The sequence below is a fragment of the Catellicoccus marimammalium M35/04/3 genome, from assembly GCF_000313915.1.
GTDB classification, from domain to species: domain Bacteria; phylum Bacillota; class Bacilli; order Lactobacillales; family Catellicoccaceae; genus Catellicoccus; species Catellicoccus marimammalium.
In genome coordinates this window covers 1-57,671 of record NZ_AMYT01000002.1, presented here as the reverse complement: position 1 = coordinate 57,671, position 57,671 = coordinate 1, and the positions used below count along the sequence as shown (strand labels likewise).

The following is a 57,671-nucleotide window of genomic DNA, read 5'->3' as shown; positions in this document are numbered from 1 at the left end:
AAACGTTTGAATACTTCAGCAATGATGCTTCCAAGATTTTTCTTCTTGAATGGTTGTACTAATGGTTGTTTTTCGATGAAAGCTTTAATGTCTTCCCCTTTTTCTACGAAGTACTTATCTGGAGTTTTTTCTGTTAAGTTTTCTTCTGTAGGTTCATTTAAGTAAGGAAATTCTTCTGGCATAATGCTATTGAAAATGACTTTACCAACAGTAGTTACCATAATACGATCTCTTTGCCAATCAGTAAATGGTTTACCAGCTAAGGTTTCATCATTTGTTTTCAAACCGATACGTGTATGTAAATGTACGTATCCATTTTGCCATGCCATTACCGCTTCATCCATGTTACGGAAGACCATACCTTCCCCTTCACGGCCAGCTTCTTCCATTGTTAAGTAGTAGTTTCCTAATACCATATCCTGAGATGGAGTAACGACTGGTTTTCCATCTTTTGGATTCAAGATGTTTTGGGCCGCTAACATTAATAAGCGAGCTTCCGCTTGTGCTTCTTCACTTAATGGTACGTGTACCGCCATTTGGTCTCCATCGAAGTCGGCATTGAACGCTTCACAGGCTAATGGGTGCAAACGAATCGCACGACCTTCAACAATGATTGGTTCAAAGGCTTGGATTCCTAAACGGTGCAATGTAGGGGCGCGGTTTAATAGTACTGGGTGTTCACGAATCACATCTTCTAAAACATCCCATACACATTCATCCATGCGTTCTACTTTGCGTTTTGCATTTTTAATATTATTGGCTAATTCACGTTTTACTAATTCATGCATCACAAATGGTTTGAATAATTCTAATGCCATTTCTTTTGGCAAACCACATTGATACATTTTTAAGAATGGTCCGACACAGATTACAGAACGTCCTGAGTAGTCGACACGTTTACCAAGTAAGTTTTGACGGAAACGACCTTGTTTCCCTTTCAACATATGACTTAATGATTTCAATGGACGTGTTCCTGGTCCAGTTACTGGACGACCACGACGACCATTATCGATTAAAGCATCTACTGCTTCTTGTAACATACGTTTTTCATTTTGAACGATGATGTTTGGTGCACCAATTTCTAATAAACGTTTCAAACGGTTATTACGGTTGATAACACGACGGTATAAGTCATTTAAGTCACTTGTCGCAAAACGTCCACCTTCTAATTGAACCATTGGACGTAATTCTGGTGGAATTACTGGTAATACGTTCATTACCATCCAACTTGGTTTGTTACCAGAAGTACGGAAAGCTTCTAAAACATCTAAACGACGAATCGCTTTCGTACGCTTTTGACCTTGAGCAGATTTCAATTCTTGTTTTAATTCTTCTACTTCTGCATCTAAATCGACTTGATCTAGTAAGCGTTGAACTGCTTCTGCTCCCATCATAGCTTCAAATCCGTCACCAAACTCTTCACGTTTTGCACGGTATTCATTTTCTGTTAATAATTGTTTGTATTCTAATGTAGTTTCACCTGGATCAATAACTACATAAGATGCGAAATAAATAATTTCTTCTAAGGCACGTGGTGTCATATCTAACACTAATCCCATACGGCTTGGAATTCCTTTGAAGTACCAAATGTGTGAAACTGGAGCCGCTAATTCAATATGCCCCATACGTTCACGACGAACTTTAGAACGAGTGACTTCTACACCACAGCGATCACATACGATCCCTTTATAACGAATGCGTTTATATTTACCACAAGCACATTCCCAGTCCTTTGTAGGACCGAAAATGCGTTCGCAGAATAAACCATCACGTTCTGGTTTTAGGGTACGGTAGTTAATTGTTTCTGGTTTTTTAACTTCACCATAAGACCATTCACGAATCTTTTCTGGTGATGCTAACCCAATTTGCATGCTTTCAAATTTATTTACGTCGATCAAAAGCTTATCCCTCCCAGTAATGATTATTTTTCATTGTTTTCTTTTGCAGCTTCTTCTTTTGCTTTTTGGCGTGCATATTTTGCTAAAGCGTCTTCTGTGACCATTTCATCATCGTCATCCATTTCGCTTAAATCAATTTCTTGATCTTCAGCATCTAACACGCGCATATCTAATCCTAATGCTTGTAATTCTTTCACTAAAACGCGGAAGGATTCTGGTACACCAGGTTTTGGAATTTGTTCTCCTTTGACGATAGCTTCGTATGTATTTACACGACCTACTACATCGTCAGATTTATAAGTTAAGATTTCTTGTAATGTATAAGCAGCACCATAAGCTTCTAACGCCCAAACTTCCATTTCCCCGAAACGTTGTCCACCAAATTGAGCTTTACCACCCAATGGTTGTTGCGTTACTAATGAGTAAGGACCTGTTGAACGAGCGTGTAATTTATCGTCAACCATGTGTGCTAATTTAATCATATACATGACACCGACAGAAATACGGTTATCAAATGGTTCCCCTGTACGTCCATCGTATAAAACAGTTTTAGCATCGCGTGCCATACCTGCTTCTTTTACTGTTTCCCATACGTCTTCATCGGTTGCACCATCAAAGACTGGAGTTGCTACGTTAATACCAAGATTACGTGCAGCCATACCTAAGTGTAATTCTAATACTTGTCCGATGTTCATACGAGATGGTACCCCTAATGGGTTTAACATGATGTCTACTGGTGTTCCATCTGGTAAGAATGGCATATCTTCTTCTGGCATAATACGGGAAACAACCCCTTTATTACCGTGACGACCGGCCATTTTATCCCCTTCATGGATTTTACGTTTTTGAACGATATAAACACGAACCATCATGTTTACGCCTGGAGATAATTCATCTCCTGCTTCACGAGTGAAGATTTTAACGTCATGGACAATACCGCCACCACCATGTGGTACACGTAAAGAAGTATCACGAACTTCGCGTGCTTTTTCACCAAAGATAGCATGTAATAAACGTTCTTCTGCTGATAATTCAGTAACTCCTTTTGGTGTCACTTTACCAACTAATAAGTCTCCATCTTTAACTTCTGCCCCGATGCGGATGATGCCTCGTTCATCTAAGTTCTTCAATGCATCTTCCCCAACGTTTGGAATTTCGCGAGTAATTTCTTCTGGTCCTAATTTTGTATCACGAGCTTCTGATTCATATTCTTCAATATGGATAGAAGTATAAACATCATCTTTAACTAAGCGTTGGCTCATAATAACCGCATCTTCGTAGTTGTATCCTTCCCATGTCATGAAGGCAACTAATGGGTTTTGACCTAAAGCTAATTCTCCGTTTTCCATTGAAGGACCGTTCGCTAAAATATCGCCAACTTCTACTTTTTCACCAACTTTTACTAATGTACGTTGGTTGTAGCAAGTTCCTGCATTTGAACGACGGAATTTAGAAACATGATATTTATCTAATGTGCCATCTTCACGACGAACACGGATTTCTTCTGCATCGCTATATTCTACGACACCGGCATGTTTACATAATAGAGCAGCTCCTGAGTCATGAGCAGCTTTATATTCCATACCTGTTCCCACATATGGAGCATGTGGATCAATCAATGGTACTGCTTGACGTTGCATGTTTGATCCCATTAACGCACGGTTAGAGTCGTCGTTTTCTAAGAATGGAATACATGCTGTCGCTACGGCAACTACTTGTTTTGGAGATACGTCCATGTAGTCTACTTGGTTGATGTTCACTTCTAAGTTTTCACTTTGGTGACGAGCCATAACGATGTCTTCTTTGAAAGTACCATCTTCATTTAATGGTGAGTTCGCTTGCGCTACAATATATTGGTCTTCTTCGTCTGCTGTTAAGTAATCAATTTCATCTGTAACTTTATGAGTTACACGATCCACACGACGGTATGGAGTTTCGATGAAACCAAATTTATTAATTTTCGCATAAGTAGATAATCCGTTGATTAACCCGATGTTTGGTCCTTCAGGTGTTTCAATCGGACACATACGACCATAGTGAGAGTAGTGTACGTCACGAACTTCATATCCGGCACGGTCACGAGCCAAACCACCAGGTCCTAACGCAGATAAACGACGTTTGTGCGCTAATTCCCCTAATGGGTTTGTTTGGTCCATGAATTGTGATAATTGTGAAGAACCGAAGAATTCTTTCACTGCTGCTACCACAGGACGGATATTAATTAATTGTTGTGGTGTTAATGTTTCTGTGTCTTGGATAGACATTCTTTCACGAACCACACGTTCCATACGAGTTAATCCAATACGGAATTGGTTTTGTAATAATTCACCGACAGAACGGATACGACGGTTTCCTAAGTGGTCGATGTCATCTGTATGTCCAATTCCTTCCATCAAGTTAAAGAAGTAACTCATTGTCGCTAAGATATCTGCTGGTGTAATCGTGCGGATATCTTCTGCTGGCATACCATTTCCGATTACGTGAACTACTTTTTCTGGATCACGTGGAGAAATGACTTTAACCACTTGAACTTGAACTGGATCTGTTAATACTGCATCTTCACTTGGATAGTAAGTTACTGTATTTAATCCATTGTCTAAGTATCCTTCTAACATATTCATTACATCGCGTGTAATGACTGTGCCTTTTTCTGCTAAAATTTCGCCTGTTTCTTCATCTACTAAAGTTTCAGCTAATGTTAAATTCAATAAGCGAGATTTTAGATTTAATTTTTTATTTAATTTATAACGTCCAACAGGAGCTAAATCATAGCGTTTTGGATCGAAGAAACGAGAAATTAATAAGTTTCTTGAACTTTCCGCTGTTTTTGGTTCACCTGGACGTAAACGGTCATAAATATCTTTTAATCCTTCTTCTGTACGACTATCTGTCGCATTTTTGTGGATATCTTTTTCTAATGTTAAACGTAAGCTCTCATTTTCACCGAAAATATTTAAAATTTCACTGTCAGAACCGAATCCTAACGCACGTACCAAAACAGATAATGGTACTTTACGTGTACGGTCGATACGAACATAAGAAATATCTTTAGCATCTGTTTCTAATTCTAACCATGCACCACGGTTTGGAATTACAGTTGTACCAAAGCCTTCTTTTCCGTTTTTATTTGTTTTATCGTGATAATAAACACCTGGAGAACGTACTAATTGAGAAACAATTACACGTTCTGCTCCGTTGATAATGAAAGAGCCCATTTCTGTCATCAATGGGAAATCACCAAAGAATACTTCTTGTGATTTGATTTCTCCTGTTTCTTTGTTTGTTAAACGCAAAGTTACATGTAACGGTGCAGAGTAATTTGCATCATGAGTTCTTGCTTCCTCTACCGTATACTTTGGTTCTTTTAACTCATAACCAACAAACTCTAATGATAATTTGTTGTTATGGTCACTGATTGGTAATACATCTTCGAATACTTCACGTAATCCTTCATCTAAAAATCCTTGATAAGAATCCGTTTGTATTTCAATTAAATTCGGCAATTCTAGAACTTCACTGATTTTAGAAAAACTACGACGTTCTGCGTGCTTTCCATATTTCACTACGTGTCCAGCCAAACCATTCACCCCTTATTTATCGTTAATTTTAGACCATTGTAAAATATTACAATTACATTACAAATATTACTTTTTCTTTAAAAATGAAGAAAATCATAGTTTGAAAGCAAAAAAAAACCAAAAACAGACGAAAATTTTTCTTCTTCTCCTCTATTTTTGCCTCTTATCTTGCGACTTTTTGGACAATATTTCAAAAAGTCTCTCTGTAATTGCTATTTTCTCTATTATTCTACTTTATTTTCATGAAAATATCAATCCTTTTTCCAAAAAAAGAAGAGAAGGGATTTCCTTCTCTTTTCTAAGCAAACCAACTACGAACTTTACGGAAAAGTAAAGTGAAGAAATTGGCTTTTTCATCAGCTGTTTTCGTTACTGCCATTTGAATCGGTTGGTCTTTTTGTTGTAAATAGCCCCAACCTTTTTTCAACTGTACAGTGTACTGAACCGCATCGGCTCCTTTTTCAATTGGCGCAATTAATTCTAAGTTTTGATCTTTTTTTACTGTAATGGCCTCTTGACCTTTTGGTACTTCTAAAGTGACATCTTTTTTCGCCACTAAAGGAACGGTTGTTTCTTTTCCGTACTGAACTTCAGCATCATGAATTGTTGGTACAGCTTCTCCTTTTTTAATGACTGTTTTCTTTTCATAAGAAGAAAAGACAGAAGTCATCAAACGTTTGGTTTCTAAAAAGCGAGCCTGTTTGTTTTCAATTCCATTTTCGGTATTCATCACGACTGTAACAATCGATAAATCTTTTTGGGTCGCACTTCCTGCAAAACAAGCCCCAGCTTTTTCTGTAGTCCCTGTTTTTAATCCTGTCACTCCTTCTAAGTAGCAAGATTTTCCAGGTAACATCTCATTCCAGTTTTCCATCATTTGTGGATTCTCTGTATCCGCACCAAAGGTTAGACTTGGTTCTTTTGCGACATCCATATAATCTTTATATTCATTGACAATATGTTGCGCTACTACGGCCATATCACGAGCACTCATCGCGTTCTCATCATTTTCCTTTGTGCCTTTTAAACGAAAATCTTTCAAATATTTATTATTTAGTCCAGAAACTGTGACAATATTAGCATCTGTAATACCCCAGTCTTTTAACTTGCTTTTCATCAATTCAACAAATTTTTCTTGGCTTCCTGCCACACGATCCGCTAACGCCATAATCGCTGCATTAGCTGATTGCACAATGGTTGCACAAAATAGATCTGCTACGGTATAAGAAGCTCCAGCTTTTAAAGGTACATTTGATAAATCTGGTTCTGTACTTAATTTTGCTAATGGGGCAGAAATTTTCACTTTATCTTGCCAATCCAATTCTCCATTTTGAATCGCATCTAACACCACCGCACAACTAATCATTTTAGTCATTGAAGCAATTGGCAATACTTGATCAATATTTTGCGCATACAAAATTTGTCCTGTTTTGCTATCCGCCGCAATCGCTGCTTTGGCTTGAATTTTTAAATCTTGAATGGATTCTGCTGTTCCATCCTCTACTCCTGGAGTTGCTACTCCTGTGTTCGCGACTCCTGTATTGGTCACTTGTGTTGGCACAACTGGAGCGCCCATTCCTTCATCTACTGCCAAAGCAACGTTTGGTAATAAAAGAAAAAGACTACTCAGGCCAATGATTCCTTTTTTCTTCCATGAATTCATGCAGATTAAAATCCCCTCTCTGATGTTTCGTTTTGTTGTAAAGGTAGCGTGATAATAAAGCTCGTCCAATCATCATTAGAGGTTACTTCAATCTTTCCATGATGTAATTGAACAATACTTTCTACAATCGCTAATCCTAATCCTGTCCCTTTAATTTGGGAAGTGCGTGAACTATCTACTCGATAAAAGCGATCAAATAAACGACTCAATGCGTGTTTAGGAATTTTTCGCCCATTATTACGCACAACGATTCGTACTTGATCGTGTTCTTTTTGAGCCAACATTTCAATTTTAGTCGCTCCTTCACCATATTTAAAGGCATTACTCAATAAATTACTAAAAATACGCACAATTTTATCTGGATCTGCTTCGATACAAATATTTTCTGGTTCACTTATCGTTGTTAGTTGTAACGCATCATTTTCGGTTTGTAATTGAAAATCTACTGCAATTTGATTCATCAATTGACTCAAATCAAAAACGGTCAAATGAAGCTGTGAATTTGGATTTTGTTGCATCGTTGCATATTCAAACAAATCATCCACCATTACTTTCATTTGTTCTGCTTTAGAATATGCAATATGAACATATTTTTTCAATTCTTCTTCTGATAGATGATCTTGATTTTCAATCAGTTGTAAATAACCGATAATAGAAGTTAACGGTGTGCGGATATCATGACTAATATTGGTAATTAACTCTTCTTTTGAATCTTTCATCCGACGTTCTTCTTCAATTGCTTCTTTCGTACTACGCACCAATCCATTGATACTATCGACAATACTTCCTAAATCGCCATTCAATTCAAAATGCACTAAATGATCATAATGTCCATTGGCAATATAATGAAGCTCTGACAAAATATGTTGTAGTTGATATTGTTTGTAACGTCGTTTAATTCGCCAATAGGTAATTCCAATATCCACTAATAAGCACACAATGACAAAAATCGATTGCCAAGAGTAAACAGCTTGTTTTTGGAAGGTATCCCAAAAGACCACTTTAATTCCAAAAATCATATTTTCTAGTGCCGGTGAGCGTTGAATAATTTGCCCTAAAATAATGAGTACTGAACAGTTGATTAATAAAAGAAGTAACATCGTAAAGATGGCTTCAAAAATTAGTTCACTCTTCTCTTTACTCGTTAAAATAATTTTCGTTGGGTTGACTTCTTGTTCCTTTTTAAGCTTCAATCTTATATCCCACTCCCCAAACGGTCTTAATTACTTTTTCTCCATGAGTGGCTTTTTCTAATTTATCACGTAAATGGCTCACGTGAACCATCACCGTCTTCGCAGAAACAACATTTTCTTGTTGCCAAACTTTTTCAAAAATTTCTTCTGCACTAAATACTTGGTTTGGATGACTGGCTAATAAATATAAAATACCAAATTCAAGTGCGGTTAATTGTACTTTTTCCCCAGATTTTGTAATCACTTCATGTGACCCACGATTAATCGTTAAAGCGCCAGTTTCAATCAAAGCATCCTCAGATACTTCTTTTTCTGGTCCAGTAGGCATGTTAGAACGACGAAGTAGAGATTTTACTCGAGCCATGACTTCTAAAGGATTAAATGGTTTTGTGACATAGTCATCTGCCCCAGCAATTAATCCTTGAATCTTATTCATATCCGTTGTTTTCGCTGTCAACATAATAATCGGTAAGGTTGATTTTTGTTTACGTAAAGTAGTCACAACTTCCATGCCATCTACTTTTGGCATCATCACATCTAAAATCATTAAAGCAATATCTTTGTCATTTTGTAATGTCAATAATGCTTCTTTTCCATTATAGGCTTGTGCCACTTCATAACCTTCATTTTTCAAATAAATGGTTAATAATTCTACGATTTCTTTATCATCATCTACTACGAGTACTTTCATGACTATTCCCTCTTTTCTTTACTGAAATTCCTAAATATCACTAAAAGATTGTATTTTTAGTTTACACTATTTTCAACCTCTGTATAATGAATTATAAGGAATTTTAACATATAAGGAGAGAAAAATGCATTTATTTTTTGTGCGTCACGGGCAAACGGAATATAATTTAAAAAATATCGTCCAGGGAGCAACTTGTGATTCGCCATTGACACAAACTGGAATTCAACAAGCGAAAAATGCGGGAGAAAAATTAAAAGATATCCAATTTCATACTGCTTATGTCAGCCCACTAGGAAGAGCAAAAGAAACATTAAAATGGATTGAAAAGGAAAACCAAGCGGGAATTTCTCAGATTATTCCTGATGATCGTTTAAGAGAAATTCACTTTGGAAAATATGATGGTCAACCGATCCAACGTCTACAAGACGATGAAATTTTATCTCTATACCGTAATTATCCAGACCACTTTGACAAAACTTTGACGGGTGGAGAAGATTATTATGACTTAGAAAATCGAGGCAAAGATTTCATTTACGAAATTACAAAAAAAGAGCCGGAAGACGCAAACATTCTCATCGTTTCTCATGCCGTCTTTTTAACTACCTTATTAAAGCGTTTAATGCATTGCCCAATGCCAGAAATTCGTAAGGAAGGATTATTAGGAAATGCCAGTATTTCCGTTTTAGAATGGGATCCAGTCCATGAACGTTGCACATTATTAGCCTATAACGAATAAAAAGCTTAGTCTGTACAGACTAAGCTTTTTTGGGCAAAAAAAAACACTTTATAGATACGATGAAAGCCACTTCCACCTAGATTGTTCTAGGTGGAAAGGCAAGAGCTAGACTTGGATTTCTCCATCATCATAACACTCATCGAATCATCAATAAAGTGATGCTTTTCTATAGAAATTAAACAAGTTCTAAAATAACCATTTGTGAAGCGTCTCCACGACGAGGTTCTGTTTTGATGATACGAGTGTATCCACCGTTACGACCTTCATATTTAGGAGCTACTTCGTTAAATAATTTTTGTAGAGATGTTGTTTCAACAACTTTTTCTCCATCAAGTTTTGTTTCTACTACACCGCAACGTAAGAAAGCAGCTGCTTGACGACGTGCGTGTAAGTCTCCACGTTTACCTAAAGTAATCATTTTTTCTACAGTACGACGAACTTCTTTCGCGCGAGCTTCTGTTGTTTCGATACGACCGTTCATGATCACTGCTGTTGTTAAATCACGTAATAACGCTTTACGTTGAGCGCTTGTACGACCTAATTTACGATAACTCACTATAATTCCCTCCTTATTATGTTACTTAACTATCTTGACGTAAATGTAAATCAAGATCTGCTAATTTTTGTTTTACTTCTTCCAATGATTTACGACCTAAGTTACGTACTTTAATCATTTCTGGTTCAGATTTATCTGTTAATTCTTGAACTGTATTGATTCCTGCACGTTTTAAGCAGTTGTAAGAACGAACAGATAGTTCTAATTCTTCAATTGCCATTTCTAATACTTTTTCAATCTTAGTTTCTTCTTTTTCTACCATGATTTCAGCGTTTTGTGCTTCATCTGTTAGATTTACGAAGATAGAAAGATGTTCAGTCATAATTTTGGCAGCTAAACTCAATGCTTCTTGTGGCATAATAGATCCATCTGTCCAAATTTCCATTGTTAATTTATCGTAATCATTACGATGACCTACACGAGTATTTTCTACTTGGTAGTTAACATGTTTAATTGGTGTAAAAATAGAATCTACTGGTAAGACCCCAATTGGCATATCTTCTGTTTTATTTTCATCCGCTTGTACATAACCGCGACCTGGTTTTACTGTTAATGTAGCGTGGAAGTTACCACCTTCTGCAACTTCACAGATGTACATGTCTTTATTTAAGACTTCTACATCGCTATCAGCAATAATATCCCCAGCAGTTACGATGGCTGGACCAGTAATATCAATCTCAAGGGTTTTTTCTTCTTTAGCAAACAATTTAACAGCTAACCCTTTGATGTTTAAGATGATTTGAGTTACATCTTCACGTACTCCTGGAATTGTTGAAAATTCATGTAATACGCCATCAATTTTTAAACTATTAATTGCAGCCCCTGGTAAAGAAGATAATAAAATACGACGTAAAGAATTACCTAAAGTAGTACCATAACCTCTTTCTAAAGGTTCGATAACAAACTTGCCATAATCTCTATCTTCATCAATTTTTGTGATTCTTGGTTTTTCAAATTCAATCATTCTTATCGATACCCCTTTCAAAACGTTCCTTGTTCAATATTAAACACGACGACGTTTTGGAGGACGGCATCCATTGTGAGGAACTGGAGTTACGTCACGAATTGATGTAACATCTAAACCTGTTGCTTGTAATGAACGAATTGCAGCTTCACGACCTGAACCAGGACCTTTCACTGTTACTTCAACAGATTTCATACCATGTTCCATTGCAGCTTTAGTTGCTGCTTCTGCAGCCATTTGCGCAGCAAATGGAGTTGATTTTTTACTTCCTTTAAAGCCTAGAGCACCTGCTGATGACCAAGCCACTGCATTTCCGTGTACATCTGTGATCATAACAATAGTATTGTTAAATGTAGAATGAATATGAGCTACGCCAGATTCAATATTTTTTTTCACACGACGTTTACGATTCACTTTTTTTGCCATGTAATGCAAACCTCCTTCTTTTTTTACCTAAAATTATTTAGTACGTTTCGCACCTTTACGAGTACGAGCATTGTTTTTCGTATTTTGACCACGAACTGGTAAACCACGACGGTGACGCATACCACGGTATGAACCAATTTCCATTAAACGTTTAATGTTTAAGTTCACTTCACGGCGAAGATCACCTTCCACTTTTAATTTGTCAACTTCTGCACGGATAGCGTCTGTTTGTTCGTTTGTTAAATCGCGAACACGCACATCCTCAGAAACACCTGCAGCTTTTAAGATTGCTTTAGATGTTGTGTTACCAATCCCATAAATGTATGTTAATGATACAACTACACGTTTATCACGTGGAATATCTACTCCTGCAATACGAGCCATTAATTACACCTCCAATTATCCTTGACGTTGTTTATGTTTTGGGTTTTCACAAATAACCATAACGCGTCCTTTACGACGAATTACTTTACATTTTTCGCAAATAGGTTTTACTGATGGTCTTACTTTCATGATAATACCTCCTTGAATTTTCCTCGGAGTTACAATTATTTAAAGCGATAAGTAATGCGACCGCGGGTTAAATCATATGGTGATAATTCAACAGTAACCTTATCTCCAGGTAAAATACGAATGTAGTGCATACGAATTTTGCCTGAAACCGTTGCTAGAACTTCGTGTCCATTTTCTAATTCAACCTTAAACATTGCATTCGGCAAAGTTTCACGGACAACTCCTTCGATTTCAATCACACTCTCCTTCGCCACGTTAGTACCTCCTTATATTGACATTGACCTTGACCATAAAGAGCAAATTACTCTATTCAGAACAATATGCCACTCCTTTAATTATAAAAGGATGCCCGCCGAGACGGTTCATGGGTTCAATGTTTAGTAATCTAAACATTAGACTCCGCTATTTTAGCATAATTTTCTGAAAATGGCAAGATATTATCTGATTTTAACGAGCTGAGGTTTCAATGATTGTTTTTACATCGGCAAAGACGTCATCGATATCACGATCTCCATCTACATTATGTAGAACTCCTTCTTTAGCGTAGAACTCTAAAATTGGTTTACTACTTTCAATGTTAACCGCTAAACGATTTTTCACAGTTTCTGGTTTATCGTCTTCACGTTGATAAAACTCATGTCCACCACAGCGATCACAAGTGCCTTCTACTTTTGGACGATTGTATAATTTATGGTAAGTTGCGCCACATTCTTTACAAATGAAACGACCACTTAAACGATCTACAATCACAGATGGATCCACTTCAATATTAATCACAGCATCAATTTTTTTGTTTAATTCTGCCATGATTTGGTTTAAAGCTTCTGCTTGTGCCATTGTACGTGGGAAACCATCTAATAAGAAACCACGATCACAATCTGCTTTTGCTAAACGTTCTTTAACAATTCCTGTTGTCACTTCATCCGGTACTAATTGACCTTCATCCATGTAACGTTTTGCTTCTAATCCTAATTCTGTACCTTCTGCAATCGCAGCACGGAACATATCCCCAGTAGAAATGTGTGGGATATGATAAGTATCAATAATTTTTTCAGCTTGAGTTCCTTTACCAGCTCCTGGTAGACCCATTAAAATTAAATTCATCTTTATTTTCTCCCCCTAAGTATGCGAATAGTGCTGAAGCTTTCCTCTTACTAGTCAGCCCCAACACTTCACACTACTTATTGATAAAACCGATGTATTGACGTTTTAATAACAAACCTTCTAATTGTTTAACAAATTCTAAGGCTACACCGATCATAATTAATAGACTTGTTCCTCCTAAGCCAATTGAACTTGGTAAATTCCAAACTGCTTGAGCGATAATTGGTAATACCGCAACTGCAGCTAAGAAAATAGATCCAACTGTACTTAAGCGAATAATTAAATGAGAAATATATTCCTCTGTTCCTCGACCTGGACGAACACGTGGAATATAGCTTCCTTGTTTTTGTAAGTTTTCCGCTAATTTTTCTGGATTTACTTGTACTAATGCATAAAAGAACGTAAACGCTACAATTAAGATTAAGTATAAAGTACATCCTGGCAAGGTTTGATAATTACAAATCGTCATAATTGTATCATACCAAGCTGAGCCCCCCCATTTATGTTGGAACAATTGTAAAATTGCACTTGGAGTTGCTAATAGGGAACTTGCAAAAATAACTGGAATTACCCCTGCAGCATTTACTTTTAATGGCAAATAACTACTAGATGGTGCTCCAGATACACGTTTTGTATATTGAATTGGAATTTGACGTTCTGCTTGTTGGAAGAATGTAACGATTCCGACAACAATTAACGTACAAACTAATAATAAGCCAATAAATAAGAATGATTTACCCCATTGTGCTTTTGGTATATTTACGAAATATTCATGATATAACTGTTTTAAGCCTGAAGGGATTTTTGAAACGATACCAGCGAAGATGATCATGGAAACTCCATTCCCAATTCCGCGTTCTGTAATCAATTCACCCATCCAAGTTAATAACATTACACCTGCCGTTAAAATAATACCAATAACGATAAAGGTTAACATTCCTGGATCTTTAACTAATCCGTATTGACTATACATGTGGAAGCCGGCAGTAATTCCGACAGATTGAATGAAAGCCAAAACTAATGTTAAATATCTAGTGGCTTGCGTCAACTTTCTACGGCCTACTTCTCCTTGTTTTCCCCACTCTACAAATTTAGGAACGATATCCATTTGTAGGAGCTGAATAACAATGGAAGCAGTGATGTACGGAGACACCCCCATTGCGAACAATGAAAAGTTCTGCATCGCACTACCACTGACCATGTTAAAAATATTAAAGAACGTATTATCTGCTAAACTATGAAGCGCGCTAGCATTTACGCCTGGAACGGTGATATACGAACCGATTCTAAAAACAAAGAGTATAAAAAATGTAAAAAAGATTCGTTGACGAATTTCTTTAACTTTAAAAGCATTTTTTAATACTTTTAGCATTAGATCACCTCGATTGATCCACCTGCAGCTGTAATTGCTTCTTCAGCAGATTTAGAGAATTTCGCTGCTTTTACGTTTAATTTTTTAGTTAATTCACCATTACCTAAAACTTTAACGCCTGATTTTTCGTTTTTGATGATGCCAGCTTCTAATAAAGTAGCTGGAGTAATTTCAGCACCATCTTCGAAACGATTGTTTAATACTTCAATATTAACGATTGCGTATTCTTTACGGTTGATGTTGTTGAAACCGCGTTTTGGTAAACGACGGAATAATGGGTTTTGTCCCCCTTCAAATCCTAAACGTACGCCACCACCTGAACGAGCTTTTTGACCTTTTTGACCACGTCCAGCAGTTTTACCGTTACCAGATGAAGTACCGCGTCCTACACGGTTGCGAACTTTTCTTGAACCTTCAGCAGAATGTAACTCATGTAATTTCATCACAAAGGCACCTCCTTATTATTAAATCAATTCATTGGTTATTAAGCTTCTTTAACGTCCACTAAGTGAGAAACAGCATTTACCATTCCACGAATTGCTTCGTTGTCAGGTTTTACTACTGTACTGTTCACTTTTGTTAAACCTAAAGCTTCTACAACTTTACGTTGTTTTTGAGGACGTCCGATTACACTACGTTTTAAAGTAATTTCTAATTGAGCCATTACTTAGTCCTCCTTCTTATAATTCTTCTACAGATTTACCGCGTAAAGCAGCAACTTCTTCTGCACGTTTTAATTGTTTTAAACCTTCTACAGTCGCACGTACCATGTTGATTGGTGTGTTTGAACCTAAAGATTTACTTGTAATATCAGAAACACCTGCTAATTCTAATACGGCACGAACTGGACCACCAGCTGCTACCCCAGAACCTTCTACTGCAGGTTTCATTAAGATTTGTCCACCGCCAAAGCGTCCGATAACTTCGTGAGGAATTGTAGAACCTACCATTGGTACTTCGATTAAGTTTTTCTTCGCAGATTCAATGGCTTTACGGATTGCTTCTGGTACTTCTTGAGCTTTACCTGTACCAAAACCTACGTGTCCATTCTTATCGCCCACTACTACTAAAGCAGCGAAACGTAAACGACGTCCACCTTTAACAACTTTAGTAACGCGGTTAATCGCTACAACGCGGTCTTCTAATTCCAAGTTCTTTGGATCAATATAAGTCATGAATGGTATTCCTCCTTCTTTTAAAATTCTAGTCCGTTTTCGCGTGCTGCATTTGCTAAAGCTTCAACACGTCCATGGTATAAGTATCCACCACGGTCGAAAACAACTTCTTTAATTCCTTTATCGGCTGCACGTTTTGCCACTAAAGCACCAACAGCTGCTGCTGCTTCAGTTTTTGTTCCACCTGAAATTTCTTTATCTAAGGTAGAGGCACTTGCTAGCGTTACACCCGCTACGTCATCAATTACTTGAGCGTAGATGTTTTTATTTGAACGATACACGTTAAGACGTGGGCACTCTGCAGTACCAGAGATTTTTGAACGTACACGTTTATGACGTTTTAAGCGTACTTTATTTTTATCTGGTTTTGTAATCACAATTGTCACCTCTTTAATAATTTATGTTATATGCTAAACGTTTGCCAGTCATGAGCCACCATAGCAATAAGAGCCATTGATGAAAGATCAATGCGCCATTATTGCCTGTGCCTATGTTGATAAATCGTTTATTATTTACCAGTTTTACCTTCTTTACGACGTACATATTCGCCAGTGTAACGAATACCTTTGCCTTTGTAAGGTTCTGGTGGACGAACGCCACGGATTTCAGCAGCAATTTGTCCTACAACTTCTTTGTTGCTACCTTTAACGATGATTTGAGTATTTGAAGGAACTTCAAATTCTACACCAGCTGGTGCTTCCATCTCAACTGGATGAGAGTAACCAACGTTTAAGACTAATTTTTTACCTTGTAATTGTGCACGATAACCGACACCGATTAAGTCTAAAGATTTTTGGAAACCTTCGCTAACACCGATTACCATGTTGTTTAAATTAGCACGCATTGTTCCGTGCATTGTTTTGCTTTCTTTTGTATCATCAGGACGAGTTAATGTAACTTCATTACCTTCGATATTGATTTGAATTTGTGGAGCAAAAGGACGAGTTAATTCGCCTTTAGGTCCTTTAACTGTAACATCGTTACCATTACGAGTAATTTCAACTCCAGCTGGTAAGATGATCACTTTGTTACCAATACGGCTCACTATGGGCACCTCCTTGCGTTTTAATTATATATTACCAAACGTAAGCGATAACTTCGCCACCGATATTGCGTTCGCGAGCTTCTTTATCAGTCATTACACCTTCAGATGTTGATAAAATTGCAATACCTAATCCATTTAATACTTTTGGTACTTCGTTTGCTTTTACGTATGCACGTAAACCTGGTTTAGAAATACGTTTTAAGTTTGTAATTACACGTTCTTCGTTTTTGCCGTAGCTTAAGAATACGCGGATAACACCTTGTTTGTCATCTTCAATGTATTCAACGTCACGGATGAAACCTTCACGTTTTAAGATTTCAGCGATTTCACGTTTCATTTTTGATGCAGGCACTTCTAAACTTTCATGTTTAACCATGTTCGCATTACGAATGCGTGTTAAGAAATCTGCGATTGGATCTGTCATAGTCATTAGTGTGTAACCTCCTTCTCAGTAATATTTTATATGTTCTACCAGCTTGCTTTCTTCACGCCGGGAATTTGTCCTTTGTAGGCAAGTTCACGGAAGCAAATACGGCATAAGTGGAATTTACGATACACTGAGTGTGGACGACCACAACGTTCGCAACGTGTATATTCTTGAGTTGAGAATTTTGCTGGACGTTTGTTCTTAGCAATCATTGATTTTTTAGCCATATCATTCGCCTCCTTTAATTATTTTTGGAATGGCATTCCAAGTTGAGTTAATAACTCACGAGCTTCTTCGTCAGTATTCGCTGTTGTTACGATAACGATGTCCATACCACGAACTTTATCTACCAAATCGTAATCGATTTCTGGGAAGATTAATTGTTCTTTAACACCTAAAGTGTAGTTACCACGGCCATCGAAAGCTTTCTTGCTTACACCATGGAAGTCACGTACACGTGGTAAAGAAACAGTTACTAATTTATCTAAAAATTCGTACATACGTTCACCACGTAAAGTAACTTTCGCACCGATTGGCATACCTTCACGTAAACGGAAACCAGCGATTGATTTTTTCGCTTTTGTTACCAATGGTTTTTGTCCTGTAATTAAAGCTAACTCTTCTACAGCTTTATCTAAATTTTTAGAGTTAGAAACAGCATCACCAACACCCATGTTGATTACGATTTTTTCAACTTTTGGTGTTTGCATTACTGAAGTGTAGTTAAATTTTTCCACCATAGCTGGTGTTACTTCGTTTAAGTATTTTTCTTTTAAGCGGTTCATGCAACGCAAACCTCCTTCCTTAACTATTATTTATCTAAAATTTCGCCTGATTTTTTAGCGTAACGAACTTTTTTACCGTTTTCTACTTTATAACCAACGCGTGTTGCTTCACCTGTTGATGGGTCAATTAGCATAACGTTAGAAACATGAAGTGGAGCTTCTGTTTCAACAATCCCACCTTGAGGAGCGGCTGCACTTGGTTTTGAATGTTTTTTAACGATGTTAATTCCTTCTACGATCACTTTGTTTTGTTTTGGTAAAGCTGTTTTAACAACGCCTTCTTTACCTTTGTCTTTACCAGTGATTACTTTAACTTTATCGCCTTTTTTTACGAACATTTCGTTGCACCTCCTTGTGTTTTGAATGGGATATTATAATACTTCTGGTGCTAGTGAAACGATCTTCATGAAGTTGTTATCACGAAGTTCACGAGCAACAGGTCCAAAGATACGTGTTCCACGAGGACTCTTGTCATCACGGATGATTACACATGCATTTTCGTCAAATTTAATATATGAACCGTCTGGACGACGTGCACCTGATTTTGTACGAACGATAACGGCTTTGACAACATCACCTTTTTTAACAACTCCACCTGGTGTTGCTTGTTTAACTGTAGCAACGATGATGTCTCCGATGTTTGCAGTTTTACGGTTAGATCCGCCTAACACTTTAATTGTTAAAACTTCACGAGCACCTGAGTTATCGGCAACTTTTAATCGACTTTCTTGTTGGATCAACTTAGTATCCTCCTTTCAGACCTTAATGTTCCAATTGTTGAGCGAGCGTAATCATTAAATGATTACTGCTTCTTCAACAATTTCTACTAAACGGAAACGTTTTGTAGCAGATAGTGGACGAGTTTCCATGATTTTCACGATATCGCCAACTTTTGCTGTATTGTTTTCGTCATGAGCTGTATATTTTTTAGAATATTTTACGCGTTTACCATAAATAGGATGTGTTTTACGTGTAGCTACTTCAACAACGATTGTTTTATCGTTTTTGTCAGAAACCACGCGACCTTGGTAAACCTTACGTTGATTACGTTCTTCAGTCATTCTTTAATGGCCTCCTTCCACGATTACTTAGCTTGTTGTTCTTGTTCACGTAAAACAGTCTTGATACGGGCGATTGATTTACGCACTTCTTTAATACGTGCAGTGTTTTCTAATTGACCTGTAGCAAGTTGGAAACGTAAGTTGAATAATTCTTGTTTAAATTCTTTTTCCTTAGCAATCATGTCTGCAGGAGTTAATTCACGAATTTCATTAACCTTCATTAGATTCACCACCCATTTCTTCACGTTTTACGATTTTAGTTTTTACTGGCAATTTGTGTGATGCTAATCGTAAAGCTTCACGTGCCACTTCTTCAGATACACCGGCAATTTCAAACATGATTTTACCGCGTTTAACTGGTGCTACCCAGCCTTCTGGAGCCCCTTTACCAGAACCCATACGAACTCCGATAGCTTTAGCTGTATATGATTTATGAGGGAAGATCTTAATCCATACTTTCCCACCACGTTTCATGTAACGAGTCATAGCGATACGAGCTGCTTCGATTTGACGGTTTGTAATCCAATGAGATTCCATTGCTTTCAAACCAAATTCACCAAATGCTATTTCTTTACCACCTTTAGCTTCTCCGCGCATTTTACCACGGAATTCGCGACGGTGTTTTACACGTTTAGGTACTAACATTGATTATTTTCCTCCTTTCTCAGTGTTTTTTTTCGTTGGAAGGATTTCACCACGGTAAATCCACACTTTAACTCCTAATTTACCATATGTTGTATCAGCTTCCACCCAAGCGTAATCGATATCTGCACGTAATGTTTGTAGAGGTACAGTACCGTCTGAGTAATGTTCAGCACGAGCAATATCTGCTCCGTTTAAACGACCAGAAACTTGAGTTTTAATTCCTTGAGCGCCAGCACGCATTGCGCGTTGTAACGCTTGTTTTTCAGCACGACGGAAAGCTACACGGTTTTCTAATTGACGTGCAATACTTTCTCCTACTAATTTAGCGTCTAAATCAGGTTTTTTGATTTCGACAATATTAATATGAACTGCTTTACCAGTTAATTTGTTTAATTGTGTACGTAATTTTTCTACTTCAGATCCGCCTTTACCGATTACCATACCTGGTTTAGCTGTATGGATTGAAACAGTAACACGGTTAGCTGAACGTTCGATTTCGATTTGTGAAACCGCAGCGTCTTTTAATTTGTCTGCGATGAATTTACGGATACGTAAATCTTCGTGTAAGAATTCAGCGTATTCTTTTTCAGCGTACCATTTAGCATCCCAATCACGGATGATGCCTACGCGCAGACCATTAGGATTTACTTTTTGACCCACAGTATTCCCTCCTTAAATTATTTTTCAGTTACTACAACTGTAATATGACTTGTACGTTTGTTGATTGCTGAAGCTGAACCTTTCGCACGTGGACGGTAACGTTTCATAGTTGGTCCTTCGTTAACGAAAGCTTCTGTTACTACTAAGTTTTCAACATCTAAATCATAATTATTTTCTGCGTTCGCTACTGCTGACATTAAAACTTTTTCGATAATTCCAGCAGCTTTGTTTGGAGTATATTTCAAGATTGAAATTGCTTCTCCAACTTTTTTACCTCTGATTAAGTCAATAACTAGACGTGCTTTGCGAGGTGATACACGAACTGTTTTAGCAGTTGCTTTTGCACTTGTAATTTGTTCCATTTACAATGTCCTCCTCTCAAAAATTAACGTTTAGTTTTCTTATCGTCAGCGTCATGTCCACGATAAGTACGTGTTGGAGCAAATTCTCCTAATTTATGTCCTACCATATCTTCTTGGATGTATACAGGAACGTGTTTACGACCATCATAAACAGCGATTGTATAACCGATGAAGCTTGGGAAAATAGTTGAACGACGAGACCAAGTTTTAATTACTTGTTTCTTTTCTAGATCCTTTTGTGCTTCCACTTTTTTCATTAAGTGTTCATCGACGAAAGGTCCTTTTTTCAGACTACGGCTCATAATGACCCTCCTTTAATTTTTATCCGTTAAGCAGCCTGCAAATAATTATTTACTGTTACGACGACGTACAATAAATTTATTTGATTTTGCTTTTTTGTTACGAGTTTTGTAACCAATAGCTGGTTGTCCCCAAGGACTAACTGGAGCTGGACGTCCGATTGGTGCACGACCTTCACCACCACCGTGTGGGTGATCGTTAGGGTTCATTACGCTACCGCGAACTGTTGGACGTTTACCTTTCCAACGGTTACGACCCGCTTTACCGATATTAATTAATTCATGTTGTTCATTACCAACAGCACCGATTGTTGCACGGCATGTTGCTAAAATCATACGAACTTCGCCTGAGTTTAAGCGAACTAATACGTATTTACCTTCTTTACCTAATACTTGAGCGCTTGTACCAGCTGAACGGATTAATTGTCCACCTTTACCTGGTTTCATTTCGATATTGTGGATAACTGTACCTACTGGAATGTTTGCTAATGGTAAAGCATTACCTACTTTGATATCTGCATCTGGACCAGATTGAACTTTCATTCCTACTTCTAATCCTTTAGGTGCTAAGATGTAAGCTTTCACACCATCTTCGTAATGAAGTAATGCGATGTTTGCTGAACGGTTTGGATCGTATTCGATTGTTTTAACCGTTGCTACTACGTTATCTTTGTTACGTTTGAAGTCGATAACGCGGTATTGACGTTTGTGACCGCCGCCTTGATGACGAACAGTAATGCGACCGTTGTTGTTACGGCCCGCTTTGCTATGTAAAGGTTGTAATAATGTCTTTTCAGGTTTTGATGTTGTAATTTCAGCAAAATCTGAACCAGTCATATTACGACGACCATTTGAAGTTGGTTTGTACTTTTTAATAGCCACGTAAATTCCCTCCTATTAATAATTATTATTCAGCATCAAAGATTTGAATATCTTTTGAATCTGCTGTTAAAGTAACGATCGCTTTGCGACGTTTGTTTGTATATCCTGCATAGCGTCCCATGCGTTTCATTTTTGGTTTAACATTCATAATGTTAACTTTAGCAACTTTTACACCAAAAGCAGCTTCTACTGCTTGTTTTACTAATGTTTTGTTCGCACGAACATCTACATCAAAAGTGTATTTTTTGTTGTCCATAGCTTGGAAAGAAGCTTCTGTGATTACTGGGCGTTTAATTACATCTAGTAATTCCATTATGCAAGCACCTCCTCAACTTTATTTAGAGCAGCTTGAGTCATTAACATTTTATCTGCTGATACAACGTCTAATACGCTTACGTTGTCTGCGAATACAACAGATACATTTGGTAAGTTACGAGCAGATAACATTGCTGTTTCATTTTCGTTTTCTACCACTAATAATGTTTTAGTTGTAACATCTAAGTTTGCTAAAACTTGTTTGAATTCTTTAGTTTTTGGTGTTTCGAAGTTTAATGCATCAACGATTACCATTTTGTTTTCAGCTACTTTTTCTGATAATACAGATTTAATCGCTAAGCGACGAACTTTTTTAGGAAGTTTGTAGCTGTATGAACGAGGTGTTGGTCCGAATACAACACCACCTCCACGCCATTGTGGTGAGCGGATTGATCCTTGACGAGCACGACCTGTTCCTTTTTGGCGCCATGGTTTACGGCCACCACCGCTTACTGCACTACGGTTACGTACAGCGTGTGTACCTTGACGTAATGAAGCACGTTGCATAATGATTGCATCATATACAGCGTTTTCGTTTGGTTCAATTCCAAAGATAGCGTCGTTTAAAGTAACTTCACCATTTTGAGTTCCATCTTGTTTAAATAATGCTACTGTTGGCATTCTATTTCCTCCTTCCTTCTAACTATTTAGCAGCCTTTACAGCTGATTTGATTTGAATTAATGATTTTTTAGCTCCTGGTACATTACCTTTAACTAAAATTACGTTGCGTTCTACATCCACTTTAGCAATTTCTAAGTTTTGGATTGTAACACGGTTACCACCCATACGACCTGCTAAGTGTTTGTTTTTGAATACGCGGTTTGGTGCAACTGGCCCCATTGAACCAGGACGACGGTGATAACGAGAACCGTGTGACATAGGTCCACGAGATTGTCCGTGACGTTTGATTACACCTTGGAAACCTTTCCCTTTTGTTGTACCCGTAACATCAACGATGTCACCAGCTTGGAAAATATCCACTTTTACTTCTGATCCTACTTCTACGTCTCCAAGCTCTGCATCTCTGATTTCTCGAATGAAGCGCTTAGGAGCCGTGTTAGCTTTTGCTACATGACCTTTCGCAGGTTTGTTCGCTAAAACTTCACGCATATCTTGGTAACCTAATTGAACTGCGTCGTAACCATCATTTTCCATTGTTTTCACTTGTAAAACTACGTTTGGAGTAGCTTCGATTACAGTTACAGGGATTAATTCACCAGATTCAGTGAAGATTTGTGTCATTCCTACTTTTTTCCCTAAGATTCCTTTAGTCATGAGTACACCTCCAAATTTAATAATTATAATTTAATTTCAATATTAACACCGCTAGGTAGATCTAATTTCATTAAAGCATCTACTGTTTTTGGTGTTGGATTTACGATATCGATTAAACGTTTATGCGTTAACATTTCGAATTGTTCGCGAGAATCTTTATATTTGTGAGTCGCACGAATAATTGTATATAAAGAACGTTCTGTTGGTAAAGGAATTGGTCCTTTAACATCTGCTCCTGTTCTTTCTGCTGTTTCTACGATTTTTGTTGCCGCTTGATCTAAAATGCGGTGTTCATACGCTTTTAAACGAATACGAATTTTTTGTTTTGCCATTTGTTTCCCTCCTTCGCCTATTTTCACAACTAGACTAGCTCCACGAAAATTTCCGACACCCTTCACGTGGCAAAGCGTCCGGGCGTGTCGCAACCTCTCGCATCCTCGCCGAAGAATGTGGCCCTTTCGCCGCTATTCTCCAGTGTTCTCTCTTTCAAGTAACACCTTTTACATTGTACTAAATCTTCAATATTTTTGCAACACTTTTTGTAAGTTTACAAAATCTTTTTCCAAAAGTAAAGAGACTAAGGAAAATTCCTTAGTCTCTTTCGTTTATTCTTCGATTTTTTCTTTTGAAGTAGAATAAGTAATAAAGAAATATACTCCATATAATAGAAGAAAGACGATTAAAATTTTAAAGAAATAAGAATAAATTCCGATTCCACGACCAAATAAAATAGAAATAAAATTCAATAGTGGTAATACATATAGTGATTGATACACTGCTAGTACGGCAGGTACAAGGAAGTAGATCATAATCGTGACAAAAAGAGTGTGTCGTCTTTGTTTTTCTGAACTGCCAATTTGTTTTAAAACTTGATAATCTTTTTTCACTTGATCATTTCGCATTAATTGTTGAATGGACAAAATGACTAAGCCACAAATCAATAACACCAATCCAATAAAGATTCCAATATAAGCTGCAGTCAAGCCAAAAGTATACGTCTCGTTAATTACCCATTGACGACTGATACATTCGAACAATTCATCATCTGGATCATAATGATTTCCGATGAGATCGAAAACCTTTGAAATCATTGCATCTTGCTTTTCTATCGTCGGAAAATTGAAATTAAAATAAGAAATCGTCGCCTTTTTATTTTTTAGATATTGATCAGGAACGACTAGATAGAGTACCTCTCCACCACTCATTCTTCCACAATTATATAAAGGTTCACAGTGATAACGTAAGTCTTTATTGTGCAGTTCTTTTTTATCTAACGTGATGACCGCATTTTTCTTCATTAATTTTCCAATTTCTTCTTGCATTCCTACCATTAAATATTCATCAGAACTTAACTTCGTTTCTTTTTCTCCTCTTGATTTTTGATAGCTATGATAAGAACTCAATGGAATCAAGGATACTTTTTTTAATCCGTAAGTAGAATTAATACCATGGAAAGAGTAAATTTTTTCTAATAATTCCTTTTTCGATGGATTTTCATCGATAAAATTCGTAAATTTAGGTCCTTCATTTTCATAAATACGAATATAATTATAGCTAGAAGTATATTGATCCAGTTTTAATTTAGGAGAAAAAACATATTTTTCTGTGCCATTGTTGGCGTAATCAACCATAGTAATATCATACTGACTACATAATTTTGTTCCCTCTGTAAAGCTCTTTGTCAAACTAATTCCACCAATTAACATAGAAATAGAAACAAATAGTAAAATGCAAGTAAAACTCATTGAAATAAAAGTTTCGCTAAACGATTGATCTAATTTTTCAATAAAATATGGATTCAATCCACGATAATAGAAGCGAGATAAACGTTTGATGATTACAGAGAATAAATGAGAAAATCCATAAAAGAAAAGAAAAATCCCAATTATTCCTAATACAATGGATCCAGTTAATTTACTTATAGAAAAAATAGGACCTGGTAATTGGCAAGCAAGATAATCCGCAAAAGAAAAAGAAGCAATTCCTAATAAACCAATAGAACCATAGATCCAAGGAGATAATCTCTTTTTCACTTTTACCTTCTGGTCTTTTTTCATCCAAGCAATCACACTATCTTTTTTGATTTCATATAGATTCGCTAAATATAAAAGGAAAATCATAAAGAAGAGAAGAATTCCGGTTAGAAAAGCACTATTTTTAGAAAAAATAAAATGGAAATGAATGGGAACAGCCGAGTTTTCAAACAATCGATTAGTAAAAAGTAATAAAAGATAAGAACTGACTCCTCCAATTAAAATTCCTAGGCCAAAAGCAAACGTAGTTAATAAAAGATTTTCTAAAAATAGAATTTTCGCAATTTTTCTTTTTCCCATCCCCAAAGTAAGATAAACCGAAAATTCTTGTGCTCGTTGTCGAATCATATAGCGATTTGCATAAATTAATAAACAAGCAAAAATACCCATCAAAATACAAGAAAGAAAAAGCATAGTGATTTGGATACTTGTTACCCCTGTAAAATCACGAATAAAATAAGGTTTTAAAAGTTCTTGATAAGGAATAGCATTGAGACTATAAATTAAAACCACTCCAATAATCAAAGTGAAAAAATAAATGGAATATTGACGAAGATTCTTGCGTATATTACGCCATGCTAGTTTAAAAGACATCTTCTCCGCCTCCAATCACCGCAATCACTTCTAAGATTCGTTGGAAAAATTGTTCTCTTGTATCGTTTCCTTTTTCAATTTCACTAAAGATCTTGCCATCTTTAATAAATAAAATTCGTTGTGCAAAACTGGCAGTAAAAGCATCATGAGTAACCATTAAAATCGTTGCTTGGTTTTCTTGTTGTAATACTTCCAATTGTTCTAATAATTGATAAGCAGATTTGGAATCTAATGCTCCTGTTGGTTCATCCGCTAAAATCAAATCTGGATTTTTAACCAAAGCTCGAGCAGCAGCCACTCGTTGTTGTTGTCCTCCCGATAATTCTGCTGGATATTTCCCTAATATCTCTTGAATCCCTAATTGTTGAGCGAGTAAAGAAATACGTTTTTGAATCGTACTTGGAGATTGATTTTGAATCGTTAAAGACAATGCAATATTTTCGTAAGCTGTCAAAGTCGATAATAAGTTATATTCTTGAAAGATAAATCCTAAATGTTCTTTGCGAATTTTTTCTAATTTTCTTTCTTTACGATAATCAATTGCTTCTCCGTTTAAACATACCGTGCCACTCGTTGGACGTTCTAACGTCGCAATACAATTTAAGAGTGTACTTTTCCCTGAGCCACTAGGGCCCATAATTCCCACAAATTCTCCTTCTTCCACAGAAAACTCAATATTTTCTAGTGCTTTTGTCATTTGTGATTTATTACCATAATATTTTTCCAAATTTTGGACACGTAAGCATTCCAAAACCATCACCTTCCCTTACTTTTTTCTTTATTATAAAAAAAGAAAAAAAGAGCTACCATCGAAGTTTCAAACAAAAGATGACACTTTTGTCACTTAGAAGGTAGTTCTTTGATAGATTGGAAAATGGAGAGTTATAGTCGTTCCTTTTTCCACTTCAGAATCTGCGGTAATTTTGATGTTTAATTGTTCAGCTAATTGTTCACACAAATAAAGTCCTAAGCCTGTCGCACTTTTGGTCTGTCTTCCTTTTTCACCGGTATATCCTTTTTCAAAAATATGCGGTAAATCTTTAGCAGAAATCCCTACTCCATTATCTATAATTTGAATTTGTTGCTCTTTTTTTGTTTCTAAACAGACAAAGGTTAATGTAGGCTGTTCCTTTGATCGATACTTCCAACTATTTTGTAAGATTTGCTTGATAATAAATTGAATCCATTGTTTATCTGTACGTAAAGGAAAACTATTTTTCGGTAATTGTAAAGAAAATCCCGCTTGAATCAGTTCAAAAGCCATGTCTTGAATACTTTCTTGTAATAAAGTGACTGCGTCGTAAGTTTGGATGTGGTAATCTTTATGCACAAACGTTCCTTTGGCACAAAATAATGTCTGTTCCACAAAAAAATTCATCCGTCGCACTAAAGGATAAACATTTTCTTTTGTTAAATGCTCGTTTTCGCATAATAATTGTAAAGAAGCAAGTGGAAGTTTAATTTCATGTACCCATAATTGGATGTAGTTATAATATTCTTCTTTTTCTTTGCGCTCTTTTGCTAGCAACGTATGATAATTTTCTGTCATTTCTTCTAAGTAATCATTTGTTTTTCTAGCCGCAAAAAAGGTAGGTCGACTCGTAAGTTCCCCCATTAAATAAGGTTTGTCACATTCCTTCATTCTTCGATCCATTTCTTGATAGTATCGTTTTTGACGAAAATAATGTCTAAAAAATGAAAGACCTAGTGGAAGAGTTAAACAACACCATAAAAAGAAGATATCCCCTCGATTAGACCATAAACTATCGCTCACAAAAAAATAAAGGACAGTTCCTAAAAGATAGGACCAAAGAAAGGATTGATTGGTTTTGATATATTCTTTCCACGTCATAAAATAATATATCCTTCCCCGCGTTTCGTTTGAATGCAATCTTCAATGCCCATTTCTTTTAAATGTTTTCGCAAGCGATTCACATTTACGGTTAACGTATTATCATCGACAAAAGAACAATGCTGCCACAAATGATTCATTAATGTTTCTCTTTGGACCACTTTTCCTCTATGTTCAAGTAAAAGACTCAAAATTAAATGTTCATTCCCTGACAAAGACCACGTTCCTGAATCACAAGAAACTTCATGCCGTTCTACTTGATATTCAAAATTAGGACCTAATAATTTTCGTTCATTTTTTTGATGATTGGTTCTAGCTAGAACTGCTTGAATGCGAGCTAATAAAATTTGAGCATGAAATGGTTTTTGAATATAATCATCTGCTCCTAGCTGTAGTCCCAACAATTCATCCATTTCTTTTTGACTACTTGTTAAAATCATAATTGGCATATTGGAATTTTTACGAATTTCTTTCATCCAATAAAAACCATCAAATTTAGGTAAATTCAAATCTAAAAGTAATAAATCGCCTTCTAGTGCTAGGACCTCGGTTAGAATATTTTCAAAATCAGTTAAAACCTTCACTTGGTAGTTATAACTTTCTAACAAACTTTTGATTTCTTCTCGAATCACCACTTCGTCTTCGACTAAAATTATCGTTTCCATATCTCCCTCCTTCTTTTTGTATTATAACAAAAAAAGAGCCAGGAAAATCCTGACTCTTGAAAAATCCAATTAAGCTTCGATTTCAGTAACCATTCCGGCACCAACTGTACGTCCACCTTCACGGATAGATAATTGAGTACCTTGTTCGATAGCGATTGGGTGAATTAATTCAACTTCGATAGTAACGTTGTCACCAGGCATTACCATTTCAGTACCTTCTGGTAAGTGGATCATACCTGTAACGTCTGTTGTACGGAAGTAGAATTGTGGGCGGTAGTTATCGAAGAATGGAGTGTGACGTCCGCCTTCTTCTTTAGTTAAGATATAAACTTCCGCTTTGAATTTTGTATGAGGTGTAATTGTACCTGGTTGAGCTAATACTTGACCACGTTCAATTTCATCACGGTTGATACCACGTAATAAAGCACCAACGTTGTCACCAGCTTCAGCGTAATCTAATAATTTACGGAACATTTCTAAACCAGTAACAGTTGTTTTAGTGATATCTTCTTTGATACCAACGATTTCTACTTCGTTACCAACTTCAACGCGTCCACGTTCAACACGACCAGTAGCAACTGTACCACGTCCTGTGATTGAGAATACGTCTTCGATTGGCATCATGAATGGTTTGTCGTTATCACGTTCTGGTGTTGGGATGTAAGCATCAACTTCATCCATTAATTTTAAGATGTTAGCTTTTTGTTCTTCGTCACCGTTTAATGCTAATAAAGCAGAACCAGCAACTACAGGGATATCATCACCTGGGAAGTCATATTCAGTTAATAAGTCACGAACTTCCATTTCTACTAATTCTAATAATTCTTCGTCGTCAACTTGGTCAACTTTGTTTAAGAATACAACGATGTATGGAACACCTACTTGACGAGATAATAAGATGTGTTCACGAGTTTGTGGCATTGGGCCATCAGCAGCTGATACTACTAAGATAGCTCCGTCCATTTGAGCAGCACCAGTGATCATGTTTTTAACGTAGTCTGCGTGTCCTGGGCAGTCAACGTGTGCGTAGTGACGGTTAGCTGTTTCGTATTCTACGTGAGCTGTTGAGATTGTGATACCACGTTCACGTTCTTCAGGAGCTCCGTCGATTTGGTCATAAGCCATAGCTTCAGCTCCACCTTGTTCTGCTAATACAGAAGTGATAGCTGCTGTTAATGTAGTTTTACCATGGTCAACGTGGCCGATTGTACCAATGTTAACGTGTGGTTTAGAACGGTCAAATTTTTCTTTTGCCATTATAAATTTCCTCCGATAATGTAATTATTTTTATATGTTGAAATCACAGGGGACAAGCGAGGCTCATCCCCCGTCATTCAAGCTACTTTTTAGGTTTGAATTTCGCCCTAAGGCTCTCATTCATTTTTTGATTATAACACAGAAATACTAAAAAGAAAATAAAGGTAAATCTGTGCCTTTATAAAAATGAAAACTTAAGAATTATTTAGCTTCTCCGCCGTTTTTCTTAATGATTTCATCTTGTACAGATTTAGGAACATCTTCGTAATGATCGAATGTCATTGAGAATGTACCGCGTCCTTGTGTTGCAGAACGAAGTGTTGTTGCATATCCGAACATTTCTGCAAGTGGAACCATCGCATGAACGATTTGTTGAACTCCACGAGCTTCCATACCTTCAACGCGTCCACGACGAGCTGTAACGTGACCCATAACGTCCCCTAAGTTTTCTTCTGGAATTACAACTTCTACAGCCATAATTGGTTCTAAGATTACTGGGTTAGCTTTCTTAGCAGCTTCTTTCAAGGCTAAGCTTGCAGCTACACGGAATGCTGTTTCGTTTGAGTCGACATCGTGGTAAGAACCATCATAAAGTTTTGCTTTGATGTCTACTAATGGGTAACCAGCTAATACACCGTTTTCCATAGCGTCTTTCAATCCAGTTTCAACTGCTGGAATGTATTCACGTGGAACTACCCCACCGACGATAGCGTTTTCGAATTCGAATCCTTTACCTTCTTCGTTTGGTGTGAATTCAATCCATACGTGACCGTATTGACCTTTACCACCAGATTGACGAACGAATTTACCTTCCGCTTGAGTGCTTCCACGGAATGTTTCACGGTAAGAAACTTGAGGAGCACCAACGTTTGCTTCAACGTTGAATTCACGACGTAAACGGTCAACGATGATATCTAAGTGTAATTCACCCATACCAGCGATAACTGTTTCACCAGTTTCTTCGTTTGTTTCAGCACGGAATGTTGGATCTTCTTCTGCTAATTTTTGTAATGCAATACCCATCTTATCTTGGTCTGCTTTTGATTTAGGTTCAATCGCAACTTGGATAACTGGTTCTGGGAATTCCATTGATTCTAAGATTACTGGGTTTTTCTCATCACATAATGTGTCCCCTGTAGTTGTGTTTTTCAAACCAACTGCAGCAGCGATATCCCCAGAGTAAACTGTAGGAATTTCTTGACGAGTGTTTGCGTGCATTTGTAAGATACGACCTACACGTTCACGTTTGTCTTTTGTCGCATTTAATACGTATGATCCAGCATTTAATGTACCAGAGTACACACGGAAGAATGTTAAACGACCTACGAATGGGTCAGTCATAACTTTAAATGCTAATGATGAGAATGGTTCGTCGTCAGAAGCTGGACGTTCTACTTCTTCGTCTGTTCTTGGAACGATACCTTTGATTGCAGGGATATCTGTAGGTGCTGGTAAGTAATCAATAACCGCATCTAATAATAATTGTACCCCTTTGTTTTTGAATGCAGAACCACATAATACTGGGTAGAATTCTACATTGATTGTTGCTTTACGGATAGCAGCTTTTAATTCTTCTTCAGTGATTTCTTCACCTTCGAAGTATTTTTCCATTAAATCTTCGTCTGTTTCAGCAACAGCTTCGATTAATTTTTCGCGCCATTCATCCGCTTGTTCTTTGTATTCATCTGGAATTTCAGTTTCTTGAATTTCAGTACCTAAATCGTTTGTGTAGATTTCGGCTTTCATTTTCACTAAGTCGATGATTCCAGTGAAGTCATCTTCTGCACCAATTGGTAATTGGATTGGATGAGCGTTTGCGTTTAAACGATCATGTAATGTACGTACAGAGTATAAGAAGTCTGCACCTAATTTATCCATTTTGTTGGCGAAAACAATACGAGGAACACCATAAGTTGTTGCTTGGTTCCATACTGTTTCTGTTTGTGGTTCTACCCCAGATTGAGCATCTAAGATTGTAACCGCACCATCCAACACACGTAATGAACGTTCAACTTCGACTGTGAAGTCTACGTGTCCTGGTGTGTCAATGATGTTAACACGGTAGCCTTTCCATTGAGCTGTTGTCGCAGCAGATGTAATTGTGATACCACGTTCTTGTTCTTGTTCCATCCAGTCCATTTGTGAAGCACCTTCGTGTGTTTCACCGATTTTATGGATTTTACCAGTGTAGTATAAAATACGTTCTGTTGCTGTTGTTTTACCAGCATCGATGTGGGCCATGATTCCGATGTTACGAGTTTTTGCTAAACTAAATTCTCTTGCCATGTTCATCACCCTTGTAAGTTATTTTTTATAAAGTAGTGAAAAAGATTGCCACATAGCAATCTTTCCCTAATATTACCAACGATAATGTGCAAATGCACGGTTAGCGTCAGCCATTTTATGAGTATCTTCACGTTTTTTAACAGAAGCTCCTGTGTTATTAGCAGCATCCATAATTTCTTTCGCTAAGCGTTCTTCCATTGTGTGTTCACCACGAAGACGAGCATAACTTACGATCCAACGTAATCCTAAAGTTACACGACGTTCTGGACGAACTTCAACGGGAACTTGGTAGTTAGAACCCCCAACACGGCGAGCTTTAACTTCTAATACAGGCATAACATTTTCCATTGCTTGGTTGAAAACTTCTAATGGGTTGTTTCCTGTTTTATCTTTAATAATTTCAAAAGCATTATAAATAATGCTTGATGCAGTACCACGTTTACCATCGATCATTACACGGTTGATTAAACGAGTAACCATTTTTGAGTTGTAAATTGGATCTGGTAAAACGTCACGTTTTGCAACTGGTCCTTTACGAGGCATCCTATTTCCTCCTTCCAATCAATAATTTTTTGTTTCAGGTTCCTATTATTTAGGACGTTTTGTACCGTATTTAGAACGGCTTTGTTTACGATCAGTAACTCCAGCTGTATCTAGAGCACCACGTACGATATGGTAACGTACCCCTGGTAAGTCTTTTACACGTCCACCACGGATTAATACAACGCTGTGTTCTTGTAAGTTATGACCAATACCTGGAATATATGCTGTAACTTCGATTAAGTTAGATAAACGTACACGAGCATATTTACGTAACGCTGAGTTAGGTTTTTTAGGTGTCATTGTACCGACACGTGTACATACTCCACGTTTTTGTGGTGAGTCCACGTTAGTTTGAACTTTTTTGAAGCTGTTGTAGCCATGGTTCAAAGCTGGTGAATTTGATTTAGTTAACTTAGATTTACGAGGTTTACGTACTAATTGGTTAATTGTAGGCATTCCCGTTTTCCTCCTCTCTCCATTCATTTCTAAACACACACATCCCGGTGTGTCATTTTTTTCGAATAAAAAATAATGCAGAAACTGCATTCAAATGCTCCTGTTAATAAAGCACCTACTAAATGTTACCATTTATCATTTTTAGCGTCAACTATTTTTTATGGAATCTTGGCAAAAATTATTTCCTTCTTCTTTTCATTGGTAGAAGAGAAGATAAAAATAAAAGGGATTCTTGACAAAAAAGCAATCTTTTATTTATAATAACAAAGTAATGTCATAGTAGCTCAGCTGGATAGAGCATCCGCCTTCTAAGCGGACGGTCGGGGGTTCGAATCCCTCCTGTGACGTATCTTTTACTCGCAGTTGCGAGTTTTTTTTCTTTTACAAAAGAAAAAGGACGACATTTCCGTCGTCCTTTTTTTATTTTTTCTATTCGTTCATTAATTTGTCTGCGTCTTTAACAATTGTTTTAATTTCAGATACAGCTTTCTTTTGTTCTAAATAGCTTTTTACTTTAGAATCATCATCATCTAATTTAGCTAAAGTATCATCTAATGCATCCACTTTATCTGCAATTTTATCGATTAATTTAGCTTGTTTTTTCGCTACATCGTCAAAAGCTTTTTCTTCTTTTGCTTCTGCTTTTTCTTCTTCTTTGCCGATTTTATTTTCTTCACGGATGATTGCACGAATTTCATGTAATGCTTTTTCTTGTTCCATGAAATGTTTTACTTTGCTATCTGTATCTTCCATTTTGTCTAATACACCATCTAAAATAGAAATACGATCTGCAATTTTGTTTAATAATTTAACTTCTTTTGCTACATAATCTGTCATCATTATTTCCTCTTTTCATTAATCTCTTTACACTCTTAATATAACGCAATCTTGTTATAGAATAAAGCAAAATGCTTATCCATCTTCTCTTGTACTTACAGATAAGAAACGACCATATTCTTTAATAAATGCTAACTGAACAGAGCCACGTGATCCACTACGGTTTTTCTCAATTAACACTTCAATCAATTGATCCTCTTCTGTCGTTTCTTCCTCTTCATCAATATCGCCACTTGGCGTTCTTTCTTGATGTAAAAAAGCGACAATATCAGCATCTTGTTCAATTGCCCCTGACTCACGAATATCACTTAACATTGGACGTTTATCATTTCGTTGTTCGACTCCACGAGATAATTGAGAAAGTGCCAACACAGGAACATGTAATTCTTTGGCTAATTTTTTTAATTGACGAGAAATATAGGATACTTCTTGTTGGCGGTTTTCTTTTCCGCCCCCTTCAATTAATTGCAAATAGTCAATCACAATCAAACCTAAATCTGGATTTTCTTGCAAAACACGTTTACATTTTGCACGAATTTCTGAGATTTTAATCCCTGGCGTATCATCAATATAAATATCTGCCTTTGATAACTCCTCAAAGCACATTCCTAGTTTAATCCATTCTTCATCCGTTAATTGTCCAGAACGTAGATGATAGTTAGGAATCATTCCTTGAGCGGCAATCATACGCATGACAAGTGATTCTCCACCCATTTCTAAACTAAAAATCGCTACAGGTAAATGTTGTGTAACCGCCACATTTTGCACAATGTTTAAGGCAAAAGCCGTTTTTCCGACCCCAGGACGAGCCGCTAAAACGATTAATTCATCTTCGTGTAATCCAGTCGTCATCCGATCCAAAGCAGGATAACCTGTAGACAAGCCAGTAATCATCCCATTTTGCTTACTCATTTCTTCAATTTGCACCATAACATTGGACATAATATCGCCCACTTTACGCATTGCTTGATGATCACGGTGCTCAGAAACTTTCATAATACGACTAGAAGCTTCGTCCAAAAGATCAGTTACATTGACATTTTGTTCATAACTTTTTTGTTGGATAATCGTTGCTTCACGAATTAAAGAACGTAGAGCACTTCGTTCTTCAACGATATTTGCATAGTAATTAATATTCGCTGCAGTCGGAGTCGTATAAGACAATTCTGTTAAATAAGGGATATCTCCTACTTCTTCTAACTGATGCTTACGTTCTAACTTTTCTCCCAAAGTTACTGGGTCAATATTTTTCTTCTCATCATTTAATTCCTTCATCGCTTGGAAAATCAATTGATGAGCACGTAAATAAAAATCACTTGTATCAATATAACCAAGAGCGTCAATTAAAGATTCATTATTTAATAAAATTGCACCAAGAACCGATTTTTCCGCCTCAATATTATGCGGCAATACAGCTTCTTGTGCTTCCTTTTTTACTACCTCTTCTGCCATTATTGTTCTTTCACGTGAACGGCTAATTTCGCAGTAACACCTGGATATAATTTCACTTCAATATTTGTATAACCTAAGGCTTTAATTGGCGCAGGCATATTCATTTTACGTTTATCAATTTTAATTTGATGTTGTTCTTCTAACGCATGAACGACTTGTTTTGAAGAGATAGAACCAAAAATACGTCCATCTGCTCCTGCTTTTGTTGATAATACTACTTCAAATCCTTCAGTTTCCATTTGCGCTTTTAATTTTTCTGCTGCTGCTTTTAATTCTGCTTCTTCACGAGCATGTGCTTTTTGTTGTCCTTTTAATTCAGACATTGCAGCAGAAGTTGCTTCTTTTGCTAGTCCTTTTTTAATTAAAAAGTTTTGTCCATATCCATCCGATACGTTTTTTACTTCTCCTTTTTTTCCTTGTCCTTTAACATCTTGTAATAAAATGACTTTCATAATTGACCTCCCTAAGCTTTTTGGTAAATATCTTCTACCAAATTCTATTTTCATTTTATCATATTCAATTCTCATATTCGTATAAAAATAACCCCCAAAAAAACTTTTGGGGGTTTTCTTTAATCTGCCCAAGCAGAAGTTGCTGGTGCATTATTTGTTACATTTTGTTGATTACCATTTTGTTGGTCATTTACTGATTGATTAGTATTTTGTTGTGGAGCATTATCATAAGATACTACAGAAGCTGAGGAGGCTGAACTACTTTGGGTTGTCCCACTCATATTCGTTGGTGTTTCCCAAGTATTTCCTTGACTCTGTTCTTGACTTGAACTACTGCTTGTGTCTTGTGGCATCTCTCCACCTTCTTCAGCAGAAGCTGGTGTTGCTTCTCCATTTTCCACCATATGTCCATCTTTTTGTAAGTTTTGACGAATCGTTTCTGAATCTTCACTCAATGGAACATTTTGATTACTTGTATAGCCCTTAACGTATAATGCATCACCAATACGAACTACATCATCTGGTTGTGTCCAATCTTTTACTGGTTCATTTTGCATCATATAGCTCATCATATTACGGTAAACTAACTGAGAGTTATGCGCATATTCTGGCGCAATAGAATGGAAGTAGTTTGTATATCCAGACCAAACAGAAATACAATAATCCGTAGTATAACCAACAAAGGTTACATCTGGCACTCCTTCTTTATCACCAATGATGCGATCTTTAACTTTGTCTTCATAGTTAGAAGTTCCTGTTTTCCCAGCTTGGATAATTCCAGGAATACGAGCATACGTACCTGTTCCTTGATTGATTACACCTTTTAGCATATCGGTAATCATATAAGCAGTAGCTTCAGACATCGCGCGTTGGCCTTTACTTTCAATTTCTTGTTCTTCACCATTGGCAAAGACTACTTTATTAACGTATGTTGGTTTATAGTATGTTCCACCATTCGCAAAGGCTGTGTAGATACTTGCTAGTTTTAGAGAAGACATATCTTGTGAAATCGCACTCGCTTGGTTAATTCCACCAGCAATTTCATAATCAAATCCTGTCTTCAAGAATTTTTCTACTCGGTTTGCGCCAACTGCATCGAAAAATTCCATCGCTGGAACGTTACGTGAATCAATCAATGCTTGTTTCATCGTCATTGTTCCTTTGTAAGTTAAGTCATAGTTTGACACTTTCTTACGTGTATCTGAATAGTAATACGGTTGATCTACCACACGTTTAGCGGTTGAATAATGTAAATATTCAATGGCCGGTGCGTAATCGGTAAATGGTTTTACCGTTGAACCAACGTCACGTTTTCCATCTACTGCTAAGTTTTGTCCTTGTTGAACTTCTTTTTTCACATCGCGATCTCCTAATTGAGCAACGACACGACCATTATTAACATCCATAACTGTCGCAGCAGATTTCATTTCATCACCTTTTTCATGTGGATCATCCACTGGATAAGGTACGATCGAATTATCATTCATAATTTGATACAACTGTTTTTGTGCATCTAGGTCTAAGTTAGTATAAATGTCCATTCCGACAAGATATGGATTTTTTCCTGTTTCTTCTTCGACCTCTTTTACGGCTTGTGTCACGTAGTTATCTAACAATTTCGTTTGCTTATCTTCTTGTTTTAATGGTTTTAAGCCATCTTTGATGGATTCTTTTTCTGCTTTTTCATATTCAGCTTTTGTAATCTTATCATTTTCATACATTGCTTTTAAAACCATATTACGACGAGCCGTAGCTTCTTTTGGATGGGTATATGGATCATATAGCGTTGGTGCTTGTGGCATACCTGCTAATAAAGCGGTTTGCGCTAAGTCTAAATCATCCAATGATTTTCCATAGTACGCTTTCGATGCCGTTTGCATACCATATAATTGATTATTCATATACACCTTATTGATGTAGTAATCTAAAATTTGATCTTTTGAAACTTTTTGTTCCAATTGAATCGATAACCAAGCTTCTTGGACTTTACGTTTCAACGTTTGGTCTTGTTCTTTTGTTGAGAAGTAAGATAGCTTAATTAATTGTTGGGTTAATGTACTTCCTCCTTGCAAGGCATTTCCTCGAATATTTGAGAATAACGCTCCAGCAATACGAATTGGATCTACCCCAATGTGATTATAGAAACGACGGTCTTCAATAGAAATAATCGCTGATTTCAATTGTTGAGGAATCTCATCGGTTTCTATAGTATCTCTTTGTGAATCCCCTAAAGTTTGTACCAACTTTTTATCTTTATCATAAATTTTTGTTGCTGGTTGTGCCTCTAGTTTTGATTCATCCAATTTTGGCGCAGTCGCAATATAGTAAGAGAAAAGTCCTAATACACCCAAGACGCCAATACAAAATACCACTAGTAAAGTAACAAATATATTCCGCACAACGTGGCGTTTTTTCTTTTTACCCATAAACTCTCCTTTATGCTTCTTTGATATTAATTTGTGCTAAATAGTCGACGTAAGGAATACCACCAATGGTACATTCCCTCCCTTTTTCTTCAATGACGGAAAAAGGAATTGATTTTCGACCGTTTTTTTGGTTTTGCCAAAATTCATCTAAGATTTCAAAATCGAGTAAAAAACAACGCTTCCATTCAGAAAACCATAATAAAACAAAACAAATCCCCCCTTGTTTTGTGCAAGCACGCATGTGTTGAATTTGGTGCTCATGGAAATTTTTTAATGGGAAATTAGTCTTGTTTTTTGTCGCTTTCGCTTCAAAGTCGATATATCTTCCTTGATATACTCCATTGTAGTCGGTGGTAGAAGCTTCCGTAAAATAAGCTTCTGTAATCTTTGCCGCACTCCTTTTTGGATAATCCACTTTGACTAAGCGAATCGGAGTTGGTTTTTTATGAACTACAGCCAACTGATGTTGCAAATAATATTCATTACTTTGATTAATCATTTCCTCAAAGCGCATTCCACGTCGGCCATAGTGAATCGTTTGTTTTTTTACCGTCGATTCTCTCTTTGGCTGAGTAATTCCAGAGGGGTAACGCATAACGTTCCACTCCTTTCTTTTTATTATAACAAATTTACTCCTTAATTTTGGTCCTCTTTTCATTTTTAATCTAATTGAAAACTTTTCTTTTTCAAATTGAAAAGTGTACAATAATAATAGCATAAATGAAAGAAGGTTTTTGTATGAACTTAAAAGAAATCGCTGCCCGCAAAGCTGCTGAATTTGTGGAAGATGGCATGATTGTTGGTTTAGGAACAGGCTCAACGGCTTACTATTTTGTAGAAGCACTTGGGGAACGTATGAAAAAAGAAGGATTAAACATTGTAGGAGTAACGACTTCTCATGCGACTGCAAAACAAGCAGAGGCTTTAGGAATTCCTTTGAAATCCATCAATGAAGTCGCAAGTGTAGACTTAACCGTAGATGGTGCTGATGAAGTTGATCGTAATGGTCAAGGAATTAAAGGCGGTGGTGGTGCCTTACTTTATGAAAAAGTAGTGGCTACTTATTCAAAAACCTATGTTTGGATTATCGATGAAAGCAAAGAAAAAGAATATTTAGGAGCTTTCCCTCTACCAATTGAAGTCGTCCCTTATGGTAGTGAACGTTTATTCCAACTTTTTGTTGAAAAAGGAATGGAACCTACTTGGCGTAAAACAGAAGATGGAAAACTTTTTGTCACAGACGGTGGACATTTCATTATCGACTGTCACATGGATAAAATTCAAGATCCTATCACTCTAGCAAACGAACTAGATCATCTTACTGGAGTAGTAGAACACGGATTATTCATCAATATGGTCAATGCCATTGTAGTAGGAACAGAACGCGATGGTGCAGTAGTGGTTCAAAATACAAATAAACATAAATAAGAAAATAAAAAAGAAAGTGGGAGACCACTTCCTTTTTTTGTTGTATTTTTAGCGCATAGCTGGGAATAATAATACATCGCGGATAGATTGAGAGTTTGTTAATAACATTACTAAACGGTCAATTCCAATTCCTAAGCCTCCTGTTGGTGGCATACCATATTCCATTGCTTCTAGGTAATCTTCATCCACACCATGAGCTTCGTCATCCCCGTTTTCACGAGCTAAATCTTGAGCTTCGAAACGAGAACGTTGATCGATTGGGTCATTCAATTCGCTATAAGCATTTGCGTATTCATGACCAGCAATAAATAATTCGAAACGATCTGTAAAGCGAGGATCTTCTTCATTTTTCTTCGCTAATGGTGAAATTTCTACTGGATGACCATAAACAAAAGTTGGTTGAATTAATGTTTCTTCTACATATTTTTCAAATAAGTCATTGATAACTTGACCGTAAGACATTGTATCTTCTACTTCAATACCATGTTCTTTTCCGATAGCACGAGCTTCTTCATCTGTCATTTGTTGCCAGAAATCTACTCCTGTTGCTTCAGAAACAGCATCTACCATGTGTAAACGACGCCATGGAGTACCTAAATCAATTTCATATTCACCGTAAGGAATTACAGTTTTTCCTAATACTGTTTGTGCTGCATTTTTGAAGATTCCTTCTGTTAATTCCATTACATCTTCGTAATCTGTATATGCAGTATATACTTCCAATAAAGTAAATTCTGGATTATGAGTAGTATCAATTCCTTCGTTACGGAATACACGACCAATTTCATATACTTTTTCCATTCCACCAATGATTAAACGTTTTAAGTGTAATTCTAAAGCGATACGTAAGTAAAATTCCATATCTAACGCATTATGGTGAGTAATGAATGGACGAGCAGAAGCTCCTCCGGCTTGGTTATGTAACACTGGAGTTTCTACTTCTAAGTAACCTTGTCCGTTTAAGTAGTCACGGATAGATTTAATAATTTCACTACGCATGATGAATTTATCAAAACTTTCACGATTAGAAATTAAATCTAAATAACGTTGACGGTAACGTTGTTCTACATTCGTTAATCCATGATATTTTTCTGGTAATGGACGTAATGCTTTTGATAATACAGTTAAGTGAGTCGCTTTAACAGATAACTCTCCTGTATTTGTTTTCATTAAGTGACCTTTTACTCCTAAGAAGTCTCCTAAGTCTGCTTGTTTGAAAAGTCCATAATTTTCTTCACCGACACTATCTTGACGAACATAAATTTGTAATTGTCCTGTGCGGTCTTGTAAGTGAGCAAATCCAGCTTTCCCTTTTCCACGTTTTGTCATTACACGGCCAGCAATTTGTACTTCAATTTGAGCTTCAGCTAATTCTTCTTTTGAAGCTTCATCATATTCTTCATGTAAAGTTTTAAAATCATGACTACGTTCAAAACGACCACCAAAAGGATTGATTCCTTCTTCTTGTAAGTGAGCCATTTTTTGACGACGAACCAATAATTGGTCATTCATTTCTTCTAACGGTTTGTTTTCGCTCATTCTTTTTCCTCCATTAAAATGTTGTATTCTTTTTCAAATACCTCTCTCATATTCTAACATTTGATAGTAATGAAACCAATAGTCTTCTATTGATTTGACAGTTGTTTCGCTAAAAAGTCATCCAAAATTGCTTCCATTTCTGCTTGTGTCTCTGCTTGGTTTAATAAGACTTTTGTTTTAGAAGCACGAGGAATTCCTTTCAAATAATAAGCTGCATGTTGTCTAAATTCACGACAAGCTAGGTTTTCACCTTTTAAGGCAATTAAACGACGTAAATGCAATTTCGCAGTATCAATTTTCACTTCTAAACTTGGTTCTTCTACGATTTCCCCAGTCTCTAAATAATGACAAGTACGATAAATCATCCATGGATTTCCTAATGCTGCTCGACCAATCATTACCGCATCACAACCTGTTTCATCTAACATTCGTTTTGCATCTTCTGGAGTACGCACATCACCATTGCCCATAAATGGAATATTAATATTAGCTTTTACTTTCGCTAAAATGTCCCAATCCGCATGTCCTTCATACATTTGAGCACGAGTACGACCATGCATTGCAATTGCTGCTGCTCCAGCTGCTTCAGCTGCTTTAGCATTTTCTACAGCATAAACATGATCTTGGTCCCAACCGGTACGCATTTTTACAGTTACAGGAATATCAACCGAAGAAGCTACAGCTTCCATCATTTGATAAACTTTATCTGGATCTTGTAACCATTTTGCACCAGCTTCTGCTTTAATTACTTTATTTACTGGGCAACCCATATTGATATCAATAATATCAGCTGCTGTATTTTCTTCTACAAATTGAGCAGCTTCTACTAATGTATCTTTATCACCACCAAAAATTTGTACACTAATTGGATGCTCACGTTCATCAATATAAAGCATATCTAATGTTTTTTGGTTACGGAAATGAATTCCTTTATCACTGATCATTTCACAAACAATTAAGCCTGCTCCAGCTTCCTTTACAGTTACACGAAAGGCAGCGTTACTAATTCCAGCCATTGGCGCAACAACAACGCGATTTGGAATTTCTACATCACCAATCTTCCATTTCATTTCCATTATGCTTCATCCTCTGCTTCTTGTACTTGGGCTAATTTTTGTAATTCTTCTAACTCTGCTTTATCAAATTGATATTTTGAATTACAGAAATGACAAACCGTTTCTGCGCCTTCATCTTCATCAATCATTTCTTGTAAAGCATCGCCACCGATACGAGTTAATGCTTGAGCAAATTTTTCTTTGGAGCAATCACAAGCAAAAGCAACGGGTTCACGATCTAAAATCGTCATATTTTCTTCCCCTAAGATCGCTGCTAAAATTTCTTCTGGTGTTTTTCCTTCATCAATTAAAGTAGAAACGAAAGGTAATTTTGCCAAACGTTGTTCAATTTCTGTAATTGTTTCTTCGGTTGCACCTGGCATTACTTGAATCATAAATCCACCAGCAGCACGAACACTTTCATCAGTATCCACTAAAACAGATAAGCCAATCGCAGAAGGGATTTGTTCACTTGAAGCCATATAATTTGTAAAGTCTTCTCCTAATTCTCCTGAAACAAGTGGCACTTGGCCGACAAAAGGTTCTTTTAATCCTAAATCCTTAATGACAGTTAATGAACCTTCTGTTCCTACTGCTCCACGGACATCTAATTTTCCTTGCGCATTAGAAGGTAAACTTACATGTGGATTTTGAGCATAACCTTTTACTTCGCCTTTGGCATTGGCATCCACTAAAATGGTTCCAATGGGACCATTTCCTTGTACTTTGATCGTCATATGTTCTTGTCCTTTTTGACTTGAACCTAATAATAATCCCGCAATTAGGGTACGACCTAAAGCGGCAGTTGCTGTATTCCAAGTGTCATGCGCTAAATGTGCTTCATTTACTACTCCTGTCGCAGTTACAGCTACGGCACGAATTGTATCGTTAAAGCATAAGGCACGTACTAAATAATCTTTTGTCATAATTTTTCCCCTTTAAATTTTCTTTTTTTATTATAAACGATTTTTTCTTTAGATACACTCAAAAAAATCTCCTCAAAACTGAGGAGACTTTTTCATTATTGATCTTCTTTTTCTTCTTGTTCACGACGATCATGTTGCTCACGTTGTTGACGAGCTCTTTCGCGACGAATACGTTCTGCTTCAGAAAGCTGAACTTCTTCTTCTTTTTGTTGTGCTTCTTTTTCTGCTTCTTCTTCTTTTTCATGAGCGACTTCGTCTTGATGAACATCATGGAAAACAGGATCTTGTTGTTCTTCTTGATACAACTCTTTTTCTTCTAAATGATCTTCTGTGCGATCTTCTAAACGTTCTTCTTTTTCTTTCGCTTCTAATGCGGCTTTTGTTTCTTCATAAGATTGCGCATTTTCGCTTGGGAATTGCATCGCATGATCATCTTTTGGCATTTCTCCAGTTTCAAACAATGATTTAATGCTACGAGCATCTAATGTTTCATACTCTAATAATTTTTCAGCAATTAATTTATGTTTGTCACGGTATTCTTCAATGATTTCACGTGCTTTTTCATGAGCAGCATTTAAAATATTCGCTACTTCTTGATCAATTTCAAAAGCTGTTTGTTCAGAATATGGTTTTGCTTGGCCATAATCACGACCAACAAATGGTTGACTATTTCCTTCGTATTGAACAGGTCCTAGTTTATCACTCATACCGTATTCTGTAATCATACTACGAGCCATTTGTGTTGCTTGTTGGAAGTCGTTGCTAGCACCTGTAGATTGAACGCCAAAGACGATCTCTTCTGCAGTACGTCCTCCCAAAAGACCAACGATTTGTTGGAACATTTCTTCTTTTGTCATTAAGAAACGATCTTCTTTTGGTAACGCAACCATGTATCCTCCAGCACGTCCACGAGGAACAATGGTTACTTTGTGAACGACACGAGCATCACTTAAAACTAAACCGATAATAGTATGTCCTGCTTCATGGTAAGCTACCATTTCACGTTCTTTTTCGCTAATTACACGATTACGTTTCGCAGGTCCAGCAATTACGCGGTCTTCTGCTTCATCAATATCAGAAGCATCAATCACTGTTTTATTACGACGAGCAGCGACTAATGCCGCTTCGTTTAATACATTTTCCAACTCTGCCCCAGAGAAACCTGGAGTTTGTTGAGCGACTACTTTTAAGTCTACGTCTGGTGCTAATGGTTTATTGCGAGCATGTACTTTCAAGATAGCTTCACGACCATTTACATCTGGACGTCCTACTAAAATTTGACGGTCAAAACGACCTGGACGAAGTAATGCAGGGTCTAATACGTCAGAACGGTTAGTAGCTGCAATGACGATAACTCCTTCACTACCATTAAATCCATCCATTTCTACTAATAATTGGTTTAAGGTTTGTTCACGTTCATCGTGACCGCCACCCATACCAGCACCACGTTGACGACCTACCGCATCGATTTCATCGATGAAGATAATGGCCGGTGCATTTTTCTTCGCAGTATCGAATAAGTCACGAACACGACTTGCCCCAACACCGACGAACATTTCTACAAAGTCAGAACCTGAGATAGAGTAGAAAGGTACTCCTGCTTCCCCAGCTACTGCTTTAGCTAATAATGTTTTCCCTGTTCCTGGAGGTCCTTCTAGTAAAACCCCAGCTGGGATACGAGCTCCTAACGCATTATAACGTTTTGGATCTTTCAAGAATTCAACAACTTCGACTAATTCTTGCTTTTCCTCTTCTGCTCCAGCGACGTCACTAAAGCGTACTTTGCTTGCGCTCTTATCACTTTCTTTTGCTTTTGATTTTCCAAAGTTCATTACGCCCCCTGGTCCACCAACGCCACCGCCTTGTTGTTTCATCATCATATAGAAGAAACCAAACATTAAGACTAATGGCAATAAGCTAATTAATAGAGACATAAACATAGAGTTATCGCTTGGTTCGATAACTTTTACTTCTGTGCCTCGTTGACGAGCTTCTTTTGTAATCTCATCTAAAGAACTATCGCTTGGTAAGATAATGGTACTAAATTGAGGATTTGCTTTTGTCTTTTTGCCACCACCAATTACTTTTAGACCATCTTTCTCTTTTGGTTGATCGTTCTTTTTCACATCCAGTGTACCTTGTACTTTATAGACGCCATCTGCTGGCTGTAACGTCATTTCTTTAATTTTACCATCGACTAAGTTTTGACTAAATGTCGAATAATTTATTTCCGTACTTGGGGATTTAGTATCACCAAATAGGAAGTAAACCAACATTGCAACGCCTAAAAACAAAAGCACATAGTATAAAATACTCTTCCGTTTCTTTTGTTTCATTCTTTTACTCCTCTTTGTTTTCCCCTATTTGGTATAAATTTCTTCTTTTAATACACCAACGTAAGGGATTTGACGATATTTCTCTTCATAATCTAATCCATAACCAACAACGAATTCATTTGGACACATGAATCCTACATAGTCTGCTTCAATATCAATTAAGCGTCCTTCTTTTTTGTCTAATAAAGTAACAATTTTCACGCTATTTGCGCCACGCTCTTTTAATAAATCAACAACTAAGCTTAATGTACGTCCACTATCGATGATATCCTCTACGATTAATACATCGCGTCCTTTTACATCGGCAGTCAAATCACGATTAATGATTACTTCACCTGTAGATTCTGTTCCTCCCATGTAGCTAGAAACATCCATGAAATCCATTTCTAATTGTACATCCATGCATTTTACTAAATCTGCCATAAAAGGAATAGAACCTTTTAATAGACCAATTAACAAAGGTACATTTCCTTCGTATACTTTTGCTAATTCTTCGCCTAATTCATGAGTTCTTTTCGCAATTTCTTCCTGTGAAAAAATAACATATTTAATATCTTTTTCTAACATATATGTTCCTCTCTTACTATTCCTTCTTCTTTGAATTTTTTTGATAGTATATAATGTAATTTATTTTACCAGTTTCTTGGTAATTACTCAAATACCCTCGTTTCAATCCTAGAACACCCAACACCTTTTCTTCCTTTGTTATCACCCACTGCTTTTGGCGAAGTGGTTGTGGAATCTTGGCATTGATAAATAGTCGAGTTAACTTTTGATGGGACTCTGGTCCGATTTTTATTTTATCGCCAGATTTTGGATGACGTACTGAGAGATTTTGTTGCTGTAAAATCTCTTCTGGAAAAGCCCAAACTTGTGATTCCCAGTCCTCTGTTTTCTTCGTTGGCTTTTGTGATCCATAGTAGAGATAAGTCTCCGCATCTAATTGTACCACTGATTCAAAAGAAAGGAGATGTGTAAGCTCTTTTTCTTGGATTAAAACTTCTTTTTGTAAAGAAAGTTGTTGATAAGAACGAGTAAAACACATTCCTTGCCAAAGATATTGTTTCGTTCCTGATTGTTCTTGGCACATCTTTTGTAGCTCTTTTTCGACTTGTGCGTTCCACAATTTTCCTTGTTCAATAAAATAAGTTTCTGCAATATACCATAAAAATAAAGTTAACTCATCTTCTTCTATTTGTGCTAAATTCCAAACTTGTGGCTTCATTTCTCTTTTTTTAGCAATCTCTCTTGCACTTTTTTCCAACCAACGATTTTGCAAAGATAATTGTTCTTGATAACGTAGCACTTGTTCTTTCCATTGTGGATTTTCTTTTTCTAATTGAGGAATCCAATAATGACGAATTCGATTTCTTTGATAGTGTAAATCGGTATTACTCTCATCTTCAAAGTACTGTTGATTTTGACTTTCAAGCCACGTTTTCAATTCTTCTTTTGAAAAAGACAATAACGGACGCCACAAATAACCCTCACCAAATTCACGTAATTCTTCGATTCCAGTGCAATGCCAAAGATGAGTTCCTCGAAAAATTCGTTGCATTATTGTTTCTATTTGATCATCTTGATGATGAGCGGTACATAAAATATCATACTCTTCTTCTTGCATCGTTTTTTGAAAACAAGCATAGCGAAACTCTCGTGCTTTTGCCTCTATATTATTTTCTGAAGGAGTCCAATCATAACGATAAAAAGGCACATCACGTTTTTGACAAAGAGCTTCAATCATTTTTGCCTCTTGTTCTGCTTCTTTTCTTAAGTGATGTTGAATATGAATGATGCCATAGGAATTCGGTGCTAGTTGAGCGAACAATTCCCACAGTGCCATTGAATCACTTCCTCCAGAAATCGCTAGTAAAAATTTCATTTTTCCTCCAAAAAAAGAGCTGGTTACCCAACTCTTTTCATTTATATTTAACTACGGCGTCCACCACGACCACCGCGTTTTCCTTCTGTATTGCGACGTAAGGAAGAAAGATTTTCTTCACTTGTTTTTAAAAAGTCACTCATTAAACTTTCAAAATCTACTTGTTTTTTTCGTTTATTCATAGGAGCTTTCTTTTTCATCGCATCTTTTTTAGCGGGAGTTGTTTCTTTTTTAGGTTCTAAACAACGACGGATAGATAAAGCAATTTTCCCATCTTCTGAAATAGATAAAACTTTTACAGTTACTTCATCTCCAACAGATAAAACATCATGAATATCATTTACATAATCATTAGATACTTCACTGATATGTACTAATCCATTTTGTTTTTCTCCTAAATCTACAAAGGCCCCAAATTTTGTAATCCCTGTAATTTTTCCTTTGTATTTTGCTCCTACTTCCACTGACATAAATTAATCCCTTTCCTGTGATTACTCACAAATTCCTTGTTTTATTCTTTTGTTTGTGCAGGCTCCGCCGAAGAGCTTGTACTTTCTTCAGCAGTATCTCCACTATCACTATCTTTTGGGAAAACGTAAATCTGTTCACCATCTTTTGATAAGAAATAACGAGCACGAGCTAGTTTTGCGACATACTCTGGATCATTCAATTCTTTGATTTTAATTTGCAATTGTCGACGTTCACTCGATAATGACGTTGCTTCTTTTTCGACGGAAGATTGGACTTCTTTTAAATGATGAAGTTGTAGTCCATATTGTACAAAGCCAAAACTACATAAGAGAATTAAAAATAGACAAAAGGAAACGATAATTAAAAAGATATTTTGTTCTTTTCTTTCTTTTTTTGTCATCGCTTTACGTTCTTTTATCCAAGCTTCTTTTTTCTTTTTCCAGAAGCTTTCTTTTTTTGGTTCTTCTTTTTTCATTTCGTCCTCCCTTCTATAATGATAGTATTATTATATCATAAGCTTTCTTTCGTTGTACCATTTTCATCAAAAGGAATTCTCTCTTCTGATACTAAACGATACATTTCAGAAGCATCTTTTTTCTTCGTTGAATCCATAATTTCTAATACTTCAAACGTTGATTTTTTATGTCCAAAACGAATCGTAATTTGATCTCCTACCTTTACAGGGGTAGAACATTTTGCTTGTTTCTCATTGATCCAAATTCGACCTTGATCTGCGACTTCTTTTGCGACTTGTCGACGTTTAATAATTCTTGAAACTTTTAAAAATTTATCAATTCTCATCTATTTCCCTCCTATTTTTGCAAAATATTTACCAAATGGTAATTGTAACCAATCTCGTAAAGAAAACATTCTTTGTTGAAAGACAAGCCAAAGGTAGCTTCCTCCGCCTAAAACAAAAAATAGGAAAAACCAAAGCAATGCCTCTCCTCGTGAATATTCCATCTTCAACCCTAAGAAAAAGGATACGAGCATCAAGCTACCAAAAATCGTTAATGCAATCCCTTGTTGCCAGTAAAAATGGAAAGGCAAACGTTCTCTTTCTTTTAACTGCCATTTTAAACTATAATTGGCCACAATTAAACTACAAAGTGTGCTTATTACTACACCTAAAAAATGGCACTTAGGAATCAAAAGAAGGTTTCCTATCATTTTAACTAGAATGGCACATAATAAACTCCAAATAATTTTTCCTTCTTTTTCTTCTTTTTGGGCCACTACAATCCAATATTGATACATCGCCATTAAAAAAATAGCAAACATCAAAAAAGAAAGACTCACACTACCCATTTTATTTTCAAATAAAATCGTATTTAAAAACGGCATCAATCCAAATAAACCAAGACTTGCTCCTAGGCCATAAAAACAAATGCCTTTTCTTAAAATTACGGTTTTTCGTTTTTCCAAGCATTTTTTCTTTTCTTTATGTGCTTGTAACAACTGAGGAGCAAAACCAGAAACTAAACTCGTTAAAATCGCTAATCCCACTTGTAATAAAGGTTGTCCTCGATCATAAACTCCTTTTGCAACCTGAGCTTCTTCTAAGCTCCATCCTCCCTTTTGCAATAAAGGAATATCCATCAATGCATCCATTCCTTGCAAGACCAGCAATAAAGAAAGACCAAGAGCTAGCACAAAACAATGTTGCCAAAAGCGTTGAAAAAGACTTTTTTTGGGCCAAGAAAAATGCCAATGAATGCCTTCTCTTTTTTGCAAATAAAGCGTTGAACAAAGCATGCCCACAAAAGAACCTCCTAAAGCAAGAGTCGCAATAGAATAAATCGTAAGTTTAGGAAAACAATAAATTCCCAGCATTGTAATCCCTAAAATAAAAGTTACACGAACACTTTGTTCAATCACTTGCGAGTAAGCAAAATGATTTAAGGTTAACTCTTTTTGACTTTTCCCACGAGCAAAAGATAAGAAAGGAGCAATGACAAATAGTAACGCATTGACTTGAATCAGTGGTGCTAACGCTCGATTTCCCATCTTTTGAGCCATCATTGGAGCAAAGAAGAAAAGCAAAAGAAAAATAACTATCCCGACTAAAAAAAGTAAGCAGAGTAATTGTCCTTGTTTTTCTATTCTTTCTTCTTCTTTTGTTTGTAATAACTCCTTAGCAATAAAAAGAGGAACTCCACTTAACGTTAAACTCAAGCAAAGGCCATAAATAGGATAGGCTTGCTGATAAACATAGAAGCCATAATCACCCACAATATTTTGTAAAGGAATACGGTAAGCGGCACTCAAAATCTTACTAATAATTCCCGCTAAGGTTAATAAGCTAATTCCTTTAGTGATCTTTTGCAGCGACATATTTTTCTTCCATTTCTCCTAGATTTTGACAAAATTGAGCGACACATTGCCAATGTTCTTGCCAAGTACCTTGCTTTTCTTTATAAACAAAAAAGAGTTGAGTACCTTGTTTTTTCATTTGCCAATTTTTTGAAGGAATCGCCTGCATATATTGTGGCGGAGTGAAAGGCGCTTTTTCATTCATAAAGATAACCCATTGATCTTTTTGTTCCTCAATTTTTTCTACATAGGCATGAGAAGCTTCCCATTTTAAAGCCACCATATCTAATAAGTTCTGTACTGCTTTTGGATATTCACCAAAGCGATCAATAAAGTCCATGGTTATTTCAGCCAATTCTTCTTTAGAAGAAAGACAACGCAAACGACGATACATTTCTACTTTTAAAGCCGGAGATTGAATGTAGTCATTTGGAATATAAGCATCACAAACACAATGAATTTTTGTATCTGGATATTGAACTTCTACTTTTCCTTGTTTTCTTGCGACTGCTTGTTGTAATAATTCATTATATAGGTCAAATCCGACTTCATTGATGAATCCATGTTGCTTGGAGCCTAAAATATCTCCTGCTCCACGAATGGATAAATCACGCATCGCAATTTTAAAACCAGCTCCTAATTGCGTAAACTCACGCAAAGCACTCAATCGCTCTTCACTTTCACCACTTAAAAGTTTAAATGGCGGATACATAAAGTAGGCATGTGCCAATCGAGAGCTACGACCAACCCGACCTTTTAATTGATACAATTGAGAAAGTCCCATTTTTTCTGCGCCATCAACGATAATTGTATTCACATTAGGCATATCTACTCCTGTTTCAATAATCGTTGTAGTAATTAAGACATCCGCATTCCCAGATAAAAATTCAAAGAGAACATTTTCTAGTTCATGCTCTTGCATTTGTCCATGAGCACATAAAAAACGAAGGTTTGGCATCCATTGTTGCAGCTCTTGCAGCTTTTCAGGCATAGTTTCTACTTGATTAAATAAATAGAAGACTTGTCCTCCACGAGCGACTTCCCTTTCAATCGCATCGCGCACTACTTCTAAGTTGTATTCTAAAACATACGTTTGTACTGGATAGCGGTTCATCGGTGGAGTTTCTAATACAGATAAATCGCGTACCCCCATCATTGACATATGTAGAGTTCTTGGAATAGGCGTAGCGGTTAACGTTAACACATCCACTTTTGTTTTCAATTGTTTCAATCGTTCTTTATGACGAACCCCAAAGCGTTGTTCTTCATCAATAATAATTAACCCTAAATCATGGAAGATAACGTCTTTAGATAATAATCGGTGCGTTCCCACGATGATATCAATCGTTCCTTCTGCTAATTCATTTAAAATCTCTTTTTGCTCTTTTTTCGATTTAAAACGATTCAAGATTCCTACTTTATAAGGAAAATCACGCAATCGTTTCATAATGGTTGTATAATGTTGTTCCGCTAAAATCGTTGTCGGTACAAGAAAGGCTACTTGCTTATGGTCACGAATCGCTTTAAAAGCCGCACGTAAAGCTACTTCTGTTTTTCCATAGCCAACATCTCCAACTAAAAGACGATCCATGGGTTGTTCTTTTTCCATATCTGCTTTAATTTCTCTTGTACTACGCAATTGATCTTCGGTTTCCGCATACGGAAATTGGTCTTCAAATTTGCGTTGTACTTCATCATCTTTAGAAAAAGCAAAGCCTTTTTCTAATTGGCGTTGAGCATATAATTCAATTAACTCATCTGCCATATCTTCGACTTGACGTTCAACCTTATGTTTTGTCTTGTGCCAAGTTTTATTATCTAAACGATTTAATTTAGGCGTTTTATTTTCCAAAGAGACGTATTTTTGAATACAATTCAATTGATCTACTGGAATGAAGAGCTGGTCTTCATTTTGATATTGAATTTTCAAGTAATCTTGATGAATTCCATCTCGCTCAATAGTTTCTAATCCTAAATATTGACCAATCCCATGATTGATATGGACAACATAGTCACCTACTTTTAAATCAGTATATTGTTTTAAGCGTTCAACATTATTTTCTTTGTGTGAGCGTACCACTCTTTGCTTGACACTGGCAAAAAGTTCTCGTTCTGTAATAATGAGTACTTTTCCTTCTTCCCAAGAAAATCCATGTTCAAAAGGAGCTAAGGCAATTTGCATTTTCCCTTCATAAATCTCATCATCTACAAAAATCGCTTCTTCATCAATATCTGATAAGACTTGGGCAATTTTTTGCGTTCCTTCTTTTGTCTTGGCAGTAAAAAGAATCGTCCATTGTTGAGTTTGGTACATTTGTAATTCTTTTTTCAATTGATCGAGTTGACCAAACCAGCGTTGTAAATGTTGACAATGGAAAGGATAGGTCGCATCAAAAGAGAGATTTCCTAAACCTTTTTGTAAGAAAGAATAATAAATTCCTTGATGAGGACAAGCTTTACGTAAGGCTCTTAATGAATATGGTTTTGGCACTTCATAAGGAAGGTACCCCATATGATATTGTTCCTGTTGCCACTGTTCCCATTCTTTTTCATTATTTTTTTCCAAGGAAAAACTTTGTGATAGATCTTCCCATACTAAAATATCTTCTGTAGAAAAATAATCCGTAACTTTTCCCCACGAACGATAAAATGGTAAATAATGTCGATCATAAGGAGTATCTTCTCCTTCCGCCCAAAAAGAAAAGACTTCTTTTTCTAACAACTCTTCTTTTGGTAAATGCAAAGCTTGTAGCTGTGCTTTTGCATGCTCACGATCTTCTTTTGTCATCCATAAAAGTTGTAAAGGAGAAATTTGTACGTATTCTTTTTCTTCTAAAGAACGCTGTGTTTCGACAGAAAAACTACGGATGCTATCAATTTCTTCTGCAAAAAAATCGATACGCACAGCTTCTTCTTGATTTACTGGATAAATATCCAAAATTCCACCACGTAAACTAAACTCTCCTACATCGGTTACTTCATCCACTCGTTTATACTGCAAACGAACCAATTGTTCTAGTAATTCAGAAAAAGCATATTCTTTTCCTACTTCCAAATGTAATTGTTGTTCTTGCCATTCATTTTTTGGCACCACATATTGAGTCAGTGCTGTACTATTGATTAAAAAGATTCCTTCTTTGTCTTCTGCTAATGCATTTAAAGCTTCAATATTACTTCTTGTCTTTTCTAAATCACTTAGATTTAAATTTATCAAATAACTATCATTTGCAGTAAAGGTATAAATAGATTCTAAGCCCCAGTTTTCTAATTCATTTTTCAATTGGTATACTCGTTCCTCTTGTGGAACAATAATTATCATTCGTCTTTCTTTTTTGGCAAGTGAAAAAAGATGCCAACCTTCTAAACTCGGTGCCATCCCTAATAATAAAATTCGTTTTTTCTCTGCCAATTCCTCTTGCAAACTTGAAAATGGTGCTTTTGTTTCTAGCCAACTTGTAATACTCATGCTTTTCCCTTCTTTTGATTAAAGCGATTCATGACCATTGAAAAATCAGAAGTCTCAATCCAATAAAGTAATGCTTCTACTCCATTTTGAATCGCAAATTCAATTTCCATTCGTTCCTCTTTAGAAAACGGATGTAGTACATGGTAGACCACTGTTTTTCCAGGATGTGGACGACCAATACCAATTTTTAAACGTAAAAATTTTTGTGTGCCGCAGTTTTGGAAAATACTCTTTAAGCCATTATGTCCACCAGCACTTCCTGAAGCACGAAAACGTAAAGAACCACAAGGTAAATCTAAATCATCATGAACAATCATAATATCTTCTAATGGGATTTTATAAAAATCAACCACCGCACGAACAGATTCCCCAGATAAATTCATATAAGTACTTGGTTTTAAAAGTAAAATTTTCTCTCCTTGTTCAGAAAAACTAGCAATTTCTCCTTTAAATGCTCGATCAGAATGGAAAGAAATTCCTTTTTTCTTCGCTAATTCATCCAAGACCATAAATCCAATGTTATGTCTTGTCCCTTCATATTCTGTTCCAATATTTCCTAATCCGACGATTAACTTCATAAAAAGTTCCTCCTCTTTAATTATCACTTCATTATAGCATAGTAAAAAAAAGAAAAAGAAGAGGAACCTCTTCTTTTTCTTTCTCTGTCTCTATTGTAAGCCTTTCGCAGCTTTTTCTGCATCTTTTGCTTGTTGTTTTGGTGTTTCATTTCCTTTGAAAACTAATACCGGTGTTCCCACAGGTACCGTTTCAAAAACTTGAGCCATCACATCCGGTGGAGTATTTACACAACCGTGAGATCCATACCCTTGTTCCCATAGTTTTCCACCAAAAGCTGGTTGCCAATTAGCATCATGAATACCAATACCTGTCCAATCGATTGGCATCCAATAAGCTACTGGACTTGCATATCCTGGACCACGTAAAATTGCATTACGTTCTTTATTCCATACATAGAATACACCAATAGTTGTTGGTGATTTTGGTTCACCAGAAACAATATTTGTTTCAATTACTTTTTTCCCTTTTATGTAGATAAACATTTTTTGTTTATTTAAATCGACTTCTACATAAGAGTTGCCAATAATTTTTCCTTTTGGACTAGCTGCTCCATTCGTAATTGGTACACGTTTGACATCTTTCCCTTTTAAAATATCCGCAATCAATGCTGGAGTTTCTTGATCTGGACTAATTGTCCATGTATATGTATCAAAAGGAACGTTTACTGTACCACTTTCTGTTGATTTAAACTTATAATTCTTTCCAGTCGGAGTATCTTTTTTCGCTAACTCCGTTACATAAGCATGAACTTGATCATAATCTAAATCTACTTGTCCATTATCATCTAAAATAACCCATTTTTTAATTTCAGAGTTTGGAATTTCGACGGTTTTTCCATTTAAAATGTATTCCACTTTTTCATTTTGAATTTTTTCAATTTTTTCTTTAATTTCTTCAATAGAATCACTTGAACCTGTGACATGAGGTTGAACAAAGTAATCATCTAAATTCAACGTAGATTTATGATCGTATAAAGCTTTTTGAATTGCATCCATCGCCTTATTAACCTGAATCTTTGTTCCCAGTTTTCCAGCAATTACTTTTACTTCTCCATCTTCTAAACGAATTTTGGCATCCGTTGCTGATTTTTTATCTACATTGTAATTAACAATATCTTGCTTAATTTCTGACAATTTATCTTTTAAACGATTGGATACAATCGCATCAGGTAATGTCAGTTTTGTTTTATGACGATATGCTTTTGGCCAATTGAAAATATCTTGACTTTGTAAATTTTGTTTTAAGAAAGATTCACATTCTCCTTTATTATTAATTTCATTAATGTTCACTTTCTTCCAATCTTTACCGTCAATTTGCAAAGTCAATGTATAATTTTCTGTTTTTTGATCTATTTTTTCAATTGCTTCTTTATATGTTTTATTTCCAATATCGATTCCATTAAAGCTTGTATTTGGGAAATAATGTGTATTATACTGTACTGCCTTTACACAGTATCCTCCACCTAATAAAACAATTAAAATAAAAATCACAACAAATGTAAGCTTCTTTTTATCCATTGGCTTTTTATTTAACTTTGGCTTTTTATTTTCTTTCATTTTATAACCCTCTAAAATCAATTTATTGATTCTTATTTTCCTTTATAAACTCACATCTAAAATCTTTATATTCTTTATATTGACATAATCCCTATCGTTGCGCAAGACTTTGCGAACTTTTTTAGATAATAAAAAAAAGACCGTCCCAAACTGGAACGATCAACGATGACCCGTACGGGATTCGAACCCGTGTTACCGCCGTGAAAGGGCGGTGTCTTAACCGCTTGACCAACGGGCCATATGGAACGGAGAAGGAGGGATTTGAACCCTCGCGCCAGTCTCCCGGCCTACACCCTTAGCAGGGGCGCCTCTTCAGCCACTTGAGTACTTCCCCAGTCAAGTCAATGGGCCTAAGTGGACTCGAACCACCGACCTCACGCTTATCAGGCGTGCGCTCTAACCAGCTGAGCTATAGGCCCTTTTTTCAAAAAGCGGGTGACGAGAATCGAACTCGCGACAATAGCTTGGAAGGCTATAGTTTTACCACTAAACTACACCCGCATGTATAAGATGGCGCGAGACAGAGTCGAACTGCCGACACACGGAGCTTCAATCCGTTGCTCTACCAACTGAGCTACCGCGCCATAACGGTCCCGACGGGATTTGAACCCGCGATCTCCTGCGTGACAGGCAGGCATGTTAACCCCTACACCACGGAACCTTAATTGCGGGAGCAGGATTTGAACCTACGACCTTCGGGTTATGAGCCCGACGAGCTACCAGACTGCTCCATCCCGCGATATTAATATGTCCTTATAAGGAGGATAAGGGATTCGAACCCTTGCGTGCTTTTACACACCTGACGGTTTTCAAGACCGTTCCCTTCAGCCGGACTTGGGTAATCCTCCATAAACATGACCCGTACGGGATTCGAACCCGTGTTACCGCCGTGAAAGGGCGGTGTCTTAACCGCTTGACCAACGGGCCAACGTCATGTTTAACATGTAATGGGCCTAAGTGGACTCGAACCACCGACCTCACGCTTATCAGGCGTGCGCTCTAACCAGCTGAGCTATAGGCCCTTCTTTAAAAAGCGGGTGACGAGAATCGAACTCGCGACAATAGCTTGGAAGGCTATAGTTTTACCACTAAACTACACCCGCATAAAAATAACGGTCCCGACGGGATTTGAACCCGCGATCTCCTGCGTGACAGGCAGGCATGTTAACCCCTACACCACGGAACCTTAATTGCGGGAGCAGGATTTGAACCTACGACCTTCGGGTTATGAGCCCGACGAGCTACCAGACTGCTCCATCCCGCGATATTAATATGCGTTATAAGGAGGATAAGGGATTCGAACCCTTGCGTGCTTTTACACACCTGACGGTTTTCAAGACCGTTCCCTTCAGCCGGACTTGGGTAATCCTCCATAAATGGACCTTGTAGGACTCGAACCTACGACCGGACGGTTATGAGCCGTCAGCTCTAACCAACTGAGCTAAAGGTCCGAGTCAACAATCGCGGCGGAGGGAATCGAACCCCCGACCTCTCGGGTATGAACCGAACGCTCTAGCCAGCTGAGCTACACCGCGATTTTATTATAAAAATAATAAAATGGAGCCTAGGAGGATCGAACTCCTGACCTCCTGCGTGCAAAGCAGGCGCTCTCCCAGCTGAGCTAAGGCCCCATAAGTCTTC

At 36.7% G+C, this 57,671-nt stretch carries 62 protein-coding genes and 18 tRNA genes (1 of these 80 running past the window's edge); 3 read left to right on the top strand and 77 right to left on the bottom strand.

All coding sequences use genetic code 11. The features are described 5' to 3' along the window. From rpoC to C683_RS00390, 5 genes are all read right to left on the bottom strand, one after another. A protein-coding gene (gene rpoC, locus C683_RS00410; protein WP_009488092.1) for a DNA-directed RNA polymerase subunit beta' crosses the window boundary here: on the bottom strand, nt 1-1,898 show its 5' portion. 1,780 nt of this gene lie to the left of the window's left edge; 1,898 of the gene's 3,678 nt are visible here — the first part of the coding sequence; its start codon is at nt 1,896-1,898; the stop codon falls past the left edge of the window. Nucleotides 1,899-1,921: 23 nt separating this feature from the next. Then, on the bottom strand, nt 1,922-5,476 hold the full coding sequence (gene rpoB, locus C683_RS00405; RefSeq protein WP_009488091.1) for a DNA-directed RNA polymerase subunit beta: 3,555 nt from the start codon (nt 5,474-5,476) through the stop codon (nt 1,922-1,924). A 298-nt stretch (nt 5,477-5,774) separates the two neighbouring features. Beyond that, entirely contained in the window at nt 5,775-7,139 is a 1,365-nt protein-coding gene (locus C683_RS00400; RefSeq protein ID WP_009488090.1) for a serine hydrolase, read from the bottom strand. 5 nt (nt 7,140-7,144) lie between these two features. Next, nucleotides 7,145-8,338, bottom strand: coding sequence for a sensor histidine kinase (locus tag C683_RS00395; protein WP_462898262.1), 1,194 nt, complete (start codon nt 8,336-8,338; stop codon nt 7,145-7,147). After that, nucleotides 8,322-9,023, bottom strand: coding sequence for a response regulator transcription factor (locus C683_RS00390; RefSeq protein WP_009488088.1), 702 nt, complete (start codon nt 9,021-9,023; stop codon nt 8,322-8,324). Before C683_RS00390 ends, C683_RS00395 begins: the two co-directional genes overlap by 17 nt. 124 nt (nt 9,024-9,147) lie before the next feature. Here C683_RS00390 and C683_RS00385 point away from each other — a divergent pair, with 124 nt between their 5' ends. After that, nucleotides 9,148-9,759 (top strand): histidine phosphatase family protein, encoded by a 612-nt coding sequence (locus C683_RS00385; RefSeq protein WP_009488087.1) that lies wholly within the window; start codon nt 9,148-9,150, stop codon nt 9,757-9,759. Nucleotides 9,760-9,934: 175 nt separating this feature from the next. Here the strand turns inward: C683_RS00385 and rplQ are convergent, their stop codons facing one another. The 37 genes from rplQ to rpsL form a co-directional block, all read right to left on the bottom strand. After that, complete coding sequence (rplQ, locus tag C683_RS00380; protein ID WP_009488086.1) at nt 9,935-10,315, bottom strand: 50S ribosomal protein L17; 381 nt, start codon at nt 10,313-10,315, stop codon at nt 9,935-9,937. A gap of 25 nt (nt 10,316-10,340) precedes the next feature. Next, a complete protein-coding gene (locus tag C683_RS00375) occupies nt 10,341-11,279 on the bottom strand; it encodes a DNA-directed RNA polymerase subunit alpha (RefSeq protein ID WP_009488085.1) in 939 nt (312 codons plus the stop codon). A 39-nt stretch (nt 11,280-11,318) separates the two neighbouring features. Further along, complete coding sequence (gene rpsK, locus C683_RS00370) at nt 11,319-11,705, bottom strand: 30S ribosomal protein S11 (RefSeq protein ID WP_009488084.1); 387 nt, start codon at nt 11,703-11,705, stop codon at nt 11,319-11,321. A 33-nt stretch (nt 11,706-11,738) separates the two neighbouring features. Then, nucleotides 11,739-12,089 (bottom strand): 30S ribosomal protein S13, encoded by a 351-nt coding sequence (rpsM, locus tag C683_RS00365; protein ID WP_009488083.1) that lies wholly within the window; start codon nt 12,087-12,089, stop codon nt 11,739-11,741. 15 nt (nt 12,090-12,104) lie between these two features. Beyond that, nucleotides 12,105-12,218: a 50S ribosomal protein L36 gene (rpmJ, locus tag C683_RS00360; RefSeq protein WP_009488082.1), complete on the bottom strand. Its 114-nt coding sequence runs from the start codon at nt 12,216-12,218 to the stop codon at nt 12,105-12,107. A 35-nt stretch (nt 12,219-12,253) separates the two neighbouring features. Beyond that, nucleotides 12,254-12,472, bottom strand: a complete 219-nt coding sequence (infA, locus tag C683_RS00355; RefSeq protein WP_009488081.1) for a translation initiation factor IF-1 — start codon at nt 12,470-12,472, stop codon at nt 12,254-12,256. A gap of 193 nt (nt 12,473-12,665) precedes the next feature. Then, complete coding sequence (locus C683_RS00350; RefSeq protein ID WP_009488080.1) at nt 12,666-13,322, bottom strand: adenylate kinase; 657 nt, start codon at nt 13,320-13,322, stop codon at nt 12,666-12,668. Between the two features lie 73 nt (nt 13,323-13,395). Beyond that, nucleotides 13,396-14,694: a preprotein translocase subunit SecY gene (gene secY, locus C683_RS00345; protein ID WP_009488079.1), complete on the bottom strand. Its 1,299-nt coding sequence runs from the start codon at nt 14,692-14,694 to the stop codon at nt 13,396-13,398. Next, nucleotides 14,694-15,137: a 50S ribosomal protein L15 gene (gene rplO, locus C683_RS00340; protein WP_009488078.1), complete on the bottom strand. Its 444-nt coding sequence runs from the start codon at nt 15,135-15,137 to the stop codon at nt 14,694-14,696. Before rplO ends, secY begins: the two co-directional genes overlap by 1 nt. Nucleotides 15,138-15,178: 41 nt before the next feature. Continuing rightward, nucleotides 15,179-15,358: a 50S ribosomal protein L30 gene (gene rpmD / locus C683_RS00335; RefSeq protein WP_009488077.1), complete on the bottom strand. Its 180-nt coding sequence runs from the start codon at nt 15,356-15,358 to the stop codon at nt 15,179-15,181. Between the two features lie 16 nt (nt 15,359-15,374). Continuing rightward, complete coding sequence (gene rpsE / locus C683_RS00330) at nt 15,375-15,869, bottom strand: 30S ribosomal protein S5 (protein WP_009488076.1); 495 nt, start codon at nt 15,867-15,869, stop codon at nt 15,375-15,377. A gap of 20 nt (nt 15,870-15,889) precedes the next feature. Further along, entirely contained in the window at nt 15,890-16,246 is a 357-nt protein-coding gene (gene rplR, locus C683_RS00325) for a 50S ribosomal protein L18 (protein ID WP_009488075.1), read from the bottom strand. Between the two features lie 131 nt (nt 16,247-16,377). Next, the gene (rplF, locus tag C683_RS00320; RefSeq protein WP_009488074.1) at nt 16,378-16,914 is read right to left on the bottom strand and encodes a 50S ribosomal protein L6; all 537 of its coding nucleotides are present in this window, start codon (nt 16,912-16,914) and stop codon (nt 16,378-16,380) included. Nucleotides 16,915-16,945: 31 nt separating this feature from the next. Next, complete coding sequence (gene rpsH, locus C683_RS00315; RefSeq protein ID WP_009488073.1) at nt 16,946-17,344, bottom strand: 30S ribosomal protein S8; 399 nt, start codon at nt 17,342-17,344, stop codon at nt 16,946-16,948. A 38-nt stretch (nt 17,345-17,382) separates the two neighbouring features. Then, entirely contained in the window at nt 17,383-17,568 is a 186-nt protein-coding gene (locus tag C683_RS00310) for a type Z 30S ribosomal protein S14 (protein WP_003128010.1), read from the bottom strand. 18 nt (nt 17,569-17,586) lie between these two features. Continuing rightward, a complete protein-coding gene (gene rplE, locus C683_RS00305) occupies nt 17,587-18,126 on the bottom strand; it encodes a 50S ribosomal protein L5 (protein ID WP_009488072.1) in 540 nt (179 codons plus the stop codon). Between the two features lie 26 nt (nt 18,127-18,152). After that, nucleotides 18,153-18,464 carry a 50S ribosomal protein L24 gene (gene rplX / locus C683_RS00300; RefSeq protein ID WP_009488071.1) on the bottom strand — a complete coding sequence of 104 codons (312 nt, stop codon included), beginning with the start codon at nt 18,462-18,464 and terminating at the stop codon, nt 18,153-18,155. Between the two features lie 33 nt (nt 18,465-18,497). Further along, the gene (gene rplN, locus C683_RS00295; RefSeq protein ID WP_009488070.1) at nt 18,498-18,866 is read right to left on the bottom strand and encodes a 50S ribosomal protein L14; all 369 of its coding nucleotides are present in this window, start codon (nt 18,864-18,866) and stop codon (nt 18,498-18,500) included. A gap of 54 nt (nt 18,867-18,920) precedes the next feature. Next, nucleotides 18,921-19,187 (bottom strand): 30S ribosomal protein S17, encoded by a 267-nt coding sequence (rpsQ, locus tag C683_RS00290; protein WP_009488069.1) that lies wholly within the window; start codon nt 19,185-19,187, stop codon nt 18,921-18,923. A gap of 23 nt (nt 19,188-19,210) precedes the next feature. Continuing rightward, nucleotides 19,211-19,408, bottom strand: coding sequence for a 50S ribosomal protein L29 (gene rpmC, locus C683_RS00285; RefSeq protein ID WP_009488068.1), 198 nt, complete (start codon nt 19,406-19,408; stop codon nt 19,211-19,213). Further along, nucleotides 19,398-19,832: a 50S ribosomal protein L16 gene (gene rplP / locus C683_RS00280; RefSeq protein ID WP_009488067.1), complete on the bottom strand. Its 435-nt coding sequence runs from the start codon at nt 19,830-19,832 to the stop codon at nt 19,398-19,400. Before rplP ends, rpmC begins: the two co-directional genes overlap by 11 nt. Nucleotides 19,833-19,835: 3 nt before the next feature. Beyond that, entirely contained in the window at nt 19,836-20,492 is a 657-nt protein-coding gene (gene rpsC / locus C683_RS00275) for a 30S ribosomal protein S3 (protein WP_009488066.1), read from the bottom strand. A 17-nt stretch (nt 20,493-20,509) separates the two neighbouring features. Further along, nucleotides 20,510-20,854 carry a 50S ribosomal protein L22 gene (gene rplV / locus C683_RS00270; RefSeq protein WP_009488065.1) on the bottom strand — a complete coding sequence of 115 codons (345 nt, stop codon included), beginning with the start codon at nt 20,852-20,854 and terminating at the stop codon, nt 20,510-20,512. A 23-nt stretch (nt 20,855-20,877) separates the two neighbouring features. Then, on the bottom strand, nt 20,878-21,156 hold the full coding sequence (gene rpsS, locus C683_RS00265; RefSeq protein WP_009488064.1) for a 30S ribosomal protein S19: 279 nt from the start codon (nt 21,154-21,156) through the stop codon (nt 20,878-20,880). Nucleotides 21,157-21,201: 45 nt separating this feature from the next. Further along, nucleotides 21,202-22,035, bottom strand: coding sequence for a 50S ribosomal protein L2 (rplB, locus tag C683_RS00260; RefSeq protein ID WP_009488063.1), 834 nt, complete (start codon nt 22,033-22,035; stop codon nt 21,202-21,204). 25 nt (nt 22,036-22,060) lie between these two features. Continuing rightward, a complete protein-coding gene (gene rplW / locus C683_RS00255; protein WP_009488062.1) occupies nt 22,061-22,348 on the bottom strand; it encodes a 50S ribosomal protein L23 in 288 nt (95 codons plus the stop codon). Then, a complete protein-coding gene (gene rplD / locus C683_RS00250; RefSeq protein WP_009488061.1) occupies nt 22,348-22,971 on the bottom strand; it encodes a 50S ribosomal protein L4 in 624 nt (207 codons plus the stop codon). Before rplD ends, rplW begins: the two co-directional genes overlap by 1 nt. A 22-nt stretch (nt 22,972-22,993) precedes the next feature. Then, nucleotides 22,994-23,626, bottom strand: coding sequence for a 50S ribosomal protein L3 (gene rplC / locus C683_RS00245; protein ID WP_009488060.1), 633 nt, complete (start codon nt 23,624-23,626; stop codon nt 22,994-22,996). Nucleotides 23,627-23,649: 23 nt separating this feature from the next. Beyond that, on the bottom strand, nt 23,650-23,958 hold the full coding sequence (gene rpsJ / locus C683_RS00240; protein ID WP_009488059.1) for a 30S ribosomal protein S10: 309 nt from the start codon (nt 23,956-23,958) through the stop codon (nt 23,650-23,652). Between the two features lie 273 nt (nt 23,959-24,231). After that, complete coding sequence (locus C683_RS00235) at nt 24,232-26,253, bottom strand: ABC transporter permease (protein WP_009488058.1); 2,022 nt, start codon at nt 26,251-26,253, stop codon at nt 24,232-24,234. Continuing rightward, a complete protein-coding gene (locus C683_RS00230) occupies nt 26,243-27,010 on the bottom strand; it encodes an ABC transporter ATP-binding protein (RefSeq protein ID WP_009488057.1) in 768 nt (255 codons plus the stop codon). Before C683_RS00230 ends, C683_RS00235 begins: the two co-directional genes overlap by 11 nt. A gap of 87 nt (nt 27,011-27,097) precedes the next feature. After that, nucleotides 27,098-28,105: a sensor histidine kinase gene (locus C683_RS00225; RefSeq protein WP_040388520.1), complete on the bottom strand. Its 1,008-nt coding sequence runs from the start codon at nt 28,103-28,105 to the stop codon at nt 27,098-27,100. Then, nucleotides 28,102-28,770, bottom strand: coding sequence for a response regulator transcription factor (locus C683_RS00220; RefSeq protein ID WP_009488055.1), 669 nt, complete (start codon nt 28,768-28,770; stop codon nt 28,102-28,104). The genes C683_RS00225 and C683_RS00220 overlap by 4 nt, the downstream gene beginning before the upstream one ends. Before the next feature lie 69 nt (nt 28,771-28,839). Beyond that, on the bottom strand, nt 28,840-30,027 hold the full coding sequence (tuf, locus tag C683_RS00215) for an elongation factor Tu (protein WP_009488054.1): 1,188 nt from the start codon (nt 30,025-30,027) through the stop codon (nt 28,840-28,842). A 201-nt stretch (nt 30,028-30,228) separates the two neighbouring features. Then, nucleotides 30,229-32,313 (bottom strand): elongation factor G, encoded by a 2,085-nt coding sequence (gene fusA / locus C683_RS00210; protein ID WP_009488053.1) that lies wholly within the window; start codon nt 32,311-32,313, stop codon nt 30,229-30,231. Between the two features lie 72 nt (nt 32,314-32,385). Continuing rightward, on the bottom strand, nt 32,386-32,856 hold the full coding sequence (gene rpsG, locus C683_RS00205; protein ID WP_009488052.1) for a 30S ribosomal protein S7: 471 nt from the start codon (nt 32,854-32,856) through the stop codon (nt 32,386-32,388). Nucleotides 32,857-32,901: 45 nt separating this feature from the next. Continuing rightward, complete coding sequence (rpsL, locus tag C683_RS00200) at nt 32,902-33,312, bottom strand: 30S ribosomal protein S12 (RefSeq protein ID WP_009488051.1); 411 nt, start codon at nt 33,310-33,312, stop codon at nt 32,902-32,904. 273 nt (nt 33,313-33,585) lie between these two features. Here rpsL and C683_RS00195 point away from each other — a divergent pair. Continuing rightward, nucleotides 33,586-33,659, top strand: a tRNA-Arg gene (locus C683_RS00195). An 82-nt stretch (nt 33,660-33,741) separates the two neighbouring features. On the opposite strand, the gene C683_RS00190 is transcribed toward C683_RS00195, so the two are convergent. From C683_RS00190 to recU, 5 genes are all read right to left on the bottom strand, one after another. Further along, on the bottom strand, nt 33,742-34,152 hold the full coding sequence (locus tag C683_RS00190; protein WP_009488050.1) for a hypothetical protein: 411 nt from the start codon (nt 34,150-34,152) through the stop codon (nt 33,742-33,744). 72 nt (nt 34,153-34,224) lie between these two features. Further along, the gene (gene dnaB / locus C683_RS00185) at nt 34,225-35,601 is read right to left on the bottom strand and encodes a replicative DNA helicase (protein ID WP_009488049.1); all 1,377 of its coding nucleotides are present in this window, start codon (nt 35,599-35,601) and stop codon (nt 34,225-34,227) included. After that, complete coding sequence (gene rplI, locus C683_RS00180; RefSeq protein WP_009488048.1) at nt 35,601-36,053, bottom strand: 50S ribosomal protein L9; 453 nt, start codon at nt 36,051-36,053, stop codon at nt 35,601-35,603. The genes dnaB and rplI overlap by 1 nt, the downstream gene beginning before the upstream one ends. A 119-nt stretch (nt 36,054-36,172) precedes the next feature. Beyond that, nucleotides 36,173-38,479, bottom strand: a complete 2,307-nt coding sequence (locus C683_RS00175) for a transglycosylase domain-containing protein (protein WP_009488047.1) — start codon at nt 38,477-38,479, stop codon at nt 36,173-36,175. A 10-nt stretch (nt 38,480-38,489) separates the two neighbouring features. Next, on the bottom strand, nt 38,490-39,074 hold the full coding sequence (gene recU / locus C683_RS00170; protein WP_009488046.1) for a Holliday junction resolvase RecU: 585 nt from the start codon (nt 39,072-39,074) through the stop codon (nt 38,490-38,492). Between the two features lie 143 nt (nt 39,075-39,217). Here recU and rpiA point away from each other — a divergent pair, with 143 nt between their 5' ends. Further along, nucleotides 39,218-39,907: a ribose-5-phosphate isomerase RpiA gene (gene rpiA, locus C683_RS00165; RefSeq protein WP_009488045.1), complete on the top strand. Its 690-nt coding sequence runs from the start codon at nt 39,218-39,220 to the stop codon at nt 39,905-39,907. Nucleotides 39,908-39,955: 48 nt separating this feature from the next. On the opposite strand, the gene lysS is transcribed toward rpiA, so the two are convergent. From lysS to C683_RS00015, 30 genes are all read right to left on the bottom strand, one after another. Next, on the bottom strand, nt 39,956-41,446 hold the full coding sequence (gene lysS, locus C683_RS00160) for a lysine--tRNA ligase (protein ID WP_009488044.1): 1,491 nt from the start codon (nt 41,444-41,446) through the stop codon (nt 39,956-39,958). 86 nt (nt 41,447-41,532) lie between these two features. Continuing rightward, nucleotides 41,533-42,522 (bottom strand): tRNA dihydrouridine synthase DusB, encoded by a 990-nt coding sequence (gene dusB / locus C683_RS00155; RefSeq protein WP_009488043.1) that lies wholly within the window; start codon nt 42,520-42,522, stop codon nt 41,533-41,535. Further along, on the bottom strand, nt 42,522-43,427 hold the full coding sequence (hslO, locus tag C683_RS00150; protein WP_009488042.1) for an Hsp33 family molecular chaperone HslO: 906 nt from the start codon (nt 43,425-43,427) through the stop codon (nt 42,522-42,524). The genes dusB and hslO overlap by 1 nt, the downstream gene beginning before the upstream one ends. A gap of 95 nt (nt 43,428-43,522) precedes the next feature. Next, nucleotides 43,523-45,763 (bottom strand): ATP-dependent zinc metalloprotease FtsH, encoded by a 2,241-nt coding sequence (gene ftsH / locus C683_RS00145; RefSeq protein WP_009488041.1) that lies wholly within the window; start codon nt 45,761-45,763, stop codon nt 43,523-43,525. A gap of 24 nt (nt 45,764-45,787) precedes the next feature. After that, a complete protein-coding gene (gene hpt / locus C683_RS00140; RefSeq protein ID WP_009488040.1) occupies nt 45,788-46,330 on the bottom strand; it encodes a hypoxanthine phosphoribosyltransferase in 543 nt (180 codons plus the stop codon). A 16-nt stretch (nt 46,331-46,346) separates the two neighbouring features. Beyond that, nucleotides 46,347-47,645 carry a tRNA lysidine(34) synthetase TilS gene (tilS, locus tag C683_RS00135; RefSeq protein WP_009488039.1) on the bottom strand — a complete coding sequence of 433 codons (1,299 nt, stop codon included), beginning with the start codon at nt 47,643-47,645 and terminating at the stop codon, nt 46,347-46,349. Between the two features lie 47 nt (nt 47,646-47,692). Beyond that, on the bottom strand, nt 47,693-48,115 hold the full coding sequence (locus C683_RS00130) for a S1 domain-containing RNA-binding protein (protein WP_009488038.1): 423 nt from the start codon (nt 48,113-48,115) through the stop codon (nt 47,693-47,695). Nucleotides 48,116-48,156: 41 nt separating this feature from the next. Then, a complete protein-coding gene (locus tag C683_RS06310) occupies nt 48,157-48,591 on the bottom strand; it encodes an FtsB family cell division protein (RefSeq protein ID WP_009488037.1) in 435 nt (144 codons plus the stop codon). Between the two features lie 35 nt (nt 48,592-48,626). After that, nucleotides 48,627-48,917 (bottom strand): RNA-binding S4 domain-containing protein, encoded by a 291-nt coding sequence (locus C683_RS00120; protein ID WP_009488036.1) that lies wholly within the window; start codon nt 48,915-48,917, stop codon nt 48,627-48,629. Then, on the bottom strand, nt 48,918-50,450 hold the full coding sequence (locus tag C683_RS00115) for an oligosaccharide flippase family protein (protein WP_009488035.1): 1,533 nt from the start codon (nt 50,448-50,450) through the stop codon (nt 48,918-48,920). Continuing rightward, nucleotides 50,428-53,895, bottom strand: a complete 3,468-nt coding sequence (gene mfd / locus C683_RS00110) for a transcription-repair coupling factor (protein ID WP_009488034.1) — start codon at nt 53,893-53,895, stop codon at nt 50,428-50,430. Before mfd ends, C683_RS00115 begins: the two co-directional genes overlap by 23 nt. After that, complete coding sequence (pth, locus tag C683_RS00105) at nt 53,892-54,473, bottom strand: aminoacyl-tRNA hydrolase (RefSeq protein WP_009488033.1); 582 nt, start codon at nt 54,471-54,473, stop codon at nt 53,892-53,894. Before pth ends, mfd begins: the two co-directional genes overlap by 4 nt. A gap of 90 nt (nt 54,474-54,563) precedes the next feature. After that, complete coding sequence (locus tag C683_RS00100) at nt 54,564-56,030, bottom strand: L,D-transpeptidase family protein (RefSeq protein WP_009488032.1); 1,467 nt, start codon at nt 56,028-56,030, stop codon at nt 54,564-54,566. 166 nt (nt 56,031-56,196) lie between these two features. Further along, nucleotides 56,197-56,268: transfer RNA gene (locus C683_RS00095), tRNA-Glu, on the bottom strand. 8 nt (nt 56,269-56,276) lie between these two features. Next, nucleotides 56,277-56,364: transfer RNA gene (locus C683_RS00090), tRNA-Ser, on the bottom strand. 11 nt (nt 56,365-56,375) lie between these two features. Beyond that, nucleotides 56,376-56,449: transfer RNA gene (locus tag C683_RS00085), tRNA-Ile, on the bottom strand. A gap of 11 nt (nt 56,450-56,460) precedes the next feature. Next, nucleotides 56,461-56,531 (bottom strand) — tRNA-Gly (locus tag C683_RS00080). A 10-nt stretch (nt 56,532-56,541) separates the two neighbouring features. Then, a tRNA-Phe gene (locus tag C683_RS00075) sits at nt 56,542-56,614 on the bottom strand. A 4-nt stretch (nt 56,615-56,618) separates the two neighbouring features. Further along, nucleotides 56,619-56,691 (bottom strand) — tRNA-Asp (locus tag C683_RS00070). Nucleotides 56,692-56,695: 4 nt separating this feature from the next. Beyond that, nucleotides 56,696-56,769 (bottom strand) — tRNA-Met (locus C683_RS00065). Between the two features lie 19 nt (nt 56,770-56,788). Next, nucleotides 56,789-56,878, bottom strand: a tRNA-Ser gene (locus C683_RS00060). 7 nt (nt 56,879-56,885) lie between these two features. Beyond that, nucleotides 56,886-56,957 (bottom strand) — tRNA-Glu (locus C683_RS00055). A 21-nt stretch (nt 56,958-56,978) separates the two neighbouring features. Next, nucleotides 56,979-57,052 (bottom strand) — tRNA-Ile (locus C683_RS00050). A gap of 10 nt (nt 57,053-57,062) precedes the next feature. Continuing rightward, a tRNA-Gly gene (locus C683_RS00045) sits at nt 57,063-57,133 on the bottom strand. Between the two features lie 10 nt (nt 57,134-57,143). Further along, nucleotides 57,144-57,216: transfer RNA gene (locus C683_RS00040), tRNA-Asp, on the bottom strand. A gap of 4 nt (nt 57,217-57,220) precedes the next feature. Then, a tRNA-Met gene (locus C683_RS00035) sits at nt 57,221-57,294 on the bottom strand. A gap of 18 nt (nt 57,295-57,312) precedes the next feature. After that, a tRNA-Ser gene (locus tag C683_RS00030) sits at nt 57,313-57,402 on the bottom strand. A 5-nt stretch (nt 57,403-57,407) separates the two neighbouring features. Next, a tRNA-Ile gene (locus C683_RS00025) sits at nt 57,408-57,481 on the bottom strand. Between the two features lie 10 nt (nt 57,482-57,491). Further along, a tRNA-Met gene (locus tag C683_RS00020) sits at nt 57,492-57,565 on the bottom strand. Between the two features lie 23 nt (nt 57,566-57,588). After that, nucleotides 57,589-57,661: transfer RNA gene (locus tag C683_RS00015), tRNA-Ala, on the bottom strand. Nucleotides 57,662-57,671: the final 10 nt, after the last annotated feature.

Excerpts from the sequence above, each read along its gene's own strand:
- rpsG (WP_009488052.1), bottom strand. The coding sequence starts at position 32,856 with ATGCCTCGTAAAGGACCAGTTGCAAAACGTGACGTTTTACCAGATCCA.
- rpsL (WP_009488051.1), bottom strand. The coding sequence starts at position 33,312 with ATGCCTACAATTAACCAATTAGTACGTAAACCTCGTAAATCTAAGTTA.
- dusB (WP_009488043.1), bottom strand. The coding sequence starts at position 42,522 with ATGGAAATGAAATGGAAGATTGGTGATGTAGAAATTCCAAATCGCGTT.
- rplI (WP_009488048.1), bottom strand. The coding sequence starts at position 36,053 with ATGAAAGTCATTTTATTACAAGATGTTAAAGGACAAGGAAAAAAAGGA.
- C683_RS00115 (WP_009488035.1), bottom strand. The coding sequence starts at position 50,450 with ATGTCGCTGCAAAAGATCACTAAAGGAATTAGCTTATTAACCTTAGCG.
- pth (WP_009488033.1), bottom strand. The coding sequence starts at position 54,473 with ATGAAGTTAATCGTCGGATTAGGAAATATTGGAACAGAATATGAAGGG.
- rplC (WP_009488060.1), bottom strand. The coding sequence starts at position 23,626 with ATGACTAAAGGAATCTTAGGGAAAAAAGTAGGAATGACACAAATCTTC.
- rpsH (WP_009488073.1), bottom strand. The coding sequence starts at position 17,344 with ATGACTATGACAGATCCAATCGCAGATTTCTTAACACGCATTCGTAAT.
- rpmC (WP_009488068.1), bottom strand. The coding sequence starts at position 19,408 with ATGAAGGTTAATGAAATTCGTGAATTAACTCCTGCAGACATGATTGCT.
- hpt (WP_009488040.1), bottom strand. The coding sequence starts at position 46,330 with ATGTTAGAAAAAGATATTAAATATGTTATTTTTTCACAGGAAGAAATT.
- rplV (WP_009488065.1), bottom strand. The coding sequence starts at position 20,854 with ATGGAACAAATTACAAGTGCAAAAGCAACTGCTAAAACAGTTCGTGTA.
- C683_RS00130 (WP_009488038.1), bottom strand. The coding sequence starts at position 48,115 with ATGTCAGTGGAAGTAGGAGCAAAATACAAAGGAAAAATTACAGGGATT.
- C683_RS00385 (WP_009488087.1), top strand. The coding sequence starts at position 9,148 with ATGCATTTATTTTTTGTGCGTCACGGGCAAACGGAATATAATTTAAAA.
- C683_RS00375 (WP_009488085.1), bottom strand. The coding sequence starts at position 11,279 with ATGATTGAATTTGAAAAACCAAGAATCACAAAAATTGATGAAGATAGA.
- mfd (WP_009488034.1), bottom strand. The coding sequence starts at position 53,895 with ATGAGTATTACAAGTTGGCTAGAAACAAAAGCACCATTTTCAAGTTTG.
- rpmD (WP_009488077.1), bottom strand. The coding sequence starts at position 15,358 with ATGGCTCAATTAGAAATTACTTTAAAACGTAGTGTAATCGGACGTCCT.
- rpsM (WP_009488083.1), bottom strand. The coding sequence starts at position 12,089 with ATGGCTCGTATTGCAGGAGTAGATATTCCACGTGATAAACGTGTAGTT.
- rplO (WP_009488078.1), bottom strand. The coding sequence starts at position 15,137 with ATGAAATTACATGAGTTACATTCTGCTGAAGGTTCAAGAAAAGTTCGC.
- rplX (WP_009488071.1), bottom strand. The coding sequence starts at position 18,464 with ATGTTCGTAAAAAAAGGCGATAAAGTTAAAGTAATCACTGGTAAAGAC.
- C683_RS00220 (WP_009488055.1), bottom strand. The coding sequence starts at position 28,770 with ATGGAAACGATAATTTTAGTCGAAGACGAAGTGGTGATTCGAGAAGAA.
- C683_RS00235 (WP_009488058.1), bottom strand. The coding sequence starts at position 26,253 with ATGTCTTTTAAACTAGCATGGCGTAATATACGCAAGAATCTTCGTCAA.
- rpsE (WP_009488076.1), bottom strand. The coding sequence starts at position 15,869 with ATGACTTATATTGATCCAAAGAACTTGGAATTAGAAGACCGCGTTGTA.
- C683_RS00175 (WP_009488047.1), bottom strand. The coding sequence starts at position 38,479 with ATGGGTAAAAAGAAAAAACGCCACGTTGTGCGGAATATATTTGTTACT.
- C683_RS00400 (WP_009488090.1), bottom strand. The coding sequence starts at position 7,139 with ATGAATTCATGGAAGAAAAAAGGAATCATTGGCCTGAGTAGTCTTTTT.
- rpmJ (WP_009488082.1), bottom strand. The coding sequence starts at position 12,218 with ATGAAAGTAAGACCATCAGTAAAACCTATTTGCGAAAAATGTAAAGTA.
- fusA (WP_009488053.1), bottom strand. The coding sequence starts at position 32,313 with ATGGCAAGAGAATTTAGTTTAGCAAAAACTCGTAACATCGGAATCATG.
- rpsJ (WP_009488059.1), bottom strand. The coding sequence starts at position 23,958 with ATGGCAAAACAAAAAATTCGTATTCGTTTAAAAGCGTATGAACACCGC.
- C683_RS00190 (WP_009488050.1), bottom strand. The coding sequence starts at position 34,152 with ATGATGACAGATTATGTAGCAAAAGAAGTTAAATTATTAAACAAAATT.
- rplD (WP_009488061.1), bottom strand. The coding sequence starts at position 22,971 with ATGCCAACAGTAGCATTATTTAAACAAGATGGAACTCAAAATGGTGAA.
- C683_RS00390 (WP_009488088.1), bottom strand. The coding sequence starts at position 9,023 with ATGAAAGTACTCGTAGTAGATGATGATAAAGAAATCGTAGAATTATTA.
- rpsK (WP_009488084.1), bottom strand. The coding sequence starts at position 11,705 with ATGGCAAAAAAAGTGAATCGTAAACGTCGTGTGAAAAAAAATATTGAA.
- rplW (WP_009488062.1), bottom strand. The coding sequence starts at position 22,348 with ATGGAATTACTAGATGTAATTAAACGCCCAGTAATCACAGAAGCTTCT.
- rpsS (WP_009488064.1), bottom strand. The coding sequence starts at position 21,156 with ATGAGCCGTAGTCTGAAAAAAGGACCTTTCGTCGATGAACACTTAATG.
- rpsQ (WP_009488069.1), bottom strand. The coding sequence starts at position 19,187 with ATGACTGAAGAACGTAATCAACGTAAGGTTTACCAAGGTCGCGTGGTT.
- rplE (WP_009488072.1), bottom strand. The coding sequence starts at position 18,126 with ATGAACCGCTTAAAAGAAAAATACTTAAACGAAGTAACACCAGCTATG.
- C683_RS00230 (WP_009488057.1), bottom strand. The coding sequence starts at position 27,010 with ATGGTTTTGGAATGCTTACGTGTCCAAAATTTGGAAAAATATTATGGT.
- lysS (WP_009488044.1), bottom strand. The coding sequence starts at position 41,446 with ATGAGCGAAAACAAACCGTTAGAAGAAATGAATGACCAATTATTGGTT.
- tilS (WP_009488039.1), bottom strand. The coding sequence starts at position 47,645 with ATGAAATTTTTACTAGCGATTTCTGGAGGAAGTGATTCAATGGCACTG.
- C683_RS00350 (WP_009488080.1), bottom strand. The coding sequence starts at position 13,322 with ATGAATTTAATTTTAATGGGTCTACCAGGAGCTGGTAAAGGAACTCAA.
- C683_RS00225 (WP_040388520.1), bottom strand. The coding sequence starts at position 28,105 with ATGACGTGGAAAGAATATATCAAAACCAATCAATCCTTTCTTTGGTCC.
- recU (WP_009488046.1), bottom strand. The coding sequence starts at position 39,074 with ATGCGTTACCCCTCTGGAATTACTCAGCCAAAGAGAGAATCGACGGTA.
- rpiA (WP_009488045.1), top strand. The coding sequence starts at position 39,218 with ATGAACTTAAAAGAAATCGCTGCCCGCAAAGCTGCTGAATTTGTGGAA.
- dnaB (WP_009488049.1), bottom strand. The coding sequence starts at position 35,601 with ATGGCAGAAGAGGTAGTAAAAAAGGAAGCACAAGAAGCTGTATTGCCG.
- C683_RS00100 (WP_009488032.1), bottom strand. The coding sequence starts at position 56,030 with ATGAAAGAAAATAAAAAGCCAAAGTTAAATAAAAAGCCAATGGATAAA.
- C683_RS00310 (WP_003128010.1), bottom strand. The coding sequence starts at position 17,568 with ATGGCTAAAAAATCAATGATTGCTAAGAACAAACGTCCAGCAAAATTC.
- C683_RS00120 (WP_009488036.1), bottom strand. The coding sequence starts at position 48,917 with ATGAGAATTGATAAATTTTTAAAAGTTTCAAGAATTATTAAACGTCGA.
- ftsH (WP_009488041.1), bottom strand. The coding sequence starts at position 45,763 with ATGAAACAAAAGAAACGGAAGAGTATTTTATACTATGTGCTTTTGTTT.
- hslO (WP_009488042.1), bottom strand. The coding sequence starts at position 43,427 with ATGACAAAAGATTATTTAGTACGTGCCTTATGCTTTAACGATACAATT.
- rplP (WP_009488067.1), bottom strand. The coding sequence starts at position 19,832 with ATGTTAGTACCTAAACGTGTAAAACACCGTCGCGAATTCCGTGGTAAA.
- tuf (WP_009488054.1), bottom strand. The coding sequence starts at position 30,027 with ATGGCAAAAGAAAAATTTGACCGTTCTAAACCACACGTTAACATTGGT.
- C683_RS06310 (WP_009488037.1), bottom strand. The coding sequence starts at position 48,591 with ATGAAAAAAGAAGAACCAAAAAAAGAAAGCTTCTGGAAAAAGAAAAAA.
- secY (WP_009488079.1), bottom strand. The coding sequence starts at position 14,694 with ATGCTAAAAGTATTAAAAAATGCTTTTAAAGTTAAAGAAATTCGTCAA.